At 50.2% G+C, this 57,671-nt stretch carries 38 protein-coding genes, 3 tRNA genes, 3 rRNA genes and 4 pseudogenes (2 of these 48 only partly in view); 30 read left to right on the forward strand and 18 right to left on the reverse strand.

The window, feature by feature from the left end:
• The 4 genes from ABHF33_RS13275 to ABHF33_RS13285 form a co-directional block, all read left to right on the forward strand.
• On the forward strand, positions 1 to 856 hold the 3' portion of the coding sequence (locus tag ABHF33_RS13275) for an ABC-three component system protein (protein ID WP_348944399.1). Its footprint begins 110 nt before the window's first position; only the last 856 of its 966 coding nucleotides appear in the window; the start codon falls outside the window, past its left edge; the stop codon is at positions 854 to 856.
• A 55-nt stretch (positions 857 to 911) separates the two neighbouring features.
• Positions 912 to 1,076, forward strand: a complete 165-nt coding sequence (locus ABHF33_RS17040) for an ABC-three component system middle component 8 (RefSeq protein WP_432803985.1) — start codon at positions 912 to 914, stop codon at positions 1,074 to 1,076.
• Complete coding sequence (locus ABHF33_RS13280) at positions 1,073 to 2,866, forward strand: DUF2326 domain-containing protein (protein WP_348944400.1); 1,794 nt, start codon at positions 1,073 to 1,075, stop codon at positions 2,864 to 2,866. The genes ABHF33_RS17040 and ABHF33_RS13280 overlap by 4 nt, the downstream gene beginning before the upstream one ends.
• A gap of 76 nt (positions 2,867 to 2,942) precedes the next feature.
• Positions 2,943 to 3,022: transfer RNA gene (locus ABHF33_RS13285), tRNA-Leu, on the forward strand.
• 723 nt (positions 3,023 to 3,745) lie between these two features.
• Here ABHF33_RS13285 and ABHF33_RS13290 read toward each other — a convergent pair.
• Both ABHF33_RS13290 and pepN read right to left on the reverse strand, forming a co-directional pair.
• A complete protein-coding gene (locus ABHF33_RS13290; RefSeq protein ID WP_348944401.1) occupies positions 3,746 to 4,891 on the reverse strand; it encodes a hypothetical protein in 1,146 nt (381 codons plus the stop codon).
• 42 nt (positions 4,892 to 4,933) lie between these two features.
• A complete protein-coding gene (gene pepN / locus ABHF33_RS13295; protein WP_348944402.1) occupies positions 4,934 to 7,603 on the reverse strand; it encodes an aminopeptidase N in 2,670 nt (889 codons plus the stop codon).
• Between the two features lie 305 nt (positions 7,604 to 7,908).
• On the opposite strand from pepN, the gene ABHF33_RS13300 reads away from it, so the two are divergent.
• The 9 genes from ABHF33_RS13300 (at position 7,909) to ettA (ending at position 18,413) form a co-directional block, all read left to right on the forward strand.
• Positions 7,909 to 9,591 (forward strand): nitrite/sulfite reductase, encoded by a 1,683-nt coding sequence (locus ABHF33_RS13300; protein ID WP_348944403.1) that lies wholly within the window; start codon positions 7,909 to 7,911, stop codon positions 9,589 to 9,591.
• Entirely contained in the window at positions 9,584 to 10,090 is a 507-nt protein-coding gene (locus tag ABHF33_RS13305; protein WP_348944404.1) for a DUF934 domain-containing protein, read from the forward strand. Before ABHF33_RS13300 ends, ABHF33_RS13305 begins: the two co-directional genes overlap by 8 nt.
• A gap of 524 nt (positions 10,091 to 10,614) precedes the next feature.
• Positions 10,615 to 12,148, forward strand: a 16S ribosomal RNA gene (locus ABHF33_RS13310).
• Positions 12,149 to 12,267: 119 nt separating this feature from the next.
• Positions 12,268 to 12,344, forward strand: a tRNA-Ile gene (locus tag ABHF33_RS13315).
• A 38-nt stretch (positions 12,345 to 12,382) separates the two neighbouring features.
• Positions 12,383 to 12,458, forward strand: a tRNA-Ala gene (locus ABHF33_RS13320).
• A 381-nt stretch (positions 12,459 to 12,839) separates the two neighbouring features.
• A 23S ribosomal RNA gene (locus ABHF33_RS13325) occupies positions 12,840 to 15,725 on the forward strand.
• 167 nt (positions 15,726 to 15,892) lie between these two features.
• Positions 15,893 to 16,006 (forward strand): 5S ribosomal RNA (gene rrf, locus ABHF33_RS13330).
• The 16S, 23S and 5S rRNA genes sit together here with 2 tRNA genes alongside, the layout of an rRNA operon.
• 263 nt (positions 16,007 to 16,269) lie before the next feature.
• A complete protein-coding gene (locus ABHF33_RS13335; protein ID WP_348944405.1) occupies positions 16,270 to 16,614 on the forward strand; it encodes a hypothetical protein in 345 nt (114 codons plus the stop codon).
• Between the two features lie 131 nt (positions 16,615 to 16,745).
• On the forward strand, positions 16,746 to 18,413 hold the full coding sequence (gene ettA / locus ABHF33_RS13340) for an energy-dependent translational throttle protein EttA (RefSeq protein WP_348944406.1): 1,668 nt from the start codon (positions 16,746 to 16,748) through the stop codon (positions 18,411 to 18,413).
• A 93-nt stretch (positions 18,414 to 18,506) separates the two neighbouring features.
• Here ettA and ABHF33_RS13345 read toward each other — a convergent pair whose 3' ends face one another.
• On the reverse strand, positions 18,507 to 19,115 hold the full coding sequence (locus ABHF33_RS13345; RefSeq protein WP_348944407.1) for a TetR/AcrR family transcriptional regulator: 609 nt from the start codon (positions 19,113 to 19,115) through the stop codon (positions 18,507 to 18,509).
• A gap of 220 nt (positions 19,116 to 19,335) precedes the next feature.
• On the opposite strand from ABHF33_RS13345, the gene ABHF33_RS13350 reads away from it, so the two are divergent.
• Genes ABHF33_RS13350 through ABHF33_RS13360 form a run of 3 tightly spaced genes read left to right on the forward strand, consistent with a single transcriptional unit; the run spans position 19,336 to position 25,007 of the window.
• The gene (locus ABHF33_RS13350; protein WP_348944408.1) at positions 19,336 to 20,478 is read left to right on the forward strand and encodes an efflux RND transporter periplasmic adaptor subunit; all 1,143 of its coding nucleotides are present in this window, start codon (positions 19,336 to 19,338) and stop codon (positions 20,476 to 20,478) included.
• 12 nt (positions 20,479 to 20,490) lie between these two features.
• Positions 20,491 to 23,628: an efflux RND transporter permease subunit gene (locus ABHF33_RS13355; protein ID WP_348944409.1), complete on the forward strand. Its 3,138-nt coding sequence runs from the start codon at positions 20,491 to 20,493 to the stop codon at positions 23,626 to 23,628.
• Positions 23,628 to 25,007 (forward strand): efflux transporter outer membrane subunit, encoded by a 1,380-nt coding sequence (locus ABHF33_RS13360; RefSeq protein WP_348944410.1) that lies wholly within the window; start codon positions 23,628 to 23,630, stop codon positions 25,005 to 25,007. Before ABHF33_RS13355 ends, ABHF33_RS13360 begins: the two co-directional genes overlap by 1 nt.
• 342 nt (positions 25,008 to 25,349) lie before the next feature.
• Here ABHF33_RS13360 and ABHF33_RS13365 read toward each other — a convergent pair whose 3' ends face one another.
• On the reverse strand, positions 25,350 to 25,526 hold the full coding sequence (locus tag ABHF33_RS13365) for a DUF1289 domain-containing protein (protein WP_348944411.1): 177 nt from the start codon (positions 25,524 to 25,526) through the stop codon (positions 25,350 to 25,352).
• A 250-nt stretch (positions 25,527 to 25,776) separates the two neighbouring features.
• Between ABHF33_RS13365 and ABHF33_RS13370 the strand changes: the two genes are divergently transcribed.
• Positions 25,777 to 27,390, forward strand: a complete 1,614-nt coding sequence (locus ABHF33_RS13370) for a methyl-accepting chemotaxis protein (protein WP_348944412.1) — start codon at positions 25,777 to 25,779, stop codon at positions 27,388 to 27,390.
• A 92-nt stretch (positions 27,391 to 27,482) separates the two neighbouring features.
• Here ABHF33_RS13370 and ABHF33_RS13375 read toward each other — a convergent pair whose 3' ends face one another.
• Positions 27,483 to 28,493, reverse strand: coding sequence for a rhodanese-related sulfurtransferase (locus tag ABHF33_RS13375; RefSeq protein WP_432803938.1), 1,011 nt, complete (start codon positions 28,491 to 28,493; stop codon positions 27,483 to 27,485).
• 286 nt (positions 28,494 to 28,779) lie between these two features.
• Between ABHF33_RS13375 and ABHF33_RS13380 the strand changes: the two genes are divergently transcribed.
• The 6 genes from ABHF33_RS13380 to ABHF33_RS13405 all read left to right on the forward strand — a co-directional run bounded on the left by ABHF33_RS13380 (position 28,780) and on the right by ABHF33_RS13405 (position 36,714).
• Positions 28,780 to 31,095, forward strand: coding sequence for a PAS domain-containing sensor histidine kinase (locus tag ABHF33_RS13380; RefSeq protein ID WP_348944413.1), 2,316 nt, complete (start codon positions 28,780 to 28,782; stop codon positions 31,093 to 31,095).
• 84 nt (positions 31,096 to 31,179) lie between these two features.
• The gene (locus tag ABHF33_RS13385; protein ID WP_198314681.1) at positions 31,180 to 31,812 is read left to right on the forward strand and encodes a response regulator transcription factor; all 633 of its coding nucleotides are present in this window, start codon (positions 31,180 to 31,182) and stop codon (positions 31,810 to 31,812) included.
• 448 nt (positions 31,813 to 32,260) lie between these two features.
• Positions 32,261 to 33,505 (forward strand): ABC transporter substrate-binding protein, encoded by a 1,245-nt coding sequence (locus ABHF33_RS13390; RefSeq protein WP_348944414.1) that lies wholly within the window; start codon positions 32,261 to 32,263, stop codon positions 33,503 to 33,505.
• 222 nt (positions 33,506 to 33,727) lie between these two features.
• Positions 33,728 to 34,621: a carbohydrate ABC transporter permease gene (locus ABHF33_RS13395; RefSeq protein ID WP_348944415.1), complete on the forward strand. Its 894-nt coding sequence runs from the start codon at positions 33,728 to 33,730 to the stop codon at positions 34,619 to 34,621.
• Positions 34,614 to 35,471 (forward strand): carbohydrate ABC transporter permease, encoded by an 858-nt coding sequence (locus ABHF33_RS13400; protein ID WP_348944416.1) that lies wholly within the window; start codon positions 34,614 to 34,616, stop codon positions 35,469 to 35,471. The genes ABHF33_RS13395 and ABHF33_RS13400 overlap by 8 nt, the downstream gene beginning before the upstream one ends.
• Before the next feature lie 154 nt (positions 35,472 to 35,625).
• On the forward strand, positions 35,626 to 36,714 hold the full coding sequence (locus ABHF33_RS13405; protein ID WP_348944417.1) for an ABC transporter ATP-binding protein: 1,089 nt from the start codon (positions 35,626 to 35,628) through the stop codon (positions 36,712 to 36,714).
• A 481-nt stretch (positions 36,715 to 37,195) separates the two neighbouring features.
• Here the strand turns inward: ABHF33_RS13405 and ABHF33_RS13410 are convergent.
• From ABHF33_RS13410 to ABHF33_RS13420, 3 genes and pseudogenes are all read right to left on the reverse strand, one after another.
• A pseudogene (locus ABHF33_RS13410) lies at positions 37,196 to 38,062 on the reverse strand (IS3 family transposase); the annotation flags it as partial.
• 81 nt (positions 38,063 to 38,143) lie between these two features.
• On the reverse strand, positions 38,144 to 38,575 hold the full coding sequence (gene tnpA / locus ABHF33_RS13415; RefSeq protein ID WP_348944418.1) for an IS200/IS605 family transposase: 432 nt from the start codon (positions 38,573 to 38,575) through the stop codon (positions 38,144 to 38,146).
• 102 nt (positions 38,576 to 38,677) lie between these two features.
• Positions 38,678 to 38,991 (reverse strand): annotated as a pseudogene (locus ABHF33_RS13420) (transposase); the annotation flags it as partial.
• Positions 38,992 to 39,297: 306 nt separating this feature from the next.
• On the opposite strand from ABHF33_RS13420, the gene ABHF33_RS13425 reads away from it, so the two are divergent.
• Positions 39,298 to 41,079, forward strand: a complete 1,782-nt coding sequence (locus tag ABHF33_RS13425; protein ID WP_348944419.1) for a glycoside hydrolase family 18 protein — start codon at positions 39,298 to 39,300, stop codon at positions 41,077 to 41,079.
• A gap of 812 nt (positions 41,080 to 41,891) precedes the next feature.
• Positions 41,892 to 42,870: pseudogene (locus ABHF33_RS13430) on the forward strand (IS481 family transposase).
• A 194-nt stretch (positions 42,871 to 43,064) separates the two neighbouring features.
• Here the strand turns inward: ABHF33_RS13430 and ABHF33_RS13435 are convergent.
• A complete protein-coding gene (locus tag ABHF33_RS13435) occupies positions 43,065 to 43,538 on the reverse strand; it encodes a hypothetical protein (protein ID WP_348944420.1) in 474 nt (157 codons plus the stop codon).
• A gap of 304 nt (positions 43,539 to 43,842) precedes the next feature.
• Here ABHF33_RS13435 and ABHF33_RS13440 point away from each other — a divergent pair.
• Positions 43,843 to 44,800 (forward strand): annotated as a pseudogene (locus ABHF33_RS13440) (IS1595 family transposase).
• Here the strand turns inward: ABHF33_RS13440 and ABHF33_RS13445 are convergent.
• The 4 genes from ABHF33_RS13445 to ABHF33_RS13460 form a co-directional block, all read right to left on the reverse strand.
• Positions 44,793 to 45,164, reverse strand: coding sequence for a hypothetical protein (locus ABHF33_RS13445; protein ID WP_348944421.1), 372 nt, complete (start codon positions 45,162 to 45,164; stop codon positions 44,793 to 44,795). The pseudogene ABHF33_RS13440 and the gene ABHF33_RS13445 overlap by 8 nt on opposite strands.
• Before the next feature lie 377 nt (positions 45,165 to 45,541).
• The gene (locus tag ABHF33_RS13450; protein ID WP_348944422.1) at positions 45,542 to 46,480 is read right to left on the reverse strand and encodes a DUF2157 domain-containing protein; all 939 of its coding nucleotides are present in this window, start codon (positions 46,478 to 46,480) and stop codon (positions 45,542 to 45,544) included.
• Complete coding sequence (locus ABHF33_RS13455) at positions 46,480 to 47,052, reverse strand: hypothetical protein (RefSeq protein WP_348944423.1); 573 nt, start codon at positions 47,050 to 47,052, stop codon at positions 46,480 to 46,482. The genes ABHF33_RS13450 and ABHF33_RS13455 overlap by 1 nt, the downstream gene beginning before the upstream one ends.
• A 266-nt stretch (positions 47,053 to 47,318) precedes the next feature.
• The gene (locus ABHF33_RS13460; RefSeq protein ID WP_348944424.1) at positions 47,319 to 47,474 is read right to left on the reverse strand and encodes a hypothetical protein; all 156 of its coding nucleotides are present in this window, start codon (positions 47,472 to 47,474) and stop codon (positions 47,319 to 47,321) included.
• A gap of 836 nt (positions 47,475 to 48,310) precedes the next feature.
• Here ABHF33_RS13460 and ABHF33_RS13465 point away from each other — a divergent pair.
• Positions 48,311 to 48,649, forward strand: a complete 339-nt coding sequence (locus ABHF33_RS13465) for a YegP family protein (RefSeq protein WP_348944425.1) — start codon at positions 48,311 to 48,313, stop codon at positions 48,647 to 48,649.
• Positions 48,650 to 48,799: 150 nt separating this feature from the next.
• Here the strand turns inward: ABHF33_RS13465 and ABHF33_RS13470 are convergent, their stop codons facing one another.
• The 5 genes from ABHF33_RS13470 to ABHF33_RS13490 form a co-directional block, all read right to left on the reverse strand.
• Positions 48,800 to 49,117, reverse strand: coding sequence for a hypothetical protein (locus tag ABHF33_RS13470; RefSeq protein WP_348944426.1), 318 nt, complete (start codon positions 49,115 to 49,117; stop codon positions 48,800 to 48,802).
• A 264-nt stretch (positions 49,118 to 49,381) separates the two neighbouring features.
• Positions 49,382 to 51,715 (reverse strand): hypothetical protein, encoded by a 2,334-nt coding sequence (locus ABHF33_RS13475; protein WP_348944427.1) that lies wholly within the window; start codon positions 51,713 to 51,715, stop codon positions 49,382 to 49,384.
• 467 nt (positions 51,716 to 52,182) lie between these two features.
• Positions 52,183 to 53,106 (reverse strand): AAA domain-containing protein, encoded by a 924-nt coding sequence (locus tag ABHF33_RS13480; protein WP_348944428.1) that lies wholly within the window; start codon positions 53,104 to 53,106, stop codon positions 52,183 to 52,185.
• Complete coding sequence (locus ABHF33_RS13485; protein WP_348944429.1) at positions 53,100 to 54,890, reverse strand: DEAD/DEAH box helicase; 1,791 nt, start codon at positions 54,888 to 54,890, stop codon at positions 53,100 to 53,102. Before ABHF33_RS13485 ends, ABHF33_RS13480 begins: the two co-directional genes overlap by 7 nt.
• Before the next feature lie 799 nt (positions 54,891 to 55,689).
• Complete coding sequence (locus ABHF33_RS13490; protein ID WP_348944430.1) at positions 55,690 to 55,947, reverse strand: hypothetical protein; 258 nt, start codon at positions 55,945 to 55,947, stop codon at positions 55,690 to 55,692.
• Between the two features lie 315 nt (positions 55,948 to 56,262).
• Between ABHF33_RS13490 and ABHF33_RS13495 the strand changes: the two genes are divergently transcribed.
• The 3 genes from ABHF33_RS13495 to ABHF33_RS13505 form a co-directional block, all read left to right on the forward strand.
• On the forward strand, positions 56,263 to 56,856 hold the full coding sequence (locus tag ABHF33_RS13495) for a LemA family protein (protein ID WP_348944431.1): 594 nt from the start codon (positions 56,263 to 56,265) through the stop codon (positions 56,854 to 56,856).
• Between the two features lie 113 nt (positions 56,857 to 56,969).
• Positions 56,970 to 57,224 (forward strand): TPM domain-containing protein, encoded by a 255-nt coding sequence (locus ABHF33_RS13500; protein WP_348944432.1) that lies wholly within the window; start codon positions 56,970 to 56,972, stop codon positions 57,222 to 57,224.
• 50 nt (positions 57,225 to 57,274) lie between these two features.
• Positions 57,275 to 57,671, forward strand: partial view of a hypothetical protein gene (locus ABHF33_RS13505; RefSeq protein ID WP_348944433.1) — the 5' portion only. 32 nt of this gene lie beyond the right edge of the window; only the first 397 of its 429 coding nucleotides appear in the window; its start codon is at positions 57,275 to 57,277; the stop codon falls past the right edge of the window.

The raw sequence follows: 57,671 nt of genomic DNA on the forward strand, positions 1-57,671 counted from the left end.
TGGTGGGCGCGACGGTCGTTTTCATGGCGTTGCAGATGATTGGCCATCGAAGTCTGAACCGTGGTCTGGAAAAATTATTATTCAAGCAAAGCATACATCTGAATTGAATGCAAAGTTTTCAGATTCTGACTTTGGCGAGTCAGAGACCAGTATTCTGACAAAAGAAATTAGAAGAATTAAAAAACTTTATGATGATGGTCATCTTGATGCTTATATGCTATTTTCCAATAGGAAACTAGGCGCTTTAGCTAATGAATCTATTTTAGATCGAATTGCTTCCGAGACCGGGTTGTGTAAGTCTAAAATTTCAATACTGGGAGTAGAAGCTCTCAATTCATTACTTAAGGATTTTCCGCAAGCAATAAGTAATGCTGGTATTAACATTACAAATCTACCTTTACAGATTTCACCTGATGCATTAGCCAATGTTCTATTGTCAATTAAAGGTCACTTGAATAGCGGTGTGAGACCGGGTCGAGATTGTAATAATATTAATACTGACTTTGTGCGCGAACCATTCAATGAAAAAAACCTAAGGCACGGACTTTCGGCAGAGTATGCTGCCGAAATTTTAGACAGAGTTATTGATTTTTACACAATTGAAGATTTTTTGCAAAATCCAATAAATTCAGATTTAAAATTGACTTATAACGATGCCTTGGATGAATTTACTAGATGGTTGCTTGATAATAGAATGCAGAGTCAATCATTTGATGGGCTCTTGAATTGGCTAATTAAATTGCTTCTAGAACGTGATTCAGATCTTGGCCGTAATAGAAGGCTAACGTCTACCTTTATATATTATATGTATTGGTGTTGTGACTTGGGGTTTAAAAATGCAGCTAGTGTTAAGTAGACACACTCATCCAGATAAAACAGTGATTGCTGTAGCTACGTTTTTGCTAAAAAGGATGAGGAAGGATAGGGTGGAAAGTTTCGAGAAACTTAAGAACTTACTGGTTTCGTCTGTTGCAGACTCTGCCCCATTATTTCTGCCTGCCATCAATGTTTTATTTTTGCTTGGGCTTGTTGTATATCATCCAAAGAATGATACTTTTGAGTATGTAGGCTCATGAAATTATCTAAAATTTATTGTAGCAATGAGCATGTCTTTCCGTCGATTCACTTCAACGAAGGGTTGAATGTGGTGTTGGGTGAGATTCGCGATGAAAGTAATCGAAATAAAGATACGCACAATTTGGGAAAAAGTACGTTAGCTTTATTGATCGATTTTTGTCTGCTTTTGAAGAGATCCCCTGAGTTTTTTTTATTTAGCCAGTTTGATAAATTTAAAGATTTCATTTTTTATTTGGAAGTTGAGCTGGCGCCATCTTCATTTCTAACTATTAAGCGATCTGTTGCAGAAAATTCTAAAATTGCTTTTAAGAAAACGACCGCCAAAGAAAATGATTTTAGGTCGTTGGGTGATGCTGACTGGGATCATGTAAAAGTAAAAATAGACAGCGCAAGAATTATGCTTGATAACTTCTTAGAGTTGTCAGGATTAGGCACTAATTTTGATTATAGAAAGCCGCTTGGCTACATCTTACGTAGGCAAAATGATTATGATGATGTTTTTCAGCTAACAAAATTTAAAGGTTCCCATAGCGAATGGAAGCCCTATCTTGCACACATTTTGGGTTTTAATGCTGAGCTAGTTGCAAAAAACTATGAATTGACTCAAAAAATAGAGTCGCTTAATCATGATTTGAGCACACTTTCTACTCGAATTCCAGAGAAGGTTGATGGAATTGATAAACTTGATGGTGTTTTGCTTTTAAAAAGAAGTAAAGCATTGGAGGTTGAGAGCGCTCTTGACGCATTTGATTTTTCACTACGTGACTCTGACTACAATAAAGAACTCGTTGATGTTCTTGACGTTGAAATAGCGCAGCTTAATAAAGAAAAGTACTACTGCACTGCAACAATTAAAAAGCTTAAATCATCTATTGTGGTTGACTCTGTTGCTTTTGATCCTAAAGAAGCTGAGTCTATTTTTCTGCAGGCAGGCGTAATATTTCCGGGTCAATTAAAGAAGTCGTACGAGGAATTAATTGAGTTTAATCGGAAAATAACTGAGGAAAGAAATGGAGTTCTTCGTGCTGAGTTGAGTCGTATGGAAGGTTCTTTAGAGTCTATTGTAGCTGAAATTGATGAGAAAAATAAAAAAAGGTCGGATCTTCTATCTTTTCTTAGTGACGAGGATGTATTTAGAAAATATAAAGAAATTAGTGCTCAACTAACCAAGATTAAGGCAGAGATTACGTATTGGGAAGGGGTTAGGTCGCAGGCAGGGGAAATAATTAAGTTAAGAACTGAAATCGCCAAGGCACTTAGTGATCTAGCAAAAAATCAAGAGGAATTATCTAATCATCTGCATGAAATGAATTCTCCCGAGTCTCGCTATGGGAAGATAAGAATTTATTTTTCTGAAATTGTGAAGTATGTAATTGATCGTGATGCAATAATTTCAACTTCAACAAATAAGGAAGGCAACCTCCAGTTCAAAGCCGATATTATTGGTTCCGAGGGGCCGACTGAGGCAGGTAGAGGACATTCTTATCGGAAGCTTTTGTGTATTGCATTTGATCTTGCCGTTGCAAGGGCTTATTCATCTACTGAATATCCACATTTTGTATATCATGACGGTGCTTTAGAAACGCTAGATGATCGTAAAAAAGTTAAGTTGTTAGACATCTTTAAGCTGTATGGTCGACAGTATGGAATTCAAGAGATTATGACTTCCATCGATTCTGATCTTCCTTATGTTAATGGAGAGCGCCTCCGGTTTGTTGATGGTGAGGTTATTCGCTTGCTGCATGATCAAGGGGAGGATGGCCTGCTATTTAAGTTGCCATCATGGTAGTCAACCGACTGTCAACGCTGTAGCAAAACATAGCAGAATATTGCGGCGTTATATGTTGCAGAATGTTGTTTATGCAGGGTATAGAGAGGCATAGAAGTTTATTGTGTGTGACTCATAATCCTTTGGTCCACGGTTCAAGTCCGTGTGGGCCCACCAATAAAATCAAGCACTTAGCGGAAACGCTAGGTGCTTTTTTTTTCGCCTTATGATTTTAAAGTACGGTTGTGAAGGCTCTGTGTAGCCAACAGTGATCAATTGAAGTCGATGTGCTCATTCAGCAAAACATTCGGGCTTGAAAGCCAATCGGGCTAGTGTGCTCACTCATTATGATTAAGCCGATTTCAATGTAGTGTGCGATTTCTGCGGCAAGGAATACACTTTTGATCCGGTCGATATTGGTGTTTTGTACGCTGGTGATAATGGGCCGATAAATAATACGGTGCAGTAGTATTTGTTTGTAGGCTAATAAGGTATTGGCCTATGAGGTGATACCCTAAAGCCGGCGTTTAGATACGCTGGCCTTTTGTTTTTAGTGCCTTCGGCACGATGTTTTACAGTCGCAATCCGCGACGGGGACTTACTTTCCTTGCGTCGCCAAGGAAAGTAAGCAAAGGAAGGCGACCCGAGGCGCTGGCGGCTCCGCCGTTCCCTCGCTCGTTGCGAGCCAAGCGATAAAACTATTTGTCTCGCGCCTCACTCGGCCAGCTTGGACGGGATTTTAAGTCCCAGAACAATCAGCTCGCTTCGTATCAACGTGCATTGAGAATATTCCTTTGTTGGGTGAGTATATCGTTGCAATCGTTAAAAATATTCTTACGGCAATACGTGATGTAAAGAAATACTGCCTGAATAGCTCATGCTAACAGCGTTGAAATTATTTCACAGTCCCAATTTAGTGGTAATTTGTTGCCGTAAAGCATGGCACATTGGGTGGTTTGATGGCTGCTCAAGAATCGCATTTAGGGTTTTAAGCGCAGTTTCAATTTCGCCTATGTTAAGCAATGAAGTTACGTAACCTGCAGTATAGCGATCATTAATTTCTCTGCGTGGTTCACCTGCAGCTAAACCAAGTGTGTAGCACTCACGAGCGTCAGTGTAATTTTCGTGCCTTAAAAAGTATTCACCTGCAACCCCACAATGATCAATTGTTAAATAGGCAGAAGAAATTGAAATTCCGGTTAGTTTTTTTGCTACTATCCACCAAAAGGCTGGGTTTTTTGCATTAATTAATATTGCTTTCTTTAGTCCTGATGTATTTTCTTTGTATAGAATGCCAAATTCACCTTGAAGGCAATAAAAGCTAGGTTCAGTCCCCATCTCTTTACCAAGGTTGTTGCTGAAAAATTCGACACTAAATCCATCTTTTTCAGCGGACCCAAAGGTTATTGGTGTGGGTGTTGTTGGCAGGTTTTCAAGAATAATTGGATCGGAGTTAATGTCGGCATATCCCATATACCTAAATTTTCCTTGGTGACTACATAAAGGAACTAGGACTCCTCCTGTTGTTGCATTATTAGGGTCTAGCATTGTCTTTTTAAAGGCATTGAAACAATTTGAGTAATCTGATCTTTGTGGGTCAGGTTGCTGAACTATTTGAAGAGTTGCGGTGTTTAAAATTTGGTTTTCATTTGACTCTGTATGGTAATATTTTTGGTAAATCTCAAACGCACTTTTGTCCCCAAGATATCCCGCTATAGTATCGCTTACTATAGAGTTCTTTATGAATTTTAGTGATAGATTACTTAAGTCGGCTAGCAGAAGCTCAAAGTCAGCCCCTTCTTTTTGAGCCGCACAAGTGATGTTGATAATTTCTTCTGTAGTATTAGCTTTTTTGATTTTTGGTAGAGCTTCTTCAAAATGCTCTTGAAGTCCTGCAAAAGCAATTGCTGTTGTATCATTTAATATGTACTGCTTTAGGCATCCATCTTTGTATGGGTTTGCTTTTGGATTTTTATGAATGGTTAACTTGGTGTCGCCAATTATATTAATTTGATTTTCAGTAATTTTAGCAATAATTAATGTCATTTTTTCTCAAAAAATGGAGAGCCGTTAGCTCTCCATTTTGAATTAAGCGATTAGTGCTTTATTGACGATTTCAAACGTATCCGACGACAATCCCTGATGATCGCGAATGCGTTCGAGCTCCTGTTGTATCAGTTGACGGCGTGATGGTTCGATTTTCTTCCAGCGGTTAAAGCAGCTAGCGAGCCGGGCGGCGGTTTGTGGGTTGATGGCGTCGAGTTCGATGATTTTCTCGGCGGCAAATGCGTAGCCGTAGCCGTCTGCGGCGTGAAAATGCTGTAGATTGAGGACGCAGAACGAGGTGATCAGCGAGCGCACTTTATTCGGGTTTTTGAGCGAAAACGCCGGGTGCGCCAGCAGAGATTGCACGCGGTTGAGCGTGCCCTGGCGGCGGCTGGTGGCTTGCAGTGCAAACCATTTGTCCATCACCAGTGCGTCGTCTTTCCATTGCGCAGCAAAATCGGCCAGCTGCTCTTCGCCTTCGTCGTGGCCGTGGCGGTTGACTAGGGCTTTGAGCGCGGCGAGGCGGTCGGTCATATTGTCGGCTTTGCGGTATTGATCGGCCAGCAGGCTGGCAATCATTTTCTCGTCGAGCTCGGCCAGATAGTCGAGGCAGACATTTTTCAGGCTGCGGCGCGCGACTTGTTCGCCATCGTAGCGGTACGGCGTGCCGTCGTTGAGGCGCTGATAAATGGCGAGCAATTCCTGTCGCGTTTCGCGGGCGATATGCTGTTTCAGCGTCTGGCAGACCAGTGAAAGGCGGCTTGGATCGACGTCGGATAATTGCTCAAGCAGGTAGTTTTCTGCCGGCAGCTGCAGCATCAGTGCGATCAGCGCGGGGTCAAATTTTTCGGCGTGTTCGATGTAGCCGCTGAGCAGTTTGCGGTAGGCGGCGATAAAGTTATCCGGTGCGGCCAGCGGCAGGCTGGCTTCCTGGGCATACAGGCGTTTGATCAGCAGGGTGGCAAAGGTATTGGCCGCTTCCCAGCGCGCAAAGGCATCGCTGTCGTGCGCCATCAGGAACACCAGATCGTCGTCGCTGTAATCGTATTCCAGTACCACTGGTGCGGAAAAATCGCGCAGCAGGGACGGCACGGGTGGACAGGGCACATGCGTGAAGGTAAAGCTTTGTGTTGTTTCACGCAGCTGCAGGACGCGCGTCGTTGCGCCCGCGTGGGCTTCGCCTGCCAGCTGCAGCGGTAAATCCTGCCCACGGCGGTCGATCAGGCCGATGGCAAACGGAATATGGAACGGCAATTTATGGTCTTGCCCCGGTGTAGGCGGGCACGATTGAGTTAGGGTGAGGGTATAGCTCTGCGTCTCAGCCTGGTATGAGCCCTGGGCAGATACCCTAGGGGTGCCTGCCTGGCTGTACCAGCGTTCAAATTGCGTTAAGTCCACATGGTTCGAGCCTGTTTGATTTGCGTCGGCCATCGCCGCACGGAAGTCATCACAGGTCACGGCCTGACCATCATGACGTTTGAAATATAAATCCATGCCTTTGCGGAAACCATCGCGCCCCAGTAGTGTTTCATACATCCGCACCACTTCGCTGCCTTTCTCGTAAATGGTCATGGTGTAGAAATTATTGATTTCCAGATACTCATCCGGGCGGATCGGGTGCGCTTGCGGGCCCGCGTCTTCGGCAAACTGGCTGGTGCGCAGCGTGCGTACATTGCCAATGCGTTGCACAGCGCGGCTGCCGATGTCGCTGGAAAATTCCTGATCGCGATAGACGGTGAGGCCTTCTTTGAGCGAGAGCTGGAACCAGTCGCGGCAGGTGACGCGATTGCCGGTCCAGTTGTGGAAGTATTCATGCGCCACCACGGCGTCGATGCCGTCAAAATCGATGTCGGTCGCGGTTTCCGGCTTGGCGAGCACAAACTTGGTATTGAAGATATTCAATCCCTTGTTTTCCATCGCGCCCATATTAAAGTCCGACACGGCAACGATCATATAGGTATCCAGATCGTATTCAAGACCAAAGCGTTCTTCGTCCCAGGCCATGGCTTTTTGCGCGGCGGCGAGTGCATGGTGGCATTTATCCAGATTGCCCGGCTCGACGTAGATCTCGATATTGATCGTGCGGCCCGATTGCGTTTGATGTGTGCCGGATAGTACGACCAACTTACCAGCTACCAGCGCAAACAGATACGCGGGTTTTTTAAATGGATCGACCCATTTAACCCAATGACGGTTTTTGTCTAGCGTACCCGCGCCAACGCGATTGCCATTCGAGAGCAGCACCGGGTACTTGCTCTTGTCGGCAATGATCGTCGTGGTGAATTTGGCCATCACGTCCGGGCGATCAAGGTAATAGGTGATTTTGCGAAAGCCCTCGGCTTCGCACTGGGTAAAGAAATTACCGTTCGATTGATACAGCCCCATCAGGCTGGTGTTGCTGGCCGGATCGACGATGGTGATGATTTCCAGGATGCCGTCCTCGGGCATCTTGCTGATCGACAGGGTGTGTTCATCAATACAGTAGTTGTCGGCCGTGAGCGCAGCGCCGTCCAGCTTGATGCTCTCCAGCTGCAAAGCTTCGCCATGTAGCACCAGTGGCGCATCGGCGGCCACCCCCTTGTTGCGCCGGATGATCAGCCGGGAACTAACTTTTGTCTGGGTATCGTCCAGATCGAAAGTCAAATCAACGCGGTCAATCAGATAGCTAGGGGGGGTATAATCAAGGCGATGGATGGCTTGGCGGCTGCTCATAAATGCGGCTCTTCAGGCTGGCAGATAAAGTCTGCAAGATTAACCCTAGGCTGCGTGTAAGACAATGGCGAGTCTGTGGTGATTATCTTCAATTGCCGCCAGTCGGCAAATGTGCAACCGGGGCGAGGCTTGCTGCAGGCTGCTGCAGGCTGCTGCAATCGGCGCTGCAATCATTCCGCGCCCTGGGGTTTGCGTTGGGTCAGATAGAACTAAAAAACTGATACATATTCAAAAAGAATCGTTCTCTTGAATATAGAAGGGCTGGTATTATTGCAGACTGTTAGCCGTATAACCGGATAGAAGCCATGTATATTTACGACGATTACGACCAAAAGATCGTGGACCAGCGCGTAGCGCAGTACCGCGACCAGACGCGCCGCTATTTGGCTGGCGAATTGACCGACGATGAATTCCGCCCGCTGCGCCTGCAAAATGGTTTGTATATTCAGCGTCTGGCCCCGATGTTGCGTGTGGCTATTCCATATGGCCATTTGCGCAGTGCGCAAGTGCGCAAGCTGGCCGAATTGGCGCGTAAATACGACAAAGGCTATGTGCATTTCACCACGCGCCAGAATGTGCAATACAACTGGCCTGCGCTGGAAAACGTGCCTGAGATGCTCGCTGAGTTGGCCACCGTACAAATGCATGGCATTCAGACTTCGGGCGCCTGTATCCGCAATACCACGTCGGATCAGTTTGCCGGTGTGGCGCACGATGAAATCGTCGACCCACGTCCATGGTGTGAAATCATCCGCCAGTGGTCTACTTTCCATCCGGAATTTGCCCACCTGCCGCGCAAGTTCAAAATTGCTGTGAATGGCGCTGCCGAAGATCGCGCCGCTGTGCTGGTGCACGATATTGGTATCAATGTAAAACTGAACGCCGCAGGTGAAGTGGGCTTCGAAATTTACGTCGGTGGCGGCCTCGGTCGTACGCCGATGATTGGTGATCTGATCAAGCCGTGGCTAGAGCCAAAACATCTGCTGACTTATCTCAATGCCGTGCTGCGCGTGTATAACCGCTACGGCCGTCGGGATAATAAATACAAAGCGCGGATCAAGATTCTGGTCAAAGCCATGACGCCGGAAGCGTTTGCCGCCAAAGTCGAGCAAGAATGGGCATTCGAGAAAGACGGCCCGCAAACGCTGACCGATGCCGAAATCGCACGTAATCACCGCTTCTTCACTGCTCCAGCTTATGAAACCTTGCCAGCTGACGATGCTGAATTCGTCGCGGCCAAAGCCGCCAATCCGGCTTTTGCACGTTGGGTAGAGCGCAATGTCTTTGCGCACAAAGTACCTGGTTACGCTGCGGTGACGTTATCGCTGAAGAAAACCGGCGTACCACCGGGCGATGCAACCGATGCGCAACTCGATGATGTCGCTAATCTGGCTGACCGCTTCAGCTTTGGTGAAGTGCGCGTCTCGCACGGGCAAAACCTGATTCTGGCTGATGTAAAACAATCTCAATTGTTTGCCCTATGGGAAGAAGCTAAACGCATCGGCTTTGCAACGCCGAATATTGGTTTGCTCACCGATGTGATCTGCTGTCCGGGTGGCGACTTCTGCGCCTTGGCCAACGCCAAATCAATTCCGGTGGCTCAAGCCATTCAGGAGCGTTTTGACAATCTGGATTATCTATTTGATCTGGGCGAAATCGACGTCAATATGTCGGGCTGTATCAATGCCTGCGGCCATCACCACGTTGGCAATATTGGCGTACTGGGCGTGGATAAAAACAATGCCGAGTACTACCAGATTACGCTGGGTGGCCGTCAAGGCGCCGATGCGAAAATTGGCAAGGTGATTGGCCCGTCTTTCGCGCAGGAAGAAATGCCTGATGTAATGAGCAAAATCATCGACGTGTTTGTAGCGAACCGCGAAGGCGAAGAGCGCTTTATCGATGTGTTTGACCGCATCGGTGCCGAGCCTTTCAAAGCCAAAGTTTACGAAGGCAAACCGATTCGCAAGGAGAAAGCCGATGTCTAATCAACTCATCATTAATCGCGACATCGTTGATAATCGCTGGACCCGGGTTGTGCCTGATGCCGAAGGCGGGGTATCTGTTCCTAGCGAAGGCGCTATCTTGGTTCCATACCAATACTGGCTGGGGCATAGAGATGAATTGGCCGGACGCGAAGTGGCTATCTGCTTTGCGCCGGACGATGAACCCGAATCATTGCCAGTCGATGCCAATACATTTGCCATGATTGCCTGCGACTTTCCGGTCTTTACCGATGGTCGTGGCTTCTCGATTGGCCGTCTGCTGCGCGTGCGCTATGGCTTTACTGGCGAATTGCGCGCTGTGGGTGATGTATTCAAAGACACTTTGAACTATCTGGCACGTTGCGGCTTTACAGCCTTCGAAGTGCGTGCCGACAAAGACATCAACGAAGCGATCAAAGGGATTGACGATTTCACCGAGTTCTACCAATCCAGCGTTGACGTGCCCAACCCATTGTTCTTGCGCCGCCCCGTGACTGCTTAGTCACCAAAAACGAGCCTTATATATACCAACTCAGCCCGCGCCAGCGGGCTGAGTGCTTTTCGGGTCTGGTTTTGCACTGTTTGAGCGTTCCTGTTGGGTTGCTTTTGCCCACTGCTCGCCGCTTTAGCTGGTTTTGCCGCGTTTTGTCGGTCGTTGTGCCGGTGCAGTTGTTTGTCTTTCTGCGCTTTTTGCCAAAATAATTCGATTTTCGTTCCCTTTCCGATCAATCACTTAGCACCTTTGTTGGATTTTCTTCGCCGATAGGTGTTGACGTGTTTCAGGGGCGTGGGTATAGTTCGGCCTCTCTGCTGATGACGCAGCGAAACGAAGTAGTCGTTTCTCTGGTTCTTCAGCCCGATCTTTAACAAATTACAGCCGATGAGTGTGAGTGCTTGATTCGTAAGTCAAATCAAGTGCTTGCACTCAATTGAAAAGAAAATTGAAAGACAAATTCTTCGGAATTTATCTCGCAGTTTCTTTGAGTATTGAAGTACAAGCCAAGTAGTACATTTAGCTTAGAGATTAAACGAAAGAGTTTGATCCTGGCTCAGATTGAACGCTGGCGGCATGCTTTACACATGCAAGTCGAACGGCAGCACGGACTTCGGTCTGGTGGCGAGTGGCGAACGGGTGAGTAATACATCGGAACGTACCCAGTAATGGGGGATAACTATCCGAAAGGATAGCTAATACCGCATACGCCCTACGGGGGAAAGAGGGGGATCGCAAGACCTCTTGTTATTGGAGCGGCCGATGGCTGATTAGCTAGTTGGTGAGGTAAAGGCTCACCAAGGCGACGATCAGTAGCGGGTCTTAGAGGACGATCCGCCACACTGGAACTGAGACACGGTCCAGACTCCTACGGGAGGCAGCAGTGGGGAATCTTGGACAATGGGCGCAAGCCTGATCCAGCAATGCCGCGTGCGTGAAGAAGGCCTTCGGGTTGTAAAGCGCTTTTGTCAGGGAGCAAATCCTTGTGGCTAATACCCACCGGGGATGAGAGTACCTGAAGAATAAGGACCGGCTAACTACGTGCCAGCAGCCGCGGTAATACGTAGGGTCCAAGCGTTAATCGGAATTACTGGGCGTAAAGCGTGCGCAGGTGGTTTGTTAAGCACGATGTGAAATCCCCGAGCTCAACTTGGGAATTGCATTGTGAACTGGCTAACTAGAGTACGGCAGAGGGGGGTGGAATTCCACGTGTAGCAGTGAAATGCGTAGAGATGTGGAGGAACACCGATGGCGAAGGCAACCCCCTGGGCTGATACTGACACTCATGCACGAAAGCGTGGGGAGCAAACAGGATTAGATACCCTGGTAGTCCACGCCCTAAACGATGTCAACTAGTTGTTGGGCTTTTCGGAGCTTAGTAACGCAGCTAACGCGTGAAGTTGACCGCCTGGGGAGTACGGTCGCAAGACTAAAACTCAAAGGAATTGACGGGGGCCCGCACAAGCGGTGGATGATGTGGATTAATTCGATGCAACGCGAAAAACCTTACCTGGTCTTGACATGTACGGAATCCTTGAGAGATCGAGGAGTGCCTTCGGGAACCGTAACACAGGTGCTGCATGGCTGTCGTCAGCTCGTGTCGTGAGATGTTGGGTTAAGTCCCGCAACGAGCGCAACCCTTGCCACTAGTTGCTACCATTCAGTTGAGCACTTTAGTGGGACTGCCGGTGACAAACCGGAGGAAGGTGGGGATGACGTCAAGTCCTCATGGCCCTTATGACCAGGGCTTCACACGTCATACAATGGTCGGTACAGAGGGTCGCTAACCCGCGAGGGGGTGCCAATCTCACAAAACCGATCGTAGTCCGGATTGCACTCTGCAACTCGAGTGCATGAAGTCGGAATCGCTAGTAATCGCGGATCAGCATGTCGCGGTGAATACGTTCCCGGGCCTTGTACACACCGCCCGTCACACCATGGGAGTGGGTTTCACCAGAAGTAGGTAGGCTAACCGCAAGGAGGCCGCTTACCACGGTGGGATTCATGACTGGGGTGAAGTCGTAACAAGGTAGCCGTAGGGGAACCTGCGGCTGGATCACCTCCTTTCAAGAGAAAGACCTGCGGGTCAAGTACTCACACTCATCGGCTGTAGATTTTGAAGATACAGAGAAAGTAGCTGAGCAATGAAGCAATTCATTGTTGGGTTACGGACTTGGTTGGAAGCTGGGTCAGTAGCTCAGTCGGTTAGAGCACCGTCTTGATAAGGCGGGGGTCGCTGGTTCGATTCCAGCTTGACCCACCATTGATTCATCAGTGGAAACAGCTTAGTAATGCCAGATTGGGGGATTAGCTCAGTTGGGAGAGCACCTGCTTTGCAAGCAGGGGGTCGTCGGTTCGATCCCGTCATCCTCCACCAATCAAACTGTGAGGTGTTAGGCGTGAAGAGTAAGGTGTAAAACCTGTTCCAAACTAGCTTAAACGAGATATCACAATTGAAGCAATTAACACCGTTAGTTGTTTGAATTCTGATTTCTTAAATCAGCAGCGATTTAATTGGCTGTATCGTTCTTTAACAAAATAGAAGAAGTAATATCTCCTAATTAAACAATGTAGGAGTGAAGTTGGGTTTGAGGTTTACGCCTCACGCCTTACGCCTCACTCCTTACAGTATGAAATTGGGTTGATTGTATCTGCTAGTCAAAAGACTAGCCGTTGAATGACCTGAGAAATCATTCAACAAGTCGTAAATACCGATACTCTAAACCGAGATCACGGTAAAACGTGTTTGAGGTTATAGGATCAAGCGAATAAGTGCATCTGGTGGATGCCTTGGCGATGATAGGCGACGAAGGACGTGATAGCCTGCGATAAGCGTGGGGGAGCTGGCAAAGTGCTTTGATCCCACGATTTCCGAATGGGGAAACCCGGCCCTTTTGGGTCATCCATGACTGAATACATAGGTCATGTGAAGCGAACGCGGTGAACTGAAACATCTAAGTAACCGCAGGAAAAGAAATCAACCGAGATTCCCAAAGTAGTGGCGAGCGAAATGGGAAGAGCCTGTACGTGATAGCAGTCGTGTTAATAGAAGGCAATGGAAAGTGCCGCCATAGTGGGTGATAGCCCCGTATATGAAAACACAATTGTGGTACTAAGCGTACGAGAAGTAGGGCGGGACACGAGAAATCCTGTTTGAAGATGGGGGGACCATCCTCCAAGGCTAAATACTCATCATCGACCGATAGTGAACCAGTACCGTGAGGGAAAGGCGAAAAGAACCCCGGGAGGGGAGTGAAATAGAACCTGAAACCGGATGCATACAAACAGTGGGAGCAGACTTGTTCTGTGACTGCGTACCTTTTGTATAATGGGTCAGCGACTTACGTTCAGTAGCAAGCTTAACCAAATAGGGGAGGCGTAGGGAAACCGAGTCCGAATAGGGCGCACAGTTGCTGGGCGTAGACCCGAAACCAAGTGATCTAGCCATGGCCAGGATGAAGGTGCGGTAACACGCACTGGAGGTCCGAACCCACTGACGTTGCAAAGTCAGGGGATGAGCTGTGGCTAGGGGTGAAAGGCTAAACAAACTTGGAAATAGCTGGTTCTCCTCGAAAACTATTTAGGTAGTGCCTCATGTATCACTGACGGGGGTAAAGCACTGTTATGGCTAGGGGGTCATCGCGACTTACCAAACCATGGCAAACTCTGAATACCGTCAAGTGCGAGCATGGGAGACAGTCCTGGGGTGCTAACGTCCTGGGACAAGAGGGAAACAACCCAGACCGCCGTCTAAGGTCCCAAATGATCAATTAAGTGGAAAACGAGGTGGGAAGGCATAGACAGCCAGGATGTTGGCTTAGAAGCAGCCATCATTTAAAGAAAGCGTAATAGCTCACTGGTCGAGTCGTCCTGCGCGGAAGATGTAACGGGGCTCAAATTGATAACCGAAGACGCGGATATGTACGATGTACATATGGTAGAGGAGCGTTCTGTAAGCCTGTGAAGGTGTCTTGAGAAGGATGCTGGAGGTATCAGAAGTGCGAATGCTGACATGAGTAGCGATAAAGGGGTGAAAAGCCCCCTCACCGAAAACCCCAGGTTTCCTGCGCAACGTTCATCGGCGCAGGGTGAGTCGGCCCCTAAGGCGAGGCAGAAATGCGTAGTCGATGGGAAACAGGTTAATATTCCTGTACTTGGTATTAGTGCGATGTGGGGACGGAGAAGGTTACCTCAGCCAACGGTTGGAAGAGTTGGTTTAAGTGTGTAGGCGTGTGGCTTAGGCAAATCCGGGCTGCTTTAACGCTGAGGCATGATGACGAGTCTACTTGTAGACGAAGTGAGCGATACCCTGCTTCCAAGAAAAGCCACTAAGCTTCAGCTAATATCGAACCGTACCGCAAACCGACACAGGTGGGTAGGATGAGAATTCTAAGGTGCTTGAGAGAACTCGGGAGAAGGAACTCGGCAAATTGACACCGTAACTTCGGGAGAAGGTGTGCCTCTAGTCAGTGAAGGTGTACAACCGGAGCTAAATGAGGCCGCAGAGAAATGAGGGCTGCGACTGTTTATCAAAAACACAGCACTGTGCTAACACGAAAGTGGATGTATACGGTGTGACGCCTGCCCGGTGCTGGAAGATTAAATGATGGGGTGCAAGCTCTTGATTGAAGTCCCAGTAAACGGCGGCCGTAACTATAACGGTCCTAAGGTAGCGAAATTCCTTGTCGGGTAAGTTCCGACCCGCACGAATGGCGTAACGATGGCCCTACTGTCTCCTCCCGAGACTCAGCGAAGTTGAAGTGTTTGTGAAGATGCAATCTCCCCGCTGCTAGACGGAAAGACCCCGTGAACCTTTACTGTAGCTTTGCATTGGACTTTGAAGTGGTTTGTGTAGGATAGGTGGGAGGCTTTGAAGCTGGAACGCTAGTTTCAGTGGAGCCGTCCTTGAAATACCACCCTGACCCCTTTGAGGTTCTAACCTTGGTCCGTTATCCGGATCGGGGACCGTGCATGGTAGGCAGTTTGACTGGGGCGGTCTCCTCCCAAATTGTAACGGAGGAGCTCGAAGGTCGCCTAGGTACGGTCGGACATCGTACTGATAGTGTAATGGCAAAAGGCGGCTTAACTGCGAGACCGACAAGTCGAGCAGGTGCGAAAGCAGGACATAGTGATCCGGTGGTTCTGAATGGAAGGGCCATCGCTCAACGGATAAAAGGTACTCCGGGGATAACAGGCTGATTCCGCCCAAGAGTTCACATCGACGGCGGAGTTTGGCACCTCGATGTCGGCTCATCACATCCTGGGGCTGTAGCCGGTCCCAAGGGTATGGCTGTTCGCCATTTAAAGTGGTACGTGAGCTGGGTTCAAAACGTCGTGAGACAGTTTGGTCCCTATCTGCAGTGGGCGTTGGAAGTTTGAGGGGGGCTGCTCCTAGTACGAGAGGACCGGAGTGGACTGACCTCTGGTGTACCGGTTGTCACGCCAGTGGCATTGCCGGGTAGCTAAGTCGGGAATAGATAAGCGCTGAAAGCATCTAAGCGCGAAACTAGCCTCAAGATGAGACTTCCCTAGGTCTTTAAGACCTCTAAAGGATCGTTCGAGACCAGGACGTTGATAGGTCGGGTGTGGAAGCGCAGTAATGCGTTAAGCTAACCGATACTAATTGCCCGTGAGGCTTGATCCTATAACCTGAGACGCGTTATGCGATGAAGGTGCAATCGACCCGATTGCGAATTGTTGAATAAAGAGAGACCGGCGAAGCGAAAGCTGAGCTGATGAAAGATTACTTCTTCTATTGATTTCGAGTGGTTGCAAAGGTGAAAGCCTAAGCAGTCAACTCACCCAGTTTTGTCTGGTGACCATAGCGAGGTGGTCCCACTCCTTCCCATCCCGAACAGGACAGTGAAACGCCTCAGCGCCGATGATAGTGCGGATTGCCCGTGTGAAAGTAGGTCATTGCCAGACTCCCCTAAGTAAGCCAGAAGCCCAGTTCGAAAGAGCTGGGCTTTTTGCTGTCTGCGAGATTGGCAATGTGCAGGACAGGTATGTGGCTGGAGGGTATGCTCAGATTGCTCTGTAGCTAAATACTCTTTGAAACTACCGCATCCACAGCCGATACGTTTATTTTGGTGTGACGTTTGTAGAACATTCGTTCTTTTTGTTCTTGAGTTTTGCGAGTTTACCTTGTATTGTGAACGTACGTTCTATATTAATCAGGGAGAAATTCCATGGCTTACCGTTTCCGTGTATCTCATTCTGCTTTTGTCCAGTTACGCCAGCTTGAAGTGCCGATGGCCTTGCTGGAATATCTGGCGCAGCCTGCTTTGTGCGGTGCCGCAGCGATGCTGTCGCAGCGTATGATTGCCAAAATGCCACGTCACTTGCGCGTAGTTGCGCAGAATTTTATCGGCCTTTATGTTGTTGCGGATGGTCAGGGTGAGGTCAAAGAGGTCAAGTGTATGAAGCATCGTCTGGCTATTGCCGAGCAGGCTGAGCAATATGGCTTTTCTGCTGATTGCACAAGAATCGAATTTGGCAAAACTACCGGCTGGCGCACTTCGATTGGTGCTTGATGGGTATATGGTTGTAGGATTTTATATTTTTGCTTTACAAGTCAATACTGCCTATGGGTATGTAGGATGATAGGGCGCAAGGCCCAAGATTTTGCTACACTCTGCGCATTCGTTTGCAAAGGGTAAAATCCATGGCTCAGTATGTAATGTCAATGCTTCGCGTGAGCAAAATTGTTCCACCCAAACGCCAAATTATTAAGGATATTTCGCTGTCTTTCTTCCCCGGCGCAAAGATTGGCCTGCTGGGTTTGAATGGTTCGGGTAAATCGACCGTGCTGAAAATCATGGCCGGTGTTGATAAAGAATACGACGGTGAAGTGCAACACTTGCCTGGCATTAAAATCGGCTATCTGGCCCAAGAGCCTGAGCTCACTGCGACCAATACCGTGCGCCAGGAAGTCGAAAGTGGTTTGGGCGAAGTATTTGAAGCGCAAGCCAAGCTCGAAGCTGTGTACGCCGCCTACGCCGAAGAAGGTGCGGACTTTGATGCGCTGGCCGAAGAGCAAGCTCGTCTGGAGGCGATTATTTCTGCTGGCTCAGGCGAAAACGTCGAGTTGCAACTGGAAATCGCTGCCGATGCACTGCGTCTGCCAGAGTGGGATGCGATTGTTGGTAATCTATCCGGTGGTGAAAAACGCCGCGTTGCTTTGTGCAAATTGCTGCTGTCCAAGCCCGATATGTTGCTGCTTGACGAACCAACCAATCACTTGGATGCCGAATCGGTTGAATGGCTGGAGCAATTCTTGGTGCGCTTCCCTGGCACCGTGGTGGCCGTAACGCATGATCGTTACTTCCTCGATAATGCTGCTGAGTGGATTCTTGAGCTGGACCGTGGTCAGGGCATTCCATGGAAAGGCAATTACTCATCTTGGCTGGAGCAAAAAGAAGCCCGCTTGAAGCTGGAAGAGTCACAAGAATCTGCGCGCCAGAAAGCCCTGAACAAAGAGCTCGAATGGGTACGCCAGAATGCCAAGGGGCGCCAAGCCAAATCCAAAGCGCGTATTGCCCGCTTTGAAGAGTTGAGCAGCTTTGAGCATCAGAAACGCAATGAAACCCAAGAGATCTTTATTCCAGTTGCCGAGCGTCTGGGCGATAAAGTCATCGAATTCAAAGGCGTTTCCAAAGCCTTTGGTGATCGCCTGTTGATCGACAATCTGAGTTTCAATGTGCCAGCTGGTGCGATTGTCGGCATTATTGGCCCCAATGGCGCCGGTAAATCGACGCTGTTTAAAATGATTGCCGGTAAAGAATTGCCCGATAGCGGTGAAGTGGAAATCGGTCAAACCACGCAAATGGCTTTTGTCGAGCAAAGTCGTGAAGGCTTGGAAAACAGCAAAACGGTGTTTGAAGACGTGTCAGGTGGCCATGATGTGATTACTGTTGGCAAGTTCGAGATGAGCAGCCGCGCGTATTTGGGCCGCTTTAACTTCAAAGGTGCCGATCAGGCAAAAATCGTCGGCAATCTGTCAGGTGGTGAGCGCGGTCGTTTGCACTTGGCCAAAACACTATTGAAAGGTGGCAATGTGCTGCTGCTCGACGAGCCATCAAATGACTTGGATGTGGAAACTTTGCGTGCACTGGAAGACGCTTTGCTGGAATTTGCTGGCACCGCGTTTGTAATTTCCCATGATCGCTGGTTCCTCGACCGTATCGCGACGCATATTTTGGCGGCCGAAGGCGATTCGCAATGGACTTTCTTTGACGGTAACTACCAAGAGTACGAAGCCGACAAGAAAAAACGTCTGGGTGAAGAAGGCGCGAAACCAAAACGTATTCGCTACAAGCCAATTTCTCGTTAATTGAATCAGTAATAAAGCAAAGCCACTCTGCGGAGTGGCTTTTTATTTGAAAATGCATTTTCCAGCGTGCGCGATACAAGCGCAGGCTCTGGTTTAGCTGCGTACGATTTGTACGATAGTGCGTTGCAAGGCGGGTAGTACGGCTTGGGTATTAAGGCGCGGGTTGCTGATGGCGCGCATGCTCAAGCCATCAAACAGGGAAATAATCAGGTCGCACCGCGCATTATTGTCTTCCTCGCTGAGTGCAGGCAGGTCTACGCGGGCTTTGGTGATAATGTCTTTGCCAAACTCATGCAACACGCGATTTGACGCTTGCAGCATTTCGGCAACTTTGGGGTTGCGCGATGCTTCGGCGATCATTTCAAAGTTGAGTGCCGAATTTGATAAATCCAGACTGTCGGCCAAGCCTTGTTCTGCGTGCTCAATCAGCGCCTCAATCGTGTTTTCTGCGCGCAGCAACATATGGATGACCTGCAGCTGCTTGTGCTGCTCGCGATCAATAATCGCCGAGATAATCGCTTCCTTGTTTGCAAAATAATGATAGATATGACCCACGCTCATGCCCGCTGCTTTAGCGATTGAGGCCATGCTGGCAGCATGAAAGCCGGCGAGGCGAAAACAGGCCGCCGCTGCATCCAGTACTTGCAGCCGGCGTAATTCTGCTTTATCAATATCGGGTAAATCAGCAGAGTTGGCGCTCATTGTCACAATTTCCTAAGGTATTCAAGCTAGATTCGGTGTGGAATTATACTCACTTGCCATTTTTTTGCTAAGAAATTAGAATGATCGTTCATTCTAGAGTGAGCGCTCTAAATTTACAAGCCAGCTGCCAGCAGGATCTGCTTGGCTTTCTACTTCATGCATTCAGATAAAGAGACCCAATATGCCCAGACAGCCAAAGTCCCTGCCACGGTTACTGACAATGACATTGCTCGCTGCCGCGCTGAGCGCTTGCGGCCAGCAGGCGCCCCAGGGTGGTGCGGGTGCCAACGGACCCATGCCGGTAGGGGTGGTGAGTTTGAAAACTCAGGATATTCAGATCGAGCGTGAACTGCCCGGCCGTACTGTGGCGCACCGCAGTGCTGAAATTCGCCCGCAAGTGGGCGGCATTTTACAAAAACGCCTGTTCACCGAAGGCAGCGAAGTGAGCGCCGGACAAGTCTTGTACCAGATTGACGACGCCAGCTTTAAAGCTAGCTATGAAAGCGCCAGTGCGGCACTGGCGCGGGCTCAGGCCAGCTTGCTCAGCAGCAAACTGAAAGCAGAACGCTATCAGGAGCTGATTGCGATCAACGGCGTTAGCCGTCAGGAAAACGATGATGCGCAGGCTGCTTTTCTGCAAGCCAAGGCTGATGTGGCTGCCGCAACGGCCGCACAGCAAGTCGCCAAAATCAATTTGAACTACAGCCAGCTTCGCTCGCCGATTAGCGGGCGCATTGGCAAATCCAGCGTGAGCGAAGGGGCTTTGCTCGCAGTTGGGCAAGCCACAGCCTTGGCCACCGTGCAGCAGCTTGACCCGATTTATGTTGATATCAGCCAGTCCAGCGCAGAATTATTGCGCCTGAAAAGCGAATTTGCCACTGCGCAGCCGACCAAGCAAGGCTTGCCAGTCCGTCTGATTACTGAAGACGGTCGTGAATTTGCCCACGAAGGCCGCTTGCAATTTGCCGATGCGACGGTTGATGCCGAAACCGGCGGCGTGACCTTGCGCGTGTTAGTGCCTAATCCGGACAAAACCTTGCTGCCGGGCATGTTTGTCCGTGCCAAATTAGCCACTGCCGAAGTACAGAAAGCGGTGTTGATTCCACAGCAGGCGCTGATCCGCACCCCGAAAGGGCAAGCCAATGTCATGGTGGTCGATAAAAATGGGCAGGCACAAGCTGTTCCGGTGAAAGCCAGCCGCACTGTGGGTGATCAGTGGCTGATCAGCGAAGGTTTGCAAGGTAATGAGCAACTGATCGTTGAAGGTTTGCAGAAAGTGCTGCCTGGCATGCCGGTGAAAGCCGAGCCAGCCAAAACACAGAGTCAAGCCCAGCCACAAGCCAGCGCAGCAGCGCGTCAATAAAGGAGTTTGAGCATGGCGCGTTTTTTTATTGATCGGCCCATTTTTGCATGGGTGATCGCTCTGATCATTATGCTGGCCGGTATTTTGGCCATCCGTGGTCTGGCGGTTGAGCAGTACCCTCCCGTGGCTCCGCCCGCAATTACGATTTCGGCTGTGTACCCAGGAGCTGCGGCCAAAACGGTGGAAGACTCAGTCACTCAGGTGATTGAGCAGAAAATGAAAGGGATCGATAAGCTGAGGTATATCAGCTCAAGCAGCGACGAATCTGGTGCGGTGAGCATTACCCTCAGTTTTGCTGCCGATGCCGATGCCGATATTGCGCAAGTGCAAGTGCAGAACAAATTGCAGCTAGCGCTGACCCAATTGCCGCAAGAAGTGCAGCAACAAGGGGTGACGGTCACCAAATCTTCATCGAGCTTTTTGATGGTGGTTGGCTTTGTTGCCAAAGACGGCAATATGACCAAAACCGATCTGGCCGACTATGCTGCCGCGAACATTGTTGATCCGCTCAGCCGCATTAACGGCGTGGGTAATGTGCAACTATTCGGTGCGCAATATGCGATGCGCGTCTGGATTGATCCTAGCAAGTTGGCCAATTACAAGCTCACCACCCAGGATGTGATTGCTGCGATCAAGGCGCAAAATGCGCAGGTATCGGCAGGTCAGATTGGCGGCATGCCTTCGGTACCGGGGCAGCGTCTGAATGCGGCAATTATTGCGCAAAGTCGTTTGGAGACCCCTGAGCAATTCGGCCGGATTTTACTGCGCGTGAAGCCCGACGGTGGCCAGATTCGGCTTGCGGATGTGGCGCGGGTAGAGCGTGGTGCAGAGAGCTATGACATCGAAAGCCGCTTTAATGGCAAACCTGCTGCGGGGATTGGTATCAATCTGGCGACGGGTGCGAATGCCTTGGAAACTGCGAGACTCGTGCGCGAAAAAATGGCTGAAATGCAGCCGTATTTCCCGGCAGGCATGGATGTCGTCGTGCCATATGACACCACCCCTTTTGTGAAACTCTCGATTGAAGAAGTTGTTAAAACTCTGATCGAAGCCGTGATTCTGGTGTTCTGCGTGATGTATTTATTCTTGCAGAATTTCCGCGCCACGCTGATTCCAACGATTGCCGTACCGGTGGTCTTGCTCGGTACTTTCGGTGTCATGGCCGCGTTTGGGTTCTCGATAAATACGCTCACGATGTTCGGCATGGTGCTGGCGATTGGTTTGCTGGTGGACGATGCCATTGTGGTGGTCGAAAACGTCGAACGGGTGATGAGTGAAGAAGGCCTTACCCCGAAAGAAGCCACGCGCAAATCCATGTCGCAGATTACTGGCGCGCTGGTGGGGATTGCGCTGGTTCTGTCGGCGGTATTTGTGCCGATGGCCTTCTTTGGTGGCTCCACTGGCGTGATTTATCGCCAATTCTCGATCACTGTAGTATCCGCTATGGCGCTGTCGGTCTTGGTGGCCTTGACCTTAAGTCCTGCCTTGTGCGCCACCTTGCTCAAGCCGATTCCAAAAGGTGGCCAGCATGGCTCGCACGGCTTCTTTGGCTGGTTTAATCGCCAGTTTGAAGCGCTGAACGCGCGTTATCAGAATATCGTTAGCCGCTGGTTGCTCAAATCAGGCCGCTATATGGTGGTGTATCTGGTCTTGGTGGGCGTGATGGTGGCGATGTTTATGCGTTTGCCAACATCATTCTTGCCCGATGAAGATCAGGGTATTTTGTTCACTCAGGTGATGTTGCCTGCGGGATCAACCCAAGAGCAAACCTTGAGCGTGCTGGAAAAAGTTGAACGTCATTTCTTGCAAGATGAAAAAGACAGCGTGGCGTCGATCTTTACCGTTGCAGGCTTTAGCTTTGGCGGTAGCGGGCAAAATGCCGGTATCGGTTTTGTGATGCTCAAAGACTGGTCTGAACGGCAGGGTGCAGATCAGCATGTGCAAGCCGTGATGGGGCGTGCCTATGGCGCGTTTGGCCAAATCAAGGAAGCGATGATTTTTGCCTTTGCCCCTCCGGCGGTGATGGAGCTGGGTAATGCGTCGGGCTTTGATCTGCAGCTGCAAGATCGCGGCGGTGTGGGCCATGAGAAGCTCACCGAAGCGCGCAATATGTTGCTGGGTATGGCGGCTAAAGACCCGAATGTGGTCGGGGTTCGCCCTAATGGTCAGCCAGATTCACCGCAGCTGCGGCTCGATATTGATCAGGAAAAAGCCAGTGCACTGGGCCTCTCGCTTAGCGATATCAATCAGACGCTCGCGGCGGCTTGGGGTTCGGCCTATGTCAATGATTTTGTAGATCGCGGTCGGGTCAAGAAAGTGTATTTGCAAGCTGATGCGCCATTCAGGATGAAGCCGGAAGACCTGAATCAGTGGTATATCAAAAATGCCAGCGGGAAAATGGTGCCGTTCTCGGCCTTTGCCACTAGTCGCTGGGATTATGGCTCGCCACGGTTGACGCGCTATAACAGCGTGCCATCGATGAATCTGCAAGGTCAGGCCGCACCGGGTAAAAGTTCGGGCGATGCCATGCTGGCCATGGAAGCCATGATTGCCAAATTGCCAGCCGGTATTGGCTATGAGTGGAGCGGTTTGTCGCTGGAAGAGCGTGAAGCGGGGGCGCAAGCGCCTGCGCTCTATGCCTTGTCCTTGCTGATCGTTTTCTTGTGCCTGGCGGCGCTGTATGAAAGCTGGTCGATTCCATTCTCGGTGATGCTGGTGGTGCCACTGGGCGTGATCGGTGCGCTGGCGGCGACGATGGGGCGCGGCTTGAGTAATGACGTGTATTTCCAGGTCGGGTTGCTGACGACGATTGGTTTGTCGGCGAAAAACGCAATTCTGATTGTCGAGTTCGCCAAAGAGCTGGTTGATGACGGCATGGAACTGATGGCGGCCACTTTGAAAGCAGTTCGGATGCGTTTACGGCCGATTATCATGACCTCACTGGCCTTCGGCTTTGGCGTCTTGCCGCTGGCCTTGGCGGATGGTGCAGGTTCTGGCGCGCAAAACGCGATTGGTACTGGCGTATTGGGTGGCATGCTCACCGCCACTGTATTGGGTATTTTCTTTGTGCCGGTCTTCTTTGTGCTGATCAGCCGCTATTTCTCGGCGAGCCGCTATCGCTCTGCCGAAATCACTAAGGAGCCACGTTAATGACGCGCACGCTGATTTCAATCGCCATCGTGGCGATGCTCTCGGGCTGCATGAGCCTTGCGCCCACCTACGAGCGTCCGGCCAGCCCGGTGCCATCGGAAGTTAAAGATGGGTATAGAGCTGCAGAGCAATCTGTATCTGATCTACAGCCCTATACCCAGTGGGAAAAATTGTTCACTGATCCACAATTGCAAACATTGATCCGCAGCGCACTGGCGCAAAACCGCGATTATCGCGTCGCGGCGCTGAATATTGAAAAAGTGCGGGCGCAATACGAGATCAGCCAGGCCAGCCGCCTGCCCGCCATTGGCCTTAACGCCGGTGCCAATCTCACCGGCGAGACCCGCGGCGAGAGCAATGTGCGCCGCCAGTACACGGCCACAGTGGGTTTGAGCAGCTATGAAATCGATTTTTTTGGCCGCATCAAAAGCCTGAATGACGCTGCGCTGGCGCAGTATCTGGGCACGCAAGCCGCGCAGCAAAGCCTGCGGCTGAGCCTGATTGCCGAAGTCGCCAATGCTTATTTCACGCTGGCCGCTGATCAGGCCAATCTGCAGCGCGTGAGCGCCACGCTGGCCTCAAGACAGGAATCGCATGCGCTGATCGAGCGCCGCTTTGCCGCCGGGGTGATTGGCGAGCTGGATGTACAGCAGTCAAAAATCGCCGTCGAAACCGCCCGCGCTGATCAGGCGCGCTATCAGGCTTTGCTGGTGCAGGATCAAAATGCCCTGCGTGTTCTGCTGGGCGGTGAAACCGGCTTAAGCGATGCCACAATCGACGTGCAGCAAGCGCTGGCTGCACCGGTATTGCCGGCGCAATTGGCCTCCGATGTACTGCTGCGCCGCCCTGACGTGCAGCAGGCCGAGTTTGCCTTGAAAGCGGCCAATGCCAATATTGGTGCGGCGCGTGCGGCGTTTTTCCCTAGCATTACGCTCACGGCCAATACCGGGTTTTCCAGCGCCAGCCTCTCCAGCCTGTTTCAGTCCGGCAGCGGCCTCTGGTTGTTTGCCCCGCAATTGAATTTGCCGATTTTCGACGGTGGGCGCAATCAGGCTAATCTGGACATCGCTAAGGCTGAGCGCGATATTGCGCTGGCCCATTACGATAAGGCGATTCAAAACGCGTTTCGTGAAGTGAGCGATGGTTTGACCGTGGCCAGTAGCCACCGGGATCGGGTCGCATCCCAGCAAGCCCAGCTGGACGCCGCCCGGCGCGCTTTCCAGATTGCCCAGGCACGCTATCAGAAAGGCGTGGGCGCGTATCTGGACGTACTGGATAGCCAGCGCGCGCTGTATCAGGCCGAGCAGGCGCTGACGAGCCTGCAATTGCAGCAGGCGCAAAATCTGGTCAATTTATACAAAGCCACGGCCTTGTATTAATTTGACATTGTTTGGCTGCACCGCGGCTGCATCGTAAAAACCGGGCCAATCTGGCCCGGTCAGGCTGCAGACAAAGTGGGAAATTACGATTTTTAAGTCTCGGCAAAGCCGAGCCTAGGAAATAAGGCCTTTAATCTGCAGCCTTGATGTTTTATTCCCACTCCTCCCGTCCCCTCCTTGAGGGGAGCACCCCAAGGGCACTTCCTGCGGGGCGCCTCGCTTCGCGAGTGGGTTTTTTTATCAATCTGACCGGGCTTATCTGGCCCGGTTTTTTTTATGCGTTTTACCGCGAGAATAAATTTACTCGGTGGGTATGTTTAGCTAGAGCAATAACAGATTGATTTAGCTGGCAATACCCACGGCTTCGGTCTGGCTGATTCGATTCAGAATGGCTTGTTTTTCTTCGTCACTGGCCTTGGACCAGCGGCGCAGCTCGTCCAGCGTCCGCAGGCAGCCAATGCAATGGGCGCCGCTCTCGTCAAGCTGGCAAAGTTTGATACAGGGAGATTGAATCGTCATCAGGATTTCCAAACCGGGTGCGGCCTGCATTGAAACGCAAATCAGCGCGCTTGGCAATCTGTCTGGGTGGTACCGGATTGTCGCTTGCTTGCTGACAAGTTGCAGATTACAAAGAGACTATCAGCCTCTGTGGCCATACCGCGCACGACTTATCGCGATATCAGATCCAGATCCACATTCACTGCCGCCTTCACGCCAGCGACTTCGCAAGTGAACACGCACACGGGCTTATTGTTCCGGAGACACGATCATGACCATCAAACAGAAATTAATCGCGCTGTGCGCGGGCTTGTTAACCTTGATGGTGGCGATGGGCGCGCTGGCCGTGCTGGGACTGGCCAAAACCAATTCGGCGTTTGAAACCACCTACCACAACCGAATTTTGCCGTTGGCGCAGCTGAAAATTGTCGCCGATATGTACGCCGTCAATATTGTCGATGCCACGCACAAAGCCAATTATCAGCTCTTAACCTCGCAGGAAGCGCTGGCTCAGGTCAAGCAGGCGCATACCTTGATTGATCAGCAATGGCAGGCCTACACGGCCACGGACTTAACCAGTGAAGAAGCGGCACTGGTGGCTGAAACGCGCAAAAGCATGGAGCTGGCTAACCGGGAAGTGGTGTATCTGGAGCAATTGCTGGCCAAGGGCGAAATGACCGAAGTTGATGAATTTGCCCGCAAGCGCCTGTATGCCGCCATCGATCCGGTATCGGGCAATATTTCGCGGCTGGTTGATTTGCAGCTGGCCGAGGCGAAAAAGAATTTCGAGCTGGCGCAGCAAAGTTATGCCCAAACGCGGACCTTAACGATTGCCTTTTTGTTGGGAGCCTTGCTGTTTGGCGCCGGATTTGCCGGCTGGCTGATTCTGGGCATGACCCGCAAAATCAGCGCATTGCGCGATCGTCTGAGCCAGGCCACTGAAAATCAGGATCTGACGCTGCGCGCCGATGTTATCGGGCGCGATGAAATCGACAGCATTGCCGTTGGCTATAACGCGCTGGCGGGCAAAATGCAGGCTCTGGTTGGCAATGTCGCCAAAGCCATCGATACGGTGACGCGGGAGACGGAAAACCTGGCAACCAGCAGCGATCAGGTCGCACAAGCCACGCATATGGGCGCCGAATCGACCAGCTCGATGGCCGCAGCGGTTGAGCAGATGACGGTAGCGATCGCACATGTGGCCGATAATGCCGAATCGGCTCGCGAGCTGGGGCAGCACACGCTCAATAGCGCACACGATGGCGGCCAGCGTATCCAGCGTGCCGTGAGCGAAATCCGCAGCATTGATCAGGCCGTGGCCAGCGCGGCGCAGAAAGTGGCCATGCTCGGTGAGGACGCTGCGAAAATCAGCTCGGTGGTCACCGTGATCAAGGAAGTGGCCGAGCAGACCAATCTGCTGGCGCTCAATGCCGCCATCGAGGCGGCACGCGCAGGCGAGCAGGGGCGTGGTTTTGCCGTGGTGGCCGATGAAGTACGCAAACTGGCCGAGCGAACCGCCTCCGCAACGGTGGATATTCAGCAAATGGTTGGGCGGATCGACAGCACCAGCAAGGAAGCGGTGAGCAGCATCAGCTCAACGGCGCAGCGCGCGCATGATTGTGCCGATGTGGCCAATGACGCTGGCGAGGTGATTGAGGGGATGAATGAAGACGTCCGGCGCGAAGACCACGCCGTGCGCAATATTGCCGAATCATTGAGCGAGCAGAAATCGAGCACACAGCTGATTGCGCAACAGGTTGAACGTGTTGCACAAATGACCGATGAAAACACGGCGGCGGTGGCCAGTATGAGCCAATCGGCCAATTTGCTGGGGCAGTTGACGCAAAACCTCAGAAGCGAAGTGAATCGCTTCCGCTATGTCTAATCCACCGATACCCGTCAATTGAACTCAGAAACTTCAATTGGAGTCAGAAATAAGGCTCGCGCTTGATCAAGGCGAGCCTCGTGCATTGCGGCTTACTGGTCTTGCGCCTTGTTCTTGGCGCGATCTTGCTCTTTTTTGCGCTGCTTGGCCTGACGGTGTAGTTCGGCAGCCCGCGCCGCGTCGCTGCCAATGTGTGCTTCGCCGCGTTCCTGTGCCAGACGTACCTGCTTTTGGCGCTCAAGGAAACGCTGCTGTTGCTCAGGGGTATGCGTCCCAAAGCAATGTGGGCAGCAGGCGCCAAGGATATACTGCTCGCTTTTCTTTTCTTCGTCGGTCAGCGGCATGCGGCAGGCGTGACATTGATCGAAGCTGCCTTTTTCCAGTTTATGATTCACCGCGACGCGATCATCAAACACAAAGCATTCGCCTTCCCACATCGTTTGTTCTTCCGGCACTTCTTCCAGATACTTCAGAATGCCGCCTTCCAGGTGGTAAACCTCGTCAAAACCTTGCTCTTTCAAATACGCCGTTGATTTCTCGCAGCGAATGCCGCCGGTGCAGAACATCGCGACTTTCTTGTTTTTGGCCGGGTCGAGATTTTTTCTCACATAATCCGGAAATTCGCGGAAGGTGTCGGTTTTCGGGTTGATCGCGCCTTTGAACGTGCCGATTTGCACTTCGTAATCGTTGCGCGTATCGACCAACACGACGTCCGGGTCTGAAATCAGCGCGTTCCAGTCTTTGGGCTTCACGTAGGTGCCGACGACGCGGCGCGGATCAATGCCTTCAACGCCCATCGTGACGATTTCTTTTTTCAGCTTCACTTTGCTGCGGTGAAACGGCATTTTGTCGTCATAGGAAAACTTCACAACGATGTTTTCCAGCCCCGGCTGCTTGTCCAGCCATGCGAGCAGCGCATCGATGCCTTCCTGTGTGCCAGCCACCGTGCCATTAATGCCTTCCAATGCGAGCAACAGCGTGCCGCGAATACCGTTGCCATTCATCTGATTGAGCAGCGGCTGGCGCAACTCGGCAAAGTTTTCCAAGGTGACAAATTTATATAAAGCACACACAACGATCTGAGCAGACACCATTTGAGACATTTTCCACAAACTCCTCGCCAATCGGCAAAACCTGGTACGCCCAACAGCTGTACCCAGGGTGGGGGATTTTTAAGCAGGCGCAATTATACGGGCAATGCTGCTGCTGACCAGCCCCCAATCTGCCGTATGGCGGGCCAGTGGCCGCTCTGAAGTGCAGCAATGGCGCACCAGTTGTGGCTTTGCTCGCACGGATGCCGCATCCGCTTTGGTGAATCGGGCTGCGGGTATTAAGGTATGGCTATCGCCGAATCGGACACAGTATGCTCGCGCCATGAAGACCTTACGGATGCTTTTTTCCCGCTTGAAAGCACGCTGGTATCGGCAGTGGCCGTGGTGGATGGCCTACGGGCTGATTTTGCTGCTGCTGTGTGCGCTGGTTTTCTACGTGGTGCACACCGAGCGTAAAGAGCGTCAGGCACGTGAGGCGGCCTATGCGCAGGATTTGCTCTGGCAAGAGCAGGAGCTGCGGGTGCGCTTGCAAAGCAATCAGAATTCGCTGGAAAGCTTGGCCTATTCGCTGGCCTCCGATTCGATTGATCTGGAAGAATTCCGCGTTCGTGCCGACTTGCTGATCAAGAATAACCCCGAAATTCTGGCCATCGAGCTGATTGATGCCGGTGGTTTTTATATTGGCGGCATGCCCAAATTTACCCATCGCCCTGAACATCTGGTGCCGCTGACTGATGAGCGCCTGATTGAAACGCTGGATGGTGTCGCCACGCTGGGCTATCCGCTGTATTCCAACGTGATTGCGCGCAGCGAGCCGCTGATGATGCAGATGGTGCCGATATTCCGCTTTGCCAGCTTTGATGGCGCGGTGATGGTGACCTATAGCCTGGAGCGCATGCTGCAGCACCGCGTGCCGTGGTGGCTGGTGCAGCGCTATCAGTTGCAGCTGGTCGATTCGCAAAACCGCGTGCTGGCGCCCAGCGCGTTTCATAGCAAGCTGGAAGGCAGCGACGTGCGCGAAATGGCGTTTGGCAATCTCGGCTCAGGCGTTCGTCTGCTCGCCAAGCCGCTGCAAACGCCGTCCCGTTGGCAAAGCTGGTCCTGGCTGGTGCTGGTGCTGCTGTTGGTTGGTCTGCTGATCTGGGCGCTCAAGCTGCTGCGTTTGCGGATGCAGGAGCGGCAATTGGCCGAAATGGCCTTGCAGGATGAGATCTCGTTTCGCTCGGCGATGGAAAATTCGCTGGCCACCGGCTTGCGTGCTACCGACAGGGAAGGTCGGCTGATTTATGTGAACCGGGCTTTTGCCGATATGGTCGGCTGGTCGGTCGACGAGTTAAAGGGGCAAAAGCAGCCGCTGCCATTCTGGGCGCCCGAAGCGCTGGCTGAATGCGATGCAGCCTACCGTGCCATTTTGGCCGGACAAAGCCCGCTCAATGGTTTCGAGCTGCGCTATATGCGCAAAAACGGCGAGCGGTTTGACGTGCGTCTGTATTCTTCCAAGCTGATTGACGGCAAGGGCGAGCATCGCGGCTGGATGGCCTCGATCAACGATATTACCGAGCTCAAACGCGACCGCGAGGCGCTGCAACAATCGCGCCAGCAATTGCGCACCGTGCTCGAAGGGCTGGATGTGGCCGTTTGCGTCAGCGATGTGCATAGCGGCGAAGTGCTGTACCGCAATCGCAAGCACCAGAAATGCTTCCCGATTGACGCGCTGAACTTGAATGAGCTGCCGAGTGCATTTTGCTGGATTTCATGGCGTAGAGATCAAGGGTATCTGCCTGAAGGGCAGGAATTCGAAGAGCTTGATGTCATTACGGGTAGGGAGTATCAGCTGGCTCAGCGCTATGTGAACTGGCTCGACGGGCGGGCGGCTTTGCTGGAAATCTGCAGCGATATTACCGAGCGCCGCCAACAGGAAGAAGAAAACCGCCTGCGTAATGAACGGATGCAGCATACGGCCAGGCTGGTCAATATGGGCGAGCTGGCCTCCAGCCTGGCGCATGAACTCAATCAGCCGCTGGCGGCCATTGCCAGCTATAGCGCAGCCTGCGAAACCATGCTCTACAAACCCAATCCCCCGCTGGGCAAAGTGCAGGAAACGCTGGTCAAGATGACCGAGCAAGCGCGGCGGGCCGGGCAGATTATTCGCGGCATCCGGCAACTGGTGGTGAAACGCGCCAGCGAGCAAGGTCCGTGCGTGCTGGCCGAACTCATCGACGTGGTGCTGCCACTGCTCGCGCCATTGGCGCAGAAAATGAAAATACGCATCGACATCGAGTTGCCCGAACCCAGCCCGGTGGTGCTGGGCGATGCCGTGATGCTCGAGCAGGTGATTCTGAATCTGGTCAAAAACGGCCTCGAATCGATGACCGAGACCCCGGTGGCCGAGCGCCGCCTGCTGATTCGTTGCGAGCAGCAGACCGACAGCGTCGAGATCCGCATTCTGGATCGTGGCTGCGGCGTGGCCGATATGTCGCAACTGTTCCAGCCTTTTTACACCACCAAGCGCGAAGGCATGGGCATGGGCCTCAATATTTGCCGCTCGGTGATTGAACAGCATAAAGGCCATTTGTGGGCCGAAGTGCACGCTGGCGGAGGTACGCAAATGTGCTTCCGTCTTCCTACAATCAATACAGCTGTAAGTCTCTGAGCAAGCATTTCGGAGCCAAGAGGAAGATCGACGCCCGGCAGTGCTTGCCTTTCTGCTCAACATAGATACAAGGGAGTGAATTGAATGAAAGCCAACCCCATCCCGATGGTGGCAATTATTGATGATGATGAAGCGGTGCGTGATTCGCTCAGCTTGCTGCTGGAAACCGAGGGCTGGGCTGCGCTCAATTATCCGTCGGCAGAGGATTTTCTCGAAGAGGGCGATGCCAGCCGTTTTGCCTGTTTAATCGTCGACGTGCGTATGGACGGCATGAGCGGGCTGGAGCTGTTTACCGAACTCAAGCAGGGCAATTATCTGCCGCCGGTGATTTTCCTGACCGGCCACGGAGATGTGCCAATGGCGGTGAATGCGCTAAAAGATGGTGCCACCGATTTTCTGCAAAAACCCTGCGATCACCGCGAATTGCTGGCACGCGTCAGCGAGTGTATTGCCAAGGACATTGAGCGGCGCGGAGCCACCGCGCATCAGCAAAAGGTCAGCGAGCTGGTCGCCGAGCTTACCCCGCGCGAGCGCGATGTGCTGAAGGAAATCATGCTGGGCAAACTGAACAAACAGATCGCTGATCGGCTGGATATCAGTACCAAAACAGTTGAAGTGCACCGCGCGCGGATTTTTATCAAGATGAAAGTGCACTCGGCGATGGAACTGGCCGCGATGCTCAAAGAAATCCCGATGGATGAGCTGCTTGGCTCATAAAACCGGCCTGTGGCCTTGCTGGCATCGCTTTAAGGTAAAGCCCGGAAACGGGCTTTCAGGCTGCGGCGAAAGCGGGAGCCGACACTTTTCAAGTCTCGGCAAAGCCGAGCCTAGGAAATATGATTTTGAATTCGCAGCCTTGATGTTTTATTCCCACCCCTCCCGTCCCCTCCTTGAGGGGGCCTCGTTTCGCGAGTGAGTTTGATCATCAATCTGAACAGCAGGAAACGGATTTTCATTGTTTCAAGCTCTTATTTTTACAAGGTAAATTTATTGTTTTGTCAGAAAAATGGGGTAAAGCTGAATTTATCTATAAGTGGATAACCTTAGGGCGTCAGCCTGACAGGAGATTACCTGATTTCTCACCATGTGTAGTGTGCGTATTCTGACTACAACCGGAGCGGACTGAGCCGCAATCGGCGAGATAAAAACCATTGGAGATTCGATAATGCGCAACTTGAAATTGGGTTTGATGGCAGGCAGCATGGCATTGGCTTTTTCGGCCCAGGCTGCTGAGGTGGAAGTACTCCATTACTGGACTTCAGGTGGTGAAGCCAAAGCCGCAGCCGAGTTGAAAAAAATGATGGAAGGCAAAGGCAATAAATGGAAAGACTTTGCCGTAGCGGGTGGCGGTGGCGAAAACGCGATGACAGCACTGAAAACGCGAGTTGTTTCTGGTAATCCGCCTGCTGCTGCCCAAATCAAAGGCCCGTCGATTCAGGAATGGGGTGACGAAGGTGTTCTGGGCTCGATCGATGCCGTCGCCAAAAAAGAAGGCTGGGATAAAGTCCTGCCCCCTGTCGTATCCAATGTGATGAAATATAAAGGCCAGTATGTTGCTGCGCCAGTCAATGTACACCGCGTCAACTGGCTGTGGGTCAATCCCGAGTTGCTGAAAAAAGCCAATGCCAAAGTACCAACCACCTGGGATGAATTCTTCGTTACCGCAGCAGCACTGCAAAAAGCTGGGATTCAGCCTCTGGCCTACGGTGGCCAGCCTTGGCAGGACAGCACCGTGTTTGAATCGGTGGCGCTGGGTGTAGGCGGTGTGGATTTCTATAAAAAAGCCTTTGTACAGCTCGATCCGGCGACGATGAGTGGCCCTACCATGGTCAAAGTGCTGGAAACCTACAAAAAACTCAAACCGTTTACCGATAAAAATGCTGCTGGTCGCGAATGGAATCTGGCCACCAGCATGGTGATCAATGGTAAAGCGGCGATGCAGTTTATGGGCGATTGGGCCAAAGGCGAGTTTCTGGCCGCAGGTAAAGTACCGGGCAAAGATTTCCTGTGTGTCGCTGCACCGGGTACGGCCAATGCCTTTACCTTCAATATCGACAGCTTTGCGATGTTCAAGCTCAAAGATGCGGCGGCAATGAAAGGGCAGAATGACCTGGCCAGTACCTTGATGAGCCCTGCCTTCCAGGAAGTGTTCAACCTGAACAAAGGTTCAATCCCGGCTCGCACCGACCTGAAAATGGACAAATTTGACGAATGTGGCAAAAAATCCGCTGTAGATTTCAAAGCCACAGCAGCCAAAGGCGGTCTGGTGCCATCGTGGGCGCACGGCATGGCGATGAAATCAGCCACCCAAGGTGCTGTTTATGATGCCGTTACCCAGTTCTGGAATAACGACAAAATGAGCGCCAAAGACGCCGCCAGCAAATTGGCTGCCGCAGCAAAAACGAAATAAACCCACTGAGTAAAACCCTTGCTCATCCAGTACGACGGATGAGCAAGGGGCCCTGCAATCTGTTGTGTCTGTGTGAATGAAACGTCTGCGGCAGAACGATCCCACTTCGCCCACGCGCATTCCCGTCACTGGCCGGTCTTCGCGCATGTGCTGTGCGTTTCAAGCTGCTGTCATTCGCTAACTGGTATTCAGTTTTATCTTTGGGTTTTCTAGGAGTTCCCCATGTCTACGCCGAACGCCCATTACGGGTTTGCCGAGCGCTGGCTGCCGCGCCTTGTATTAGCGCCGTCCTTTTTATTAACGCTGGTTTTTCTCTACGGCTTTATCGCGTGGAATGGTTATTTATCGTTCACCAACTCGCGCCTGTTGCCCAATTACGAATGGGCTGGCCTGGTGCAGTACGCCACCTTGTTTGAAAACGAGCGTTGGTGGGTGGCCGTGCGTAACCTTGGCATTTTTGCCGTGCTCTTTATCGGTGGCGCGATGGCAATCGGCATCACGCTGGCAATCTTGCTTGATCAGAAGGTCAGGGGAGAAGGCGCAATCCGCACCTTGTATCTTTACCCGATGGCGCTGTCCTTCGTGGTGACAGGCACGGCGTGGAAATGGATGCTCAATCCCGGTTTGGGGCTTGAGAAGCTGATGCATGACTGGGGCTTTACCAGCTTTACTTTTGATTGGCTGGTTAATTCCGAAATGTCGATTTACACCGTGGTGATTGCGGGTTTATGGCAATCATCCGGTTTTGTGATGGCACTGTTTCTGGCGGGGCTGCGCGGCGTTGATGATTCGATTATCAAGGCCGCGCAAATCGACGGTGCCACACTGCCGCGCATTTACTGGAAGATTATTCTGCCGGCGCTGCGCCCAGTGGTCTTCTCCACGCTGATGATTTTGTCGCATATCGCCATCAAGAGCTTTGATCTGGTGATGGCGTTGACGGGCGGCGGACCTGGCTTCTCGTCCGATCTACCGGCCACCTTTATGTATTCAATGGCATTCACGCGTGGCCAGACCGGGCTGGGTGCGGCCAGTGCCATGATGATGCTGGCCACTGTGGCGGCAATTGTGGTGCCGTATTTGTATTCGGAATTAAGGAAAGACAGTCATGGCTAATTCTGAGAAATTCTGGCGCTTTGCGCTGTATGGTGCGCTGCTGTTTGCCGCAGCCTATTACCTGTTGCCGCTGTATGTGATGCTGACGACCTCGGTGAAAAGCGTTGAGGAAATCCGCGCAGGCAATTTGCTCTCGATGCCGATGGCGGTGACCTTTGATGCTTGGAGCAAGGCCTGGAGCACGGCGTGTACTGGTGTGAGCTGTAATGGTTTGTCGGGGTATTTCTGGAACTCGGTGCAAATGGTGATTCCGGCAGTGGCGATCTCGACCATGCTGGGGGCGATTAATGGCTATGTATTGTCCAAATGGCGCTTTCGCGGCTCGGAAATTGTGTTCGCCATGATCCTGTTTGGTGTGTTTATGCCATTCCAGGTCTTGCTGCTGCCCATGGCGCAAACGCTGGGCATGTTTGGCATGGCCAATACAACGGCAGGGCTGGTTTTTGTGCATGTGGTCTGCGGCACGGCTTCCACCACACTGTTTTTCCGTAATTACTACGTTGGCATTCCGGATGAGCTGATCAAGGCTGCACGGCTTGATGGTGCGGGCTTCTGGCGGATTTTCTGGCGGATTATCCTGCCGATGAGTACGCCGATCATTATGGTGACGCTGATCTGGCAATTTACCCAGATCTGGAATGATTTCCTGTTTGGCGTGGTGTTCGCCTCGGGTGACGCGCAGCCGATCACAGTAGGGCTAAATAACCTGGCCAATACCTCGACCAGTGTGAAGGAATATAACGTTGATATGGCCGCCGCGCTGATCGCCGCGCTGCCCACTATTCTGGTCTATGTCTTTGCCGGGAAATACTTTGTCCGTGGCCTCACTGCCGGTGCGGTGAAGGGGTAGGGGTATTGCTCTGTGAGTATTTTATAGATTGATCTACAGGGCAATACATCACTGATGTATGTGGATATGTGGTTGATTAACTGAGTCATCAATGATCTGAATCATTGATGAAGTGCATGATCGATGAAGTGCGTAGGCACGCTGGAGAATAAACATGGGCGCTTTGGCCATCAAGAACGTAACCAAAAGTTTTGGCGATACCCACATTTTAAAAGGCATCAATATTGATATTGAAGCGGGCGAATTTCTGATTCTGGTCGGCCCTTCGGGCTGCGGTAAATCAACGCTGATGAATATTATCGCCGGGCTTGAGCAGGCCACTTCGGGTGAGGTGCATATTGCCGATCGCGTGGTCAACAATGTGGCACCCAAAGATAGGGATATTGCGATGGTGTTCCAAAGCTACGCGCTCTATCCGACGATGAATGTGCGCCAGAACATCGCCTTTGGCATGGAAACGCGCGGCGTACCCAAAGCAGAGCAAAATGAAATCATCAACCGCGTTGCCAAAATGCTGCAAATGGATCATCTGCTTGATCGTAAACCATCAGCACTATCCGGCGGACAACGCCAGCGCGTCGCAATGGGGCGGGCTTTGGCGCGGGATCCGAAATTATTTTTGTTTGACGAGCCGCTATCGAATCTGGACGCCAAATTACGCGTTGAAATGCGGGTGGAAATCAAGCAGCTGCATCAACGGCTGAAAACCACCATCGTGTATGTGACGCACGATCAGATCGAAGCGATGACGCTGGGCGACAAAATCGCCGTAATGAAAGACGGTGTGATCCAGCAATTTGGCTCGCCGCAAGACATCTACGAGCGCCCGGCTAATCTGTTTGTCGCCAGCTTTATTGGCTCGCCGTCGATGAATTTTATTCCCTGCCATCTGGTGCAGCAGGGCGAGCAGATCGGTGTCACTTTGCAGGGGAACGGCGTGCCGCAATTTATTGCCTTGTCCGATCGTGCCGAGCTGAAAAATCGCATCGGTCAGAAAGTGATTCTGGGCGTGCGCCCTGAGCAATGGGACGTCGAGCAGAGTGAGCATGCGCTGCAATGCGCCGTCAAAATCACCGAACCCACCGGCCCTGACACCATGGTCTACAGCGAAGTGAATGGCGTTGAAATGATCGCACGGGTGCACCCGCGTGCCGCCACCGCAGTCGGTACTTCATTGCCATTGATTCTGGATGTCAAAAAAGCCGTGGTCTTCGATCCGGAAACCGAGCTTAGAATTGCCTGATTTTCAGAGGTTAAGGCCTGATCTGACAGCCCCGGCTTCAATGGCGCCGGATTGTCAGATTAAAGCCTGTCATATCGCACACAAAAAACTGATAGATTGATGTGATTGGATCTGATACTGGCCTGTAATGCCTGTCAGCACCATCGGTCCTCGGGCTAGCAATCCTGATTTTGCTGATGCGGCCCTTCGTCAAGTAAGCCGAATTCTGTAGCGGGTGATTCGCTTGAAGACCTAGGCTGACTAGTGCGTCAATACGTCAGTGGTTAAATTTTTCTCCTTCTGAAAATTGAACTAGCGCTCTGCGGGTTACGCCTACGGCTAACCCGCACTACGCTTATGTCGTTATTCAATGGGCTTGGGCTCGCCGAATTAAAGGTTATAGTGGGTATACGGCTATAGCCATTCACTAAATTGACCTACATGAAAATACCCTACGCAATGTCTGAGGGAGGGCACTTCCTCGTAGATAGCAATGTAGTGGTCAACTAATTTTGGCCACATTGTTATAGCCAAGCCAATAACTGCGCTCAGCCTCGTTGGGCGCCAAACCACCGTTATGGTGGTGTGGCCTCAGCTGGCTGTAGTAGCCCAGCATGTCATCCAATATTTCCCGCTCAGCTTGCACAAATGAGCTGTAGCCAACCTCTGGTATCCATTCCGTTTTCAAGCTTCGGAAGAAGCGTTCCATTGGGCTGTTATCCCAGCAGTTGCCGCGTCGGCTCATACTTTGCTGAATTTGGCAGCGCCATAATAATTGCCTGAACTTGGTGCTGGTGTAATGGCTCCCTTGGTCAGAATGGAACATCACTCCTCTAGGTCGACCTCTGCTTTCAAATGCATGGCTGAGCGCTTTGCAGGTTAAGTCACTATCTGGCGAGAGCGAGATTGCCCAGCCGATGGGTTTTCTGGCAAACAAATCCATCACCACCGCCAGATACGCCCAGCGATTGCCAACCCAAATGTAGGTCACATCGCCGCACCACACTTGATTGGGTTTGCCCACTGCAAACTGGCGCGCCAACAAATTTGGTACTTCAATATGCTCACGCCCCGTCTTTTTGTACGCATGACTAGGCTGCTGGCAACTCGTAAACCCAAGCTTCTTCACGCACTTGGAGGCCAGATAACGACTCATCTGGACACCTTGTGCGCTGGCCATCGTGGCAATACTGCGCGAGCCTGCAGAACCATTGCTGGCGTTAAACAACTCGCGCACTTTGCTTAAGCGTTGCACCTGCTCTGGCCGGATTAGCTTGGTGCGTTTCCAGGCTTTAAAGCTGCTGCGATGGACTTCAAACGTACGGCACAACTGTGCCACAGCGTAGCTCTGCTTGAGCTGAGCAGTTAAATGACCCCCAGCAAAGCTGGGGGCTTATTAGAGGAACGCCTCGAAGGCGTCAACAACCCAAGTGCCGCCCAAGGCGGCGCTTCACAACCCCAGCTTCATCTGGTCGTAACGCTCATCTTCCTTTTCCTGATTTCGGATATAGGCTCTGACCATTGCCTCATCCAAACCCACTGTCGAAACAAAATAGCCGCGCGCCCAAAATACTTCACCGGTGAAGTTTTTCGTCCTACCACCAAATTGCCGCGCAATCGTGATCGCGCTTTTGCCTTTGATAAAACCCACTACATTCGACAAGGCATATTTCGGCGGTACGCTGATACACATATGCACGTGATCCGGCATGATGTGCCCTTCTACGATCTGGCAACCTTTTTGCTGTGCCAATTCGTGAAAAATAACCCCAAGATTACGGCGCAACGCGCCGAACAAACGCTTCTTGCGAGCCTTCGGGATAAATACCACGTGATATTTACAATCCCACCGCGTATGGCTCAGACTTTGATACTCTTTCATTTGAAACTCCTTCTCTTGGTCGAGATCGGAGCTTCACAATGACCGTCGTATAGGTCAAACCTTGGTGAGTCCCCCGGCAGAGCCGGGGGTTTACCTCAGATTAATTATCTTAAATTGTTCAGCGAGTCCGACATCAAGAGAGCGGTAGCCTTTTTTAAGATTTCTTTTTCAAGCTCAATTTGCTTGATGCGCTTCTCTAACTCACGGATTTTGAGCTGATCCGGCGTCATTGGTGTCGCCTTGGGCGTCATGCCGGCGCGTTCTTCGCGCAATTGCCGAACCCATTTATCCATGGTCGATTTACCCACGTTCATTGCCTGAGCTGCTTTGGCAACGGAATAGCCTTTGTCGAGTACAAGCTGCGCACATTCGAGGCGAAATTCAGGGGTGAATGTAGGTCTGGTTTTGTTATTCATTGAGTCACCTAATTGCTTACGAGGTGCAGCATAACACCTCTAATCAGGTGGCCAAATTCAGTGTGCCACTACACGTTACTACAATCAGCGCATATTTGAACAAATAAAGTGCCAAGTTAGGACATTCTATTGCGATGAGTCGATGACTAGAATGGAAGACTAAAGTCACACTAACCAGCATTACGGCAAGTTGTAGCCTTTCAGGGTTTTACTACATCAACGACCGTTATGAGCATGATTCTATATTTTTCATAAGTTCCCTGACTCTTTGAATACTATTAATTTTAATCACTGGTGGAGATAAGAATGAAGAAAATACTATTGCCATTACTCATTGCATCCGCATTTGCGCAAGCAGAAACGGCGACAAAAAGCATCGTATTCGAAGAAAACTTTGAAAAAGATTTAAGTCTGTGGATTGGTCAAGGTGGCGAAGATACTTCGCCAATTTATACATCCATCGTGGTTGACCCACTCAATCCCGACAATAAAGTCGCTCGTTTTGATAAGCCGGTGAATGTGGGCGATATTTTTACCCGTAGCAAATTTCCTGCTGGAAAATATAAAGTTTCTTTTGATTATCTCGGCACATGCGGGGGCAACTGCGGCGGAACACTAGGCATCGATGAAGGTCTACCAGGTCGAAAATATTATTGGATCGCCAGTACCGCATCAGGCTTTCCTGAGCGACTCAAAGATACGAAAAAATGGGAGCATTACGAACTCGAATTTAATGGCAAATTTGATTTTCATCTGAAGTGGGAGCAATGGGATTCAGCGAAGGGAGTTGGCAAAGATGCCTACATCGACAATGTGAAGCTGACACAGCTTGAGGCTGCTAAACCGAGCGATAAAAAAGAAGCCAAGATTGTGCCCATTACTGCTGGCGTTGCTGGTGCCGCTTCACCTCAGTCGGTGATGTACTTTACCGCCTGGGGTAAACACAATGGTTTCAATGTTAAAAATCTCGATACCAGCGGTGCCGCAAGTAAAATCACGGTGCTAGAGTATGCTTTTGGTAATATCAAAGATAACCGCTGCGTGATTGGTGTCGATAAACAAGGCGAAGGCTCGGCTGGCGACGACTACTGGGATGCACTACCGAAAGAAGCGACCTTAGATGGGCTCGCCGACAAAGGCGATAACGGTCTGTTTGGTCACTGGAATCAACTCAAACAGCTGAAGAAAAAAAATCCCAATCTCAAAGTGGTGATTAGTCTGGGTGGTTGGACGTGGTCCAAACACTTTTCAGACGCCGCTCTGCCAGCCAATCGTGAAGCCTTCGTCAAATCATGCGTTGATGCCTACATCAAAGGCAATTTGCCAAATAAAGAAGGTAAACTCATTCCTGGCCTAGCTGCCGGAGTGTTTGATGGTTTTGATATCGACTGGGAATACCCGGCCTCTCCAGGCAATGATGGCAACATTGTTCGTGCCGAAGACACGCAAAACTACACTGCGCTGTTGGCAGAGTTCCGTAAACAAATCGATGCCGTTAAACCGGGTTTGCTGCTGACGATTGCGGCACCGGCATCGACAGAAAAATCGGAAAAAATTGAGCTAGAGAAAATTATCCCTTACCTCAATTGGATTAACCTCATGGCTTATGATTTTACTGGCCCATGGTCTGGCACGACCGGTCACCACGCAGTTCTGAATGGCGGCGCTAAAGATCGTGTTTCGGTTGATCGCTCGGTAGATGACTACCTAGCGCGTGGCATTCCATCGAACAAACTGGTACTCGGCGTTCCATTCTACGGATATGGCTGGAAAGTGAATAATTTAGAAAATAACGGGCTATATCAACCGAGCCAAGGTGCTGTCAAAGGACCGGATGGTGAGACAACGCTAAAATATAATTACGTCAAAAATTTGCCAGGCAAAGTGTTCCGCGATGAAAAAACACGTGCGGTTTGGAAAGTGAATGGTAACGATGTGATTGTGTACGACGATGTTCAATTGCTGAAAGAAAAAATTGAATTCGCCAAAAAGAAAAAGCTCGGTGGCATTATGGCTTGGGAGTTGTCTCAAGACACATCGGATGCTGAATTGGTCAACACCATCTACCAAAACATGATTAGAAAGTAACCTACTAAATGTGCCGATACTGACGAGTGAAAAATGATAGAGGCCGCTAACTATTAGGTTGCGGCCGCCATCATTCTGGTTTTATGTATTTGGCGTTCCCTTGCCGCGACTGGAAGGTCTAGTGCGAAATGCTGGAGTGAGTATGGCGAAGGTGCTGAAAATGCTTGCTCAGGGTAGAGAACAGCGATTCTTTACGAAGACGCAACAAAATCTGCCGACAGTGTGTTTTGCCAACTGAACCAAAAGAAATGAATAGCTAGTCAAAGGAGTGGCCAGACTGATTAGCACGCTAAGCTACATGTTTTTATTACGATAAAGAGCAGCTTTGTAAGCTTTAGTCACGACTTTAAAAATACCCCTTCGCGGGAAGGGGCATTTTTATTGAGTCTAATTTCACGACTAGATTAAACAATTTACGACTTTAATTGCTAATTCACGACTTTAATAGGTTGAAATAACCGATATTCTGACCTATTAAAGTCGTGAAATTCGATTAAGCATTTATGCGGCTTCCCAAGGAGGCAAAAAAGCAAATTTTCTGGCTAAAGTCGTGAATTGATATGTCTGAAAAATTTCATCAAAATTATTGAATGAGAAATTTATTGCCGTTGTTACTGACAAACAAATTTACCAGCTCAAAGCTGGCGGTTTACGGCCTTTCAACATCAATTGAGCTAGGGTTACCTGTGATTTCAGTGTCTGTTTAGTTGTCGAGTCCCGTGTGATCATGCTCCTGTCCGCAGCTGGCCATTGTTCCAGGCTCGTGCCATTCTAACGGACTTGATTGACCAAATAACTCGGAACCCTTCTTCATGACGTGTATCCATGCCCAAGCCCGCACAACCCCGAAAACCCGAGAGGAAATTCGTCACAGCGATCTGAGCATCGGTGAAATTATGGCGCGTTACAGCATTAGCAAAACCACTGCACGCAAATGGCGTGGGCGGGACGATTTTGAAGACCGCTCGCATCGACCAGAAAAACTTTCCACCACACTCACTCCTGCTCAGGAAGTAATTGTTACCACCTTGCGCACCATGCTGCTGCTACCGTTGGATGACTTACTTGCGGTCACCAAAGAGTATGTCAACGCCAAAGCCTCACGCTCAGGCATTGACCGCCTGCTGCAGCGCGAAGGGATCGGCAATCTCAAGGCGCTCATTGCCGCGCAAACGCCAGAGGGTGAAAAACCGGAGAAAAAAGGCTTCAAGGATTACGATCCGGGCTATTTTCATTTGGATATCAAATACTTGCCACAGATGCCGGATGAAACCTCGCGCAGCTATCTGTTTGTCGCCATTGACCGCGCTACGCGCTGGGTATTCATGCAGATCTACCCCGATCAGAGCGAAGCCAGCAGCGTCGATTTCCTGTCCCGACTGGCGCAGTCTTCGCCGGTCAAAATTGAAAAACTGCTCACCGACAATGGTAGCTAGTTTACGGATCGCTTTACCAGCAAAGCCAAGACCCCGAGTGGCCAGCATGCGTTTGACCGGCGCTGCGCGGCACTGGGGATTGAGCACCGCTTAATTCCGCCGCGCACGCCGCAGATGAACGGGATGGTGGAGCGTTTTAATGGCCGGATCAGTGACGTGTTGCAGCAAACTCGCTTTGCTAGTGCGGTACGATCTGGCCGCGACATTGCAAAACTATCTGAAACTATACAACCATCACATTCCTCAGCGCGCCCTCGGACATGTCGCCCCTGTCGATGCATTGAAGGAGTGGCGGCGGAAAAAGCCGGGGTTATTTAAAAAGAATGTTTACAAACAGGCGGGACTTGACATTTAGTTAAGGATTGCAGCCTCTCAATCCTCGACTATAGGTTTCTACTTCTCGGCCAAAGCGGACTTTCATGTTCGAGGCATAAATGTCTGTTTGTAGTTACATGCAGACGCTAACATTGGAGATAACGTCCAGCCGGGGCTGCGAAGCAGCGGAGGTAACCCAAAGCGTAGCTTTGGACTGTCATGTTGACCGGAAGGTTAGCCGCCATCGCTCGCACCGATGAATTGGCAAACTGCACTGGCGACAACGAAAGCAAGGCACACCCACCCGAGCCAGCCTTTCTCACGCTGATACCCCTGCGCTTCAGCCAAAGCCTTCTGATGCATTGCAACTTCGTCAGCGTTCCTTGCTGTAAGAGCGATAAAACCGCGCGAAGCCTCAGCTTCCAAAGTATTGAGAAGCTCAATTTGAGCGGTGAGCGTACTTATGGCTGTCTTTGCTCGCTCTTCCTTCCTTGCGGCAAGAAGATCCCAGAACAGAAAACTCCCTCCAATTATGGTGCCCAGATAGCCAAGGAAAATACCCATGCGGTTGATGAGAGCCTTTTGATCCTTCGTTAATTCAGTGATCAGGAAGAACGATGAATATTCAAGAATGGCATAGCCCAATATGCCGATGAGAAGAATAACAGCAAGTCGGGATTTGCTCGGAAGTCGGGAGTTGTTGCTCATGGTGCTAACGTTTGAGTTAACCGGCAGGCAAAGAGGCCGAAAATAGATGAAGCCGCCGGCCTTGTTGACTGTCCGAGTTGAACGATGGGTTAGCCCTATATGACATTGATAGCTTCATTTTGCCATGAACTATACGCCATGCCTGGAATTTTTTTACAACCTCAATTCCGCGAGGGCCAAAAGAGAGGCTGTAGCCATGCTGCGCCTCATGCATATATTGCTTCCTGATTAGGTAGCCATCTCAGCAAACATTGATTTGCTGAATCATACTGACAGTATGTAGCGCCTATCAGGAGTCGACATCATGGCTATGAATCGCATTCAGTTCCAACCCGGTTTATCGCTCCCCGAGTTTCATCGTCAATTTGCTACCGAAGATCAGTGCCGTACCGCGCTGGAACGGGCCCGATGGCCACAAGGGTTTCGCTGCCCACATTGCCAGCATACCGCCTGCTATCGCATTCAGGGCCGCACTCATCCGCTGTTCCAATGTGCCGCTTGTCGCAAACAAACCTCGCTCACCGCAGGCACCTTGCTGCAAAAAACCTTGCTACCACTGCGGATCTGGTTTCTGGCGCTGTATTTGATTGGTGAAGCCAAAACTGGTTTGTCGGCCTTGGCACTGAAACGGCAGCTCGGCATCAATTACCGCACTGCTTGGTTGATGCAACATAAAATCATGCAGGCCATGCAACAACGAGATTCAGCCTATACGCTCAGTGGCACGGTGCAAATCGATGACGCCTATCTAGGCGGCGAGCGCTCAGGCGGCAAAGTTGGGCGAGGTTCGGAAAATAAAGTGCCCTTTGTGGCGGCGGTTTCGCTGGATGAACAGCAGCACCCCATCTATCTCAAGCTCACGCCAGTGGCTGGGTTTAGTCAGCAAGCCATCATCGAATGGGCGAAGGCGTGTTTAACGCCGGGTACGCAGGTGATTTCTGATGGCTTGTATTGCTTCACAGCGGTCAGCGAAGTGGGCTGTACTCACCAGCCGTATGTGGCTGGCGGTAGGAAACCGAAAGATTTGCCGATGTTTCACTGGATCAATACGGTACTGGGGAATGTAAAAACCAGCTTATCGGGGACGTATCATGCATTCGCATTTAGTAAATATGCGGATCGGTATTTAGCAGCGATTGCCTACCGGTTCAATCGCCGCTTTCGACTGGACACCTTGCCCCTGCACTTACTCACGGCGTATCGTAACTTGCGAACCAAAAACCGAACGCTGGCTGCGTAAGAAAGCTGAGGTGACTACCTAATCAGGTATTGCTTTATGTCTTTTACCTTAATCATGAATAGATGAATACAGTTAAGCTTGGCATGGCAAATAACTTGAGCAAAAACAGGCTCCATACCACCAAATTGACTTGCAAAGAATTCTAGTTTTTTGATGTTGTCATGAGTAATAACTACCATGTCACTCTCATGTGTTTCTGTATTTCTATTTCTGGTTTTCACTGAAACGGCAATTCGTGCACCTTTTTTTTCAGCGATGAGATCAGCGCCGACATGATCAACGTGCGCTACCTCATAACCACCCTTAATTAGGGCATATGTAACCAAACCCTCGCCGAAATCGCCGATGAGTTTTGGTGCTCGTGATTGCTCTGTCAGTTTGGGCATAGGGTTAACGTAGAAATATACACACGGAGCGTATGTATATTTCGATTGTCTGTGTGTACAAAGCGTCATGCTATGTGTTTTTTGCACTATTTCTCAAGCATGTGGGGTCGCTTATGCCTAAAAGTGCACAGCCAGATGGGATTGCTGAGCCACACTTGCTGGATGTGCTGCGTGAGGGATTGCACACCCACACAAGCTATTTGAATGTCGGCTTTGCTGCCGGTTGCAGGCAATGACACCAATGTGATCGACAGACCGCTTTGGCCGAGTTGCCAGTGCTGATATCCGAAAAAAGAAAGACCGCATTCCATCAGGTAGCGGCCTTCGCCTTTGCTGCGCTATAACTTGACTACTCGGCCAAAACGGACGGTGAGCGGCTACATCTTTTGCTTGATGTATTTGTTGTTGATCCTCACAGCTAGCACTCCCGCACCAATCAGCATCACGCCTAGCAGCATCAGGCCGATAGGGCCTGCAAGGCTGTCGGAAAAATGCTTATCCATGAAATAGCCGACATAACCCAGCGTCGCCAGTGTTCCCACTGCCAACAGAGTGCCCGAGCGAACCACGGTCGACAGGAAAATGGTGCCGCAGGCAAGGCCGAGGAACAGGATTTCAAACGGTGTTTTGTACAACCAATCCCCCATCGCACAGAGGAATATGATCGGCCCTAGGAGATAACAGATCGGTGCTATCGACTGGTGCTTGGATCTGCCAAGGCTCCAACCGATGCAGGTTAGCGACAGTCCCATAACAATGCCGATGAGGTTCGCGTCGATGTGCATCAAGTCGAAGGCAATGGCGAAGAAGAAGGAGCCGAAGAAGAGCGTGGTCAGCGCCAGCACAGTACGATCTTTGGCCCAAAACGTAAAGCCTTGCTGTATCGCCATGACGCAACACATAAACAGCATGCCATGCGCAGGATTTCCGCCACGCGAAAATTCGCTGAGCGTCACCAGAATACCAGTCGGTTCTAATAGCGCCGCCAGCAGGAATAATGGTGTCGCGGCCTTTTCAAGGCTATCACGCATCGTACAGGTGATGGCCATGATAAAGAGACAGAAGCCCGAGCCGAGCGTAGTTAAAATTCGCGGTAACGTACTCATTTCATCCCACTGCATGCCAATGAAATAAGTCATGCCCGAAATAATGAATAGTCCGCCGATATATCCGAACAGGCGTGCGAGGATGCTGCTATTCTGCTTCGCCTTGGCTTCGGAGTTCCCCAGCAGAGCCGTCGCAATTTCATCAATCGTTATCCCGTGACTTTTCATCAATCTGATGATGTCATCTAACGCATCGTGTCGGTTCGCCATTATGGAGTTACCCAGCCAATAAATTGTGCCTGCCCATTGTAAAAATAGGTGCGGCCATCGTCTGGCGACAATTTTACATTGCGTGAACCATTGGTAATGGTGGTACCGCTTGAATTGCGCCCCCAGCCAAAGAAGACTTCGTTGAACAATCCACCGTGATGGTAATAGCTGTCACTCAGTTCGTAGCCATCTGGCGATTTCAGCTCGGTCGACAGTTTTATTTCTTTTGTGGCCTCGACCGGCTCTTCTAGCGTGCCGGTGATTTGATCTACAGTTTTGGGTAAACCAAACTCCAGCTCGCGTACTCGTTGTGTCTTGGCATCGAAAAGATAGAGCTTGCGCCAGTAGGCACCATAATTGTTATTGCCGTCCTTTTGCTTGGAATACTGCGCCATCAGCACTCCGTTTTTTACGACTAGATTAACCGAGACGGGCATCGACTGATTATTGCGGTAATCGTTAATGCTAAAGACAAGGCTGTATTTCGGCGGATCACCTGAGGCAGGCAAGGCGCTAGCGACCATGAAGCCGATCATCAATAGTACCGGCAAGGTCAATCCGACGATCAGCACAAAATTGTCTTTGAAAAAATTCTTGGCAGCCATGTGGTGTTCCTGAGCTGAAACAGCTTTAGAAGTGCGTTTTTATATCGCCAGCCACTCCTGTTGATGATTTCTATACCGAATCATTTATTCATGTAGGCGCCAGCTGATCTTGGTTGATATTAGCCCTTCAACACTAAAAGAACAAAAGGTTCACGTAAGAAGCTCTTGAGTGATAACCGCTGCCTGATTAGCTATGAAAACCGCCATTCGCATCAATTCTACAAGGTTGCGGTTTAGGCCGAGTGTCGATGCGGATGATTGAAAAATGAGAGGCAGCTCACCATCAGGTTGCGGCCTTCATCTTTGCGTTGCCAGAACTTGGCTACTCGGCCAAAGCAGCCACCGAGCTGTAGCGCAATCTTTGAATTGATTTCGATTGGCATTGCCATCGAAATTTTGCGCAGACCATTATGGGTAATCCTTAATAAGTAGTCTCTTGGAACTAATTAGAAAAGCACTGGCCTTGTACTACTGTAAGGCCAACCAACATAAGCCTTCTCATCAAGGTTAAGCCGGAAGTTTTCCAGTCAGTTACGCAACACTACTTAACCGCTACTAGAAAAGAAAAAATCCAATCGTTTAATATGGCTTCGCCCGAATGGAAGGCCTCACGTAATTATAGTGCAAACTAGAAATGGCCATGCTTCGTGTAATGGTTATTGCATACAGCATGCATGATCGCTGTAGTAGCACACAGTTTTCTGGCATTGACAAAGAAGTTTTGACTATCCACTAAGGCTGGTTTATCTGGAGCAAAACAGGTTGCTGCATGATTCCGATGAGTATCTTGTAAAGGACCGCCAGTTTCGCTGATTGGATAGCGGTGCTTGCTGGCATGCCTAGTTACACCTCGTCACGTGGTCATGGCAAAGCCTGCTCTGAAAGGTAATTTTGGCTCACTCAGTAGATGAAGCAAAGCACATCAGTGGCCGTTATGGCCGGACAACGATGGCCTGAGCCAAAAATAATGAAAGCCGCTACCTGATGGTTTGCGGCCTTACTTTTTTTTGCTTCAGCACCGACACCTCGGCCTAGGCGGACAAAATTGTCGACGAAACAGGGGGCGATTCAGTCGTTCGTTTTAGCGAATAAACGATGAGCACTACCCATTAAAATCTCAAGACTGCCTATCTTGCTTGCGTGTCTTGATTGTTTAATTGACAGCCCCATCTAAGAAAAAGCTGTCATTCACATTGATGCAGCGCCTTCAAACTAAGGAGTTGGTATGCCAGGCCATTACATCATCAAGAAATCCACCGCAGCTCAGCCGTATCATTTCGTGCTTCGTGCGGATAATAATCAAGTCATTCTAACGAGCGAGAATTACACAACTAAGCAAGGTGCCAAAGATGGTATTGCATCTTGCCAGATCAATAGCCCGCTTGAAAGCCGTTATGAGCGCAAAAAATCAGTGGCAAGCCAGCCCTATTCGTTCGTGCTGAAAGCCGCCAATGGTCAAGTCATTGGCCGTAGCGAAAACTATACCTCTGAAGCAAGTCGCGATGCGGGGATCAATTCTGTGAAGTTGAATGGCCCAACAACCGTGATTCACGACCAAGCATAACAGCCTAAAAAAGCATCGTGGCCAGATCGCCGGAATTCATTCTCCTCGATTGGTCACGACCCAGTTCATTTACTAATTCGGCTTTGTCGCCCACGTAATTCAGCGGCTGCTTGTAAGCAGTGTTGCGTAACTGACTGGAAAACTTCCGGCTTAACCTTGATGAGAAGGCTTATGTTGGTTGGCCTTACAGTAGTACAAGGCCAGTGCTTTTCTAATTAGTTCCAAGAGACTACTTAGTGCGGTCTTGGCTTTTTGCGGAGCGGCATCCAATTCGTATTTTTGCAATTGGATTTGGTTTTGCAAGGATTCAATTTTGCCGTATAAGATCGCAATGATGGTGTTGGCTATTTCGGCTTTGCTGCTTTCCAGTGTAGCCACTTCCCTAACTAGGTTAAGTTGCCTCTGCAATTCCTCGGTGGCCGCTTTGGCCGAGGCGTCGAATTCAAAGGCTGAAAAACGAACGGCCACAAACCATCAGGTTGCGGCCTTAGTTATTTGTGGTGAGTTCTAGTACTGCTCGGCCATAGCGGGCATTTTTGCGAAACTCAGAATTGGCTACCAGACTAAAGACAGTTCAATCTAAGCCTGTCGCAGACAGAACTTGCGACATGTTTTACCAAACCACCGGCAGCATTGTCTTGTTGGTCCAAGTCAAAATCGGGGACTGATTCGAACAGTGCCCCCTTGCCAGTCTCGCTCGGTATGCTGACAGCGAATGTTCGCAGCAGCTGATTAGTGGCTGGGTTTATACGTTTTAAACCTGACCCATGGATGATTTTCTTGCTCAACTAAGAGACGTTCAAATTCCATGCCATCCGACTGTGCCGCTGCCTCAACTGCCGTACGTGAATTTACTACGATTTGTCGTGCGAGCTCTCGATATGAGGCATATAAAGTTGGACTTGAATTACCGGTAGTTGCCACGGTTGTAGTTTGGGGAAAATGCTCTTTCATTCCTTTCGCGCCATAGTTAAATAGTAATCGCGCCACTTCACAAGGCAATGCCTGACGGCACGCTATGCTACCAGTTTTTGCGCAATCTTCATTGGAAGAGTTGGCGGTATAAAGTGTGTGGTTCTGAACGCAACGCTTCAAACCTATCGGCGCTTCGTCTTCAAGGCTGGGCCATTCTTGTTTAACACGATCAAAATCCACTGAGGGTTTTATAACCAAAATACGAGTAAGTACATCTTCCCCTGTGCAGGATTTATTTTCCTTGCCAGCCATCAAACAGGCCAGAATCGCGGGTGTCTGCGACTTCTTTTCAGCCTGCAAATCATAGAATGAATCTCCGCCTTCACGTACGTCGTTGCAGTGCTCAGAAAACTCTTGGAGAACAGGCACATATAAGTGGACCTCTTGAGCCTTTTGGGCATGAGGGAGCAGTATTGGCACATCGCTTTTGTCGAGTTTTTCCAAGCTGTGTTTGAGAAAGCAGAGATCCGCAAACTGGCCGTCACGATCCTCAGCGGCATCAACAATAATCAGCGTTTTTAAACCACGACGAAGAGCAGATATGGCTGCCGTATTTTCCGAGCTACCCCCATCAATTAGACGAATAAAAGCTGATCTATTTCGATCATGTTCATACTCAGGCAACGATGCATTATCCACAACAGAGTCGAGCCATGCGATGGGTAGCGGGAGCAGTCTGTGTATATTCCGGCGTGAATCGGACACATTGTAATTGGGAATATCCTTTCCCCAATTGAGGTTGAATGTGTGTTGGACAACACCCAACGGGAATGACTGCCATCGTTTTCGGTAAACCTGCTGATTGGCATCAAAAAATGCAGCGGATGAAACAACCGCATCCAACACTGTCATTGAGTCATAAGCCTTTGGCACGAAACCATAGCGTCGCGAGCCAAATGATAGAGGTGTAAATTCAAATGAATCAATGAATGCGTCGCGCTCCATCTTCGCTAGCCAGCCGCCAAGGCTACGATATTTGGTTGCAGTCGCTTGGATAACCCAGAAAGGAAGCTCATCACTGCCGTTTTCACCCAGTTCAGACCATGCCGTATTCAAAGTTGGAAAATCAATTGAATTTGGATCCAATTCGCCGCGATCATTGACATGACAATTGGTCATTTTTAATGCTGTGTGCTGATCCGTTTTGGGGCACGGCAAGCGCGCAGAAATGAACTTACCTGGGGGATTTGGAGGTGAATAAGTCGGAAGTGGCGTACTGCCGTAAGTCAGACCTATGCCTCGCTCATATACAATCCGTGTTGGTGCCACATTAATGCCTGTATCAAAGACACTGTTGAATAAATGGTGAGCTGGAGCCGTAAGCAAGGTTGGTAGCAACATGCTGGCATTACTTGTCCATGTACGAGCACTATCTTTTGACGTTACATCATCGGCACATCTTCCTGGGATTAAAATATCTTGAGCGCAACGAACGACAGACTGATAGCGGTTCAGTAAACCACCTTCTGAATCGTCTATGCTGTTACCCAAGTCTGGCTTCCCCATAGGAATGATCCTCCGTAATTGTGGATCGAATACCTCCCCTTTTTTTTCATGTAAATGCGTATAAGTTACCCCATCCTGAAACAGGGAATTTAGAGTAGTGCCATTATGTGATTTGTTTAAATCATCATTTAGCAATTGGTTTGTGATAATTTTTTGGAAGAGAAAATAGGCCGCATAACTTCCACCAGAGACGCTACTAATAAAAGCAACTTTTGGCTTCTGCTCAGCCTTATTTTTGCTTGGCGCAAAGTAATCAAGATCATCCAGTCCAGCGAGTACGCCCATGCTAAAGGAACCTGCTTTAGAGCCGCCTCCTGACAAGGCCAAACCAATTCGATTTGTGGGTGCGTTTACCCAATCTGGCTCTTTGACTGCTTGACGAAAGGACTGCTCCGAGACCTCTGCAACCCCTCTGGGTACGAATATTTTTTCGCCTGTAGGTCTTTCAGCCCACCCATCTTTGGCAGGCTGTATTGTTGTGCAGCCACTTATCAAGAGCAGGCAGGTAGTAAGAAAGTCGAATCCTATCGAGCGTTTCAATCTTGACGCGCAATTCATTTTTACCTCTGATCTGATCGATGTCATGAACTCATACGGCTCAATTTATTGATCCGGCCCTCTGATGTTTTAAGTCGTCGAGCAGACTTGCCCTCGATTAACAAGGCATTGCGGGCAAACCAGCCTCCGCAGAATTCAAACTTTAAAGGGCCGGATCAATAGTTCAGAATGATTCTGTCCGAAAGCTTCATTTAGGATCGTAGACGGTTTTGTCTGCTTTGGCCGAGGTGTCGATGCCGATGCGTCAAAACGAAAGGCCGCAAACCATCAGGTTGCGGCCTTCATCACTTTGGTTTTGCAGCTGAGCTATTTGGTCAAAGCTGTCTTCAACTTACTAACCTTTTGGTAAGTAAAGTTATTTTTATTGTGGAAATTCCCTTGTAGATCAGTGGTCTAAACTTTCGAAAAATGAATCTACTTTTGCAAAGATTAGTAATGGTGAGCAATCTCCGGTTCACACAAAATCTGGATATTCTCCACTTCGCTTACCGTGTTCACACGCTTGCCACGGAGCTCGCCCACTGGGCGAGAAATCCGTCGATTTTTTCTTCGATGCTGCTTTCGACGGTACGCAGGCGCAAAATGTGAATATTACTTTTCGCCAGAATGCTGTTCTTCAAGTTGTCTCGTGCCACCTGCTCTGGTCTATCGTGCGAGCCGCCATCGACTTCAATCACGCCTAACGGGGTTTTACCCACCCTGAAATACAGCACGAAATCGCAGCTAGCGCGGTTGTGCATGAAATTCAGCTCATCTTTCGTCAAGGCTGGGTTGATTGATGAGGCGATCTGATTCAGCCGGATCTGGGTGTGACACGTTAGTGCACCGTACGAAGCTTTGGACAAAGCATCCCGGAGCAGTTGTGCCACAATTTGCTCGGATTTGAAACGTGAGTCTTCTGAACGTAGCTGGGCGTGAAGTCGTGCCAAAGACTCATCATACTCTTGGTACAACAGATCAAATGCCGACACTACGGGTGCGCGCACAATCTGCCCGTCTTGGGCGTAATACTCGACGTAGCGTATCAAGGCCGCGATATGACCGTTGTTTGCAGTGAATACCTCGTCGCCCGTGACTAGGGTGAATCGATTCTTGGCTCGCGACACTGCTACATTGACCATGCGCGGATCATCGACAAAACCTAGCCGTTCCTGATTGTGGCGTTTCTTGTCCAGCACAGTGGAGAAAACAATTTCGTTGCACTCCCAACCTTGGAATTTGTGCACTGTGTCCTTGACGAAATCTGAGGGCAAGTGTGCCCCAGAGAGCGTGACCTGTGCCCTGAAGGGAGAGATAAATCCTCTACTGTCCTCGTTCAGCTCGATGGATTCGCCTTCATCATCGAGTGCCTTGCGTAAGGACTCTAGCTCCCTCTGATTGATGTTTTTTCGTGCGTGATTGCCTTTGGCAGTTAGCAATAGCCGTAGGGGGCTTCACCGTTGTCCTGAGTCATCGGTACTAAGGCATTGTCGTAGAACTGCTGGTTACAAAATTGGATGATTTTGGGGTGGCAGCGATAGTGTTCTTTCAGCAAAGTTTTAGGTAGAGCACCTTTGAACACCCCAATGCATGAATCAAGCAGGCTATATCGTTCGCAGTCATAAACATCCTCGGGGGCCGGAAGACCCAGAGTGATAGGGATATGTGCCAACTGCCGACTGTCTCCGACAACGATCAGGTTTTTTGCGCAGCCCAACGCTAGAATACCAGGCACGATGTCCTGCTGCGAGGCTTCGTCGATGATGACGTAATCGAGGACTGCCCCTGGCGCTATCGAATTGACGATGGAGTGTGTACTGCTGCCGATGATAGGGAAGCGGTGCACAAACGCGTCGAAGTGTTTTTTGTACGTTTTCGCATCGAAGGTCTCCGGCGTCCGGACCTGTTCATGCAGATGCTGCCTCAGGTAACGCATCGATTTCGTCGTCAATTCCTCTAGCAAGGTGGCAAAATTTCCACGCGCTAACGACTCGAGATAAGCCTGTAGAGCGGTCTCCTTGTTCTCCAGTGCTTTGTCATAGAAGTGCATCTGAAGAGCATGGAAGAAGGACAGGCGCTCCTCGTTTTGTGCGAAAGGTTTGGTGCGGAAAATCTTGAAGTTGAACAGCAATTCAAGGCGATCCTTAAGCCGAACGCGCCGTTCGCCAAGGTAGGATAAGTAAGCCATCAAGTCCGCGGTTTTGCGTGGCGATAGTCCGTATTTGTCCAGAGATGCGGAAATAGATTCCCCGTAGTCTTCTTGCCATTGTTGCAGGTAGCTCCGCTCAATGTTTAGCTCATCAATTTCAGCTCTCAGTTGCGCTGCCGCGTTATGGTCGCGCAAAAGCTGCTTCAATTGTCCCAGTATCGTCTGGATTTCTTCCATGGCTGGTGCAGGGTCGGGCGCTGCCGAAGGCCAAGGAGGTAGATTGGCAAAGAAATCTTTTTGGTTATCCTTGTTTCCGAGTTTGGCGACCAAGTGATCTAAGCTGCATTTTTTCAGTTTTTCGTAAACGTTCTCTACTGCCGCATTATTGTTGGACAGCACGGCGACCGTTTTTCCACGCAGTAGAATATTAGCGAGGATGTTCAGAATGGTTTGTGTTTTGCCGGTTCCAGGTGGACCTTCAATTACACTGATTTGTGCGCTGAAAGCACGTTCGACCGCTGCAAGCTGACTTTCATTTAAACCAAATGGATAGATCAGCCCTTCACTCGAAGCCTGTTTGCCATTCTTTGCTGTGCAATAGGCATACAAGGCGGTGCTTGAGCTGGCGGGCAGCTTGTCCAGCTGGCGAACGACATTGGCAGCAATCGATAGTTGGTTCTCCGTACCTGCGCGGCTCTTCCGGGCGTTCGCCACATCCGCTAAATAGCGAAACACCGACGATTCTTTCATTTGCGTCGGCTTAAGGAAATCAATATCGTCCAATTTGTAAATGTAGGGTTTGGTATTCTCCGGAAAGTACACGGCAGCATATCGGTCGCCATAAATCGTCGCTTTTTCAATTGGTTGGACAATTGTGCTGCCACGTTTTGTTAGCAACATCTCAGCTAGTTCATGAGTGGGAAGCACTTGGCATTCACTGAGCGGACGCGTGAAGGTTTTCTTGGATGGGAAATGGCAAGTTAGTTGCAAGGCTTCGTACTTCGTACTCCAAGCAATTGTCCAATCACTGATTTGAGCAGTCTTATCTTCGCCATTGACATAGATGGAAACCATATGAGCCTTGTGTATTTAAACGTGGAAATTCCTTTTGGTCATTCCCTTAGGTCTTGCATCTGAATTTTTTTGCAAGGATATAATTCAAGTTATCCATTAATTGGCAGTGCTAGCCAACAGGCATGGGGCACAAATGATGAAGGCAGTAACCTTGCGGCTTGCAGCTGCTCTGGAGCCAAATATCAGCAGATAAACCTATAGGAAGAACCGTTCATTCATTGCCTCGAAGTGCTATTTACGCCAAGCGTTGATCATTTCTGGTGTGACATCTTTGTCGTAGCAAATTGTTTCATAGCCACCTGCACGGCTGTAGGCGCTACGCTTCCCGCAACTGCGGCCAGCTCGATCCGTGTTGTAGAGACAGGGGCAAGAGCCGCTTTAGTTGTTGATGGATTCTTGGATGATTAGCTTTTTGATTTCAGCGTCGCTGGGTGTAGTGCGTACGGATACCGCCCCACAAGCGAGTGCGATTGAAATAATTAGTGGGCAAATATTCATTGCAATGAATATTTCGTAATAAGAATGAAAGATTTTAACTATCCAACGGTCAAATACCCCAGTAAATCGGAATGTGGATGAGCAATTGGCAACAAAAAGCTCGGCAATGCGGAGTGGTCCAGCTATTTTTGAGCAGGAATGCTGGTGCGACGCATGGCTGAATCGCTCCAGGTTGGTTGACGGTTTTTGTCCGCTAAGGCCGAGAAGCTCAGACACAAAACCAAAATAATGAAGGCCGCAACCTGATGGTTTGCGGCCTTTTCTGCCAAAAAATTAGCAGCAATATTCAGCTTAAACTGAATCAATGCAAATATGTCCCTGGTGCGGATCCAATCATTGCTTCAATACCGTCTTGCTGGATTTCACGAAAGAAACAATCGAGAGCTTGTTGATCCGTTTCGAATTCTCCATCCCAGACCGTGGAATTATTGTACTGATCTACAACTTCCAAAGTCCAACCAGTATCCGGCATGCGATAAATGCATATTTCCACAGTCTTCCCATTGGATGTGTATTTTTGCGTCAAAGGAGAATTGATCAGATCGTTTTCGTCGAACATTCGGGTGCCATCGATGTATTGAGCTATTTCTTAATGATATCCGATGTCGTTACAGAAATACACGAATGGCGGCTAAGGCCGAAGTGTCGATGCCGAAGCTTTAAAAAACAAATGCCGCAAACCATCTGTTGCGGCCTTCATCTTTGGATTTATACCCGCGCTGTTCGGCCATAGCGGACAAAACCAGCTACGAGACTAGGGTCGATTCATTGGCGGTATTTTTATTTCGCCCTGGGAATGATAAAAGTCAGTGTATTGTCATTAATATGACTCTACGGCATCATGCTAGCCATCTTTATACCAATGGTATTCACTATGAAACGCCTACTCTTGCTCGCTTTACTCAGCAGTACACTCACCGGCTGCGGATATAACACTTTGCAAGCACAAGATGAGAATGTGAATGCCGCGTGGTCTGAAGTATTAAATCAATATCAGCGCCGTGCTGATTTAGTGCCCAATTTGGTCAATGTGGTTAAAGGCTACGCTGCGCATGAAGAAAAAGTGCTGATTGAAGTCACCGAAGCGCGCGCTAAGGTGAGTGGCATGCAAATCACGCCCGAACTGGCTAAAGATGAAGCCGCGCTGGCCCAATTTCAGCAAGCCCAAGCGGGAATGACTTCGGCGTTGTCGCGGCTGATGGTCGTCGTTGAAAAATACCCCGACTTAAAAGCTAACCAGAATTTTCTCGATTTAAGCGCGCAATTAGAAGGCACGGAAAATCGCATCACCGTCGCCCGTAATCGCTATATCGAATCAGTGAGAACCTTTAACACTACCGCCCGTTCATTTCCTACCAATCTCACGGCCAAGATGTTTGACTTAAATCCCAAGCCCAACTTTAAAGTCGAAAACGAAAAAGCAATTTCCAACGCACCAAGCGTTGATTTCACTAGCGAGAAAAAATAATGCCCTATTCGGGTATGCCGTTGCATCGCTTGTTAATGTTGCTTTCCGGCCTGATACTCTCTATTTGTTGCCTTGCATCGACGGTGGAAATACCTCGATTGCAAACGCAGGTCATGGATTTGAGCGGGACACTGTCCGAACCTGAGCAAAACGAGTTAAACGCAAAATTACGCGCACTTGAGCAAAGCAAGGGCAGCCAGTTTGCTGTACTGATCATCCCGAGCACCGGCGAGGAAAGCATTGAGCAATACAGCATCCGCGTCGTCGAAGCATGGCAACTGGGGCGCAAAGGTATTGATGATGGCGTGCTATTGCTAATTGCGAAGGACGATAGAACGGTACGGATCGAAGTCGGTACCGTGGCTTAGAAGGTGCGCTGCCCGATGCGATTGCCAGCCGGATTATTCGTGACACGATATTGCCGGCCTTTAAGGCGGGCAACTTCGTCGGTGGCGTCAATGCGGGCGTAGACCAAATCAGCGCAGTGATTCAAGGCGAGGCACTGCCCGAGGCAAGTGCTCAGCCTGTATCGCAAATCGACAGCCAACTACCATTTATTTTGCTGCTTCCGCTGCTCGTGCTGGGTGGTATTCTGCGCCGCGTATTTGGCTTTTTAATCAGTTTCGCGAGCACCAGTATCATTGCCGCTTTAGGCTTGCTGTATTTTGGTTTGAGTGTGCTATTTGCAGTTGGACTAGGCGCATTCATCGGCCTGATTGTCAGCACCAAAAGTGGCGGTATTTCATCGGGGGGTAGCAGCCTCGGTGGCGGCGGCTTTGGGGGCGGTGGTGGATTTAGCGGCGGCGGTGGTAGCT

Source organism: Chitinibacter sp. FCG-7 (genome assembly GCF_040047665.1).
GTDB classification, from domain to species: Bacteria; Pseudomonadota; Gammaproteobacteria; order Burkholderiales; family Chitinibacteraceae; genus Chitinibacter; species Chitinibacter mangrovi.

Excerpts from the sequence above, each read along its gene's own strand:
- ABHF33_RS13400 (WP_348944416.1), top strand. The coding sequence starts at position 34,614 with ATGGCTAATTCTGAGAAATTCTGGCGCTTTGCGCTGTATGGTGCGCTG.
- ABHF33_RS13465 (WP_348944425.1), top strand. The coding sequence starts at position 48,311 with ATGCCAGGCCATTACATCATCAAGAAATCCACCGCAGCTCAGCCGTAT.
- ABHF33_RS13335 (WP_348944405.1), top strand. The coding sequence starts at position 16,270 with ATGGCTTACCGTTTCCGTGTATCTCATTCTGCTTTTGTCCAGTTACGC.
- ABHF33_RS13305 (WP_348944404.1), top strand. The coding sequence starts at position 9,584 with ATGTCTAATCAACTCATCATTAATCGCGACATCGTTGATAATCGCTGG.
- ABHF33_RS13405 (WP_348944417.1), top strand. The coding sequence starts at position 35,626 with ATGGGCGCTTTGGCCATCAAGAACGTAACCAAAAGTTTTGGCGATACC.
- ABHF33_RS13375 (WP_432803938.1), bottom strand. The coding sequence starts at position 28,493 with ATGTCTCAAATGGTGTCTGCTCAGATCGTTGTGTGTGCTTTATATAAA.
- pepN (WP_348944402.1), bottom strand. The coding sequence starts at position 7,603 with ATGAGCAGCCGCCAAGCCATCCATCGCCTTGATTATACCCCCCCTAGC.
- ABHF33_RS13370 (WP_348944412.1), top strand. The coding sequence starts at position 25,777 with ATGACCATCAAACAGAAATTAATCGCGCTGTGCGCGGGCTTGTTAACC.
- ABHF33_RS13485 (WP_348944429.1), bottom strand. The coding sequence starts at position 54,890 with ATGGTTTCCATCTATGTCAATGGCGAAGATAAGACTGCTCAAATCAGT.
- ABHF33_RS13500 (WP_348944432.1), top strand. The coding sequence starts at position 56,970 with ATGGATTTGAGCGGGACACTGTCCGAACCTGAGCAAAACGAGTTAAAC.
- ABHF33_RS13360 (WP_348944410.1), top strand. The coding sequence starts at position 23,628 with ATGACGCGCACGCTGATTTCAATCGCCATCGTGGCGATGCTCTCGGGC.
- ABHF33_RS13350 (WP_348944408.1), top strand. The coding sequence starts at position 19,336 with ATGACATTGCTCGCTGCCGCGCTGAGCGCTTGCGGCCAGCAGGCGCCC.
- ABHF33_RS13425 (WP_348944419.1), top strand. The coding sequence starts at position 39,298 with ATGAAGAAAATACTATTGCCATTACTCATTGCATCCGCATTTGCGCAA.
- ABHF33_RS13365 (WP_348944411.1), bottom strand. The coding sequence starts at position 25,526 with ATGACGATTCAATCTCCCTGTATCAAACTTTGCCAGCTTGACGAGAGC.
- ABHF33_RS13395 (WP_348944415.1), top strand. The coding sequence starts at position 33,728 with ATGTCTACGCCGAACGCCCATTACGGGTTTGCCGAGCGCTGGCTGCCG.
- ABHF33_RS13495 (WP_348944431.1), top strand. The coding sequence starts at position 56,263 with ATGAAACGCCTACTCTTGCTCGCTTTACTCAGCAGTACACTCACCGGC.
- ABHF33_RS13290 (WP_348944401.1), bottom strand. The coding sequence starts at position 4,891 with ATGACATTAATTATTGCTAAAATTACTGAAAATCAAATTAATATAATT.
- ABHF33_RS13280 (WP_348944400.1), top strand. The coding sequence starts at position 1,073 with ATGAAATTATCTAAAATTTATTGTAGCAATGAGCATGTCTTTCCGTCG.
- ABHF33_RS13445 (WP_348944421.1), bottom strand. The coding sequence starts at position 45,164 with ATGCCCAAACTGACAGAGCAATCACGAGCACCAAAACTCATCGGCGAT.
- ABHF33_RS13300 (WP_348944403.1), top strand. The coding sequence starts at position 7,909 with ATGTATATTTACGACGATTACGACCAAAAGATCGTGGACCAGCGCGTA.
- ABHF33_RS13435 (WP_348944420.1), bottom strand. The coding sequence starts at position 43,538 with ATGAGCAACAACTCCCGACTTCCGAGCAAATCCCGACTTGCTGTTATT.
- ABHF33_RS13355 (WP_348944409.1), top strand. The coding sequence starts at position 20,491 with ATGGCGCGTTTTTTTATTGATCGGCCCATTTTTGCATGGGTGATCGCT.
- tnpA (WP_348944418.1), bottom strand. The coding sequence starts at position 38,575 with ATGAAAGAGTATCAAAGTCTGAGCCATACGCGGTGGGATTGTAAATAT.
- ABHF33_RS13380 (WP_348944413.1), top strand. The coding sequence starts at position 28,780 with ATGCTTTTTTCCCGCTTGAAAGCACGCTGGTATCGGCAGTGGCCGTGG.
- ABHF33_RS17040 (WP_432803985.1), top strand. The coding sequence starts at position 912 with ATGAGGAAGGATAGGGTGGAAAGTTTCGAGAAACTTAAGAACTTACTG.
- ABHF33_RS13390 (WP_348944414.1), top strand. The coding sequence starts at position 32,261 with ATGCGCAACTTGAAATTGGGTTTGATGGCAGGCAGCATGGCATTGGCT.
- ABHF33_RS13460 (WP_348944424.1), bottom strand. The coding sequence starts at position 47,474 with ATGGCAATGCCAATCGAAATCAATTCAAAGATTGCGCTACAGCTCGGT.
- ABHF33_RS13385 (WP_198314681.1), top strand. The coding sequence starts at position 31,180 with ATGAAAGCCAACCCCATCCCGATGGTGGCAATTATTGATGATGATGAA.
- ABHF33_RS13475 (WP_348944427.1), bottom strand. The coding sequence starts at position 51,715 with ATGACATCGATCAGATCAGAGGTAAAAATGAATTGCGCGTCAAGATTG.
- ABHF33_RS13450 (WP_348944422.1), bottom strand. The coding sequence starts at position 46,480 with ATGGCGAACCGACACGATGCGTTAGATGACATCATCAGATTGATGAAA.
- ABHF33_RS13345 (WP_348944407.1), bottom strand. The coding sequence starts at position 19,115 with ATGAGCGCCAACTCTGCTGATTTACCCGATATTGATAAAGCAGAATTA.
- ettA (WP_348944406.1), top strand. The coding sequence starts at position 16,746 with ATGGCTCAGTATGTAATGTCAATGCTTCGCGTGAGCAAAATTGTTCCA.
- ABHF33_RS13490 (WP_348944430.1), bottom strand. The coding sequence starts at position 55,947 with ATGTTCGACGAAAACGATCTGATCAATTCTCCTTTGACGCAAAAATAC.